Here is a 55105-nt window from a genome sequence, read left to right as displayed (position 1 = left end):
GGAAATCCAGCAACCCGCGCACGCGCTCGGCCAGGCGCGCCTCTTCTCGGGCCACCTCGCGGCGCGCGAACAGCAGCGCCGACAGTTTCTCGCCGCGCTGATCCGGCGCGGCGGCCATCATGTTGTCGAATACGGTCAACTGGCTGAACTCGCGCGGCACCTGGAAGGTGCGCGCCAGCCCTCGCCTGACCCGCCGGTGCACGGCCATGCCCGTGATGTCTTCGCCGCCGAAGTTCACCGTGCCGGCGCTGGGCGGGATATACCCGCTGACGACCGAGAACAAGGTGCTCTTGCCCGCGCCGTTGGTGCCGATCAGCCCGACCAGCTCGCCTTCGCGCACTTCCAGCGACACGTCATCCAGCGCCTTGAATCCGGCGAAGCCGGCGCTGAGCCGGTTGATTGATAGCAAGGCCATGCCTTATCTCCTGCGCGTGGAACGGTTGCCGAACAGGCCCTGCGGCCGGTAGAGCACGACGCAGATCAGCGCCAGCCCGATGATGCCGATGCGCACGCTGGCCATCAGCACCTCGGAAATGCCGCCCACGAAGTCGCGCACGAAACGGGATCCCTCCAGGAAGCCGACCAGCAGCGCGGTGCCGGCAACCACGCCCGCCAGCCGCCCTACTCCGCCCAGGATAATGGCGATCCAGATGTAGAACGTGATCAGCGGCACGAACTGTTCCGGACTGATGAAGGTCAGGTAGTGCGCCTGGAAGGCGCCGGCCAGCCCCGCCAGGCCCGCCCCCAGCATCAATGAGCGGGTCTTGAAGCGGGCCGGATCCTTTCCCAGGGCCCGCACCGCCACCTCGTTGTCGCGCACCGCTTCGATGACGCGGCCGAACGGACTGCGGATCACCAGGTGTATCAGCAGCAACGCGCCCGCATTGACCGCCAACAGCGCCAGCATGATCCACAGGTCCACGGTCTGCGGCGAAGCCCAGCCGGCGAACAGGCGAGGAATGCCGGGCAGGCCGTGCATGCCGCGTGTCAGCCATTCCTCGGTCTGCAGCATCATGCGCAGCGATTCCGAGAATCCCAGGGTGACGATGGCCAGATAGTCGCTGCCCAGCCGCAGGGCGATCATGCCCAGCGGATAGGCCGACAAGGCCGCGATGGCCGTGGCCGCCAGCATGGCCAGCGGGACCGGCACGCCCTTGAGCGACAGCAGCGCCGAGGCATACGAGCCTATTGCGAAAAAACCCACGTGGCCAAAGTTCACCAGTCCCGTGAAGCCATAGTGCAGCGACAGGCCGAACGCCAGCAGCATGTAGATCAGCACGCCGATGGCGATTGCAATCAGATAGGCTTCCATCGTCTCACCTCACCGCCATCGGACGGCCAAAGATGCCTTGCGGGCGCAACAGCAGCACGCAGAGCAACACCGCGAACGCGAACACGATCTTGTAGGCCGGCCCCACGACCAGGCTGGCGACTTCCTGCGCGATGCTGAAGACCATGATGCCCACGATCGCCCCCACCGGATTGCCGATGCCCCCCAGGATCACCGCCGCGAACATCGGCATGAGCAGTTCCCAGCCCAGTTCCGGAATGACCACGGCCTTGATGCCCAGCAGCACGCCGCCCAGCCCGCAGTACGCCCCGGCGATGGTCCAGAGCGTGATCATCACGCGCCGTCCGCGGATGCCGCTGGCGGCCGCGAGTTCGGGGTTGTCCGCCACCGCCCGCATGCGTCTGCCCGTGGGCGTGAGGTGCATCAGGACGAACACCAGGGCCAGCGCCGCCAGCGCGGTGCCGACGATGTACAGATCGGTCGGCAGGATGCGCACGCCGCCGAAGTTCCAGGCGCGCGTCAATGGCAGGTCGAAGGTGTACTGGTCCTGGCCGGCGAAGAACGTGATCGTGCTGCGCAGGGCGAAGGCCACGCCGATCGAGGCGATCAGGCGCGACACGTTCGAGCGCGACTCGAGCGGCCGGAACACCCAGGCATAGAAGAACAGGCTGACGGCCGTGGTTGCCGCGATGGCCGCCAGGCCGCCCGCCAGGATCGAGCCGCCGGCAGCCACCTGCGTGAAAGCCGCCGTGTAGGCCCCCAGCGTCATGTAGTCGCCGCTGGCGGCGTTGGGAAAGCGGGCGATGCCGAACACCAGCGTGATCGCCAGCGCCGGCAAGGCCAGCAGCATCCCGATCACGACGCCGTTGATCGCGGCGTTGATGACGGTGATTGCATCCATCTTGTATCCCCCTGGAGGCCTGGTTCAGACCTTGCCGGCAATGACTTCCTTGAGCGCCAGCTTGCCATCGTGGATGTCGAAGACGCCGAAGTCGGGCACGGTTTCGCCGTGCGCGCCGAACTCCAGGCGCGACGAGGCGCCGTCGTAGTCCACCGGCTTGCCGGCGCGCAGCAGCGCCTGCCCCTGCGCGAAGCCGCTGACCTTCTCCGCGCCGCTCTTTCCCGTCACGTCGCGAATCTTGCCGTTGATGGCGGCCACGTCGGCGGTGCTGCCCGCGGCCTCGATGGCGAGCGCCAGGGTGATCACCATGTCGTAGGACTGCGATGCGAAGATGTCCGGTTCGCGCTTGGTGCGCTTGCGGAATTCGGCGGCGAATTGCTTGTAGGCCGGATGCTCGTGCGCCGCCACGTTGGAAATGGAGATGATGCCTTCCGTCGCTTCCTTGCCCAGGGCCTTGACCAGGTCTTCGTTGGCGGTCCAGCCCGGCATGATGAACTTGCAATCCTGGCCGGTCTGGAACCATTCCTTGAGGATGATGGTGGCGTCCGGCCGGTAGGCGCTCAGCGAGATCACGTCGGGCTTGGTGGCGAGCACCTTGTTCAGCTCGGTTCGGTAAGTGGTCTGGTTGGGCTCGTAGATGACGAAGGCGCTGACATCGCCGCCGCCCTGCTTCCAGGCATCCCTGAAGTAGTTCGCCTGCCCGACGAAGGTGGAGTTGTTGAACGCCATCACCGCCGGCCGCTTGAAGCCGCGCTGGCGCGCCACCTCCGCGAAAGCGCGGCCGAACACCGCGTTCGAGGCCTGGAACATCCAGGCCAGTCCGCGCTTGTTCTCGGTCAGCATTTCCGGCGCGCCGCAGGTGTTCATGGTGATCAGGCCGGCCGCGTTGGTGATGGGCATGGCGGCCAGGCCGACCGACGACGGCCAGATGCCGATCACGGCCTCGACCTTGTTGATCTCGATGAGCTTCTTGACGGCCAGCACCGCCGCGTCGGGCTTGGTCTGATCATCTTCGGCGTAGAGCTGGAACCGGCGCCCGGCCGCGCCGCCGGCCGCGTTGACCTCGTCGACGCCGATCTTGATGGCTTCCAGCATGGCCGGTCCGTAGGGACCGCCCACGCCCGTGATGGAGTTCAGGGCGCCCAGGCGGAAGGGCTGCGCGCCCTGGGCGCGCGCGGGAAAGGGCGTCAGGCCTGCGGCGGCGAGCGCCGCGCTCGCGGCGAGGAAATCGCGGCGGGAAAAAGAGATGGGCTGCGTCATGAAGGTTCCTTGCGGCGTGAACTTCTTGGTTCAACTTCGAATAAGCGTCGGTGCCCATGGCGCCGACGTCCCCTGTGGCTTGGATAGGACTTCAGTACTGCCGATTGTGGTTTTCGGATCGCTGACCGCCGGCGGCGGGTCAGGCGATGGCCCCCCTTGCGCGCATATCCGCGATCCTGTCGGCCGGCACGCCAAAGCGGCGCAATACCTCGTCGGTGTGCTGCCCCATCAGCGGCGCGGCCGTGCGCAAGGCGCCCGGCGTGCGCGAGAACTTGGTCGGAATGCCTATGGTTTTCATGCTGCCCAATGCGGGATGCTCCAGTTCCTGCACCATGCCGCGCGCCAGGTAGTGCGGATCACGCATGGCCTGGCCGAAGTCATTGATGGGTCCGCAGGGCACCGCCGCCCTTTCGCAGCGTTCAATCCAGGTGGCGGCGTCGGCGCGGGCGAACTCCGCCTCCAGGATAGGCTCCAGCTCGGCGATATGGGCAAGCCGGTCGGAATTCGTCACGAAACGCGGATCCGTCACCAGCTCGGGGCGTTCGAGCACCTCGGTGCACAGGCGCTCCCAGGTGCGCTGGTTGGCCGCGCCGATCATGATGTAGCCCTGGCGCGTGCCGAATGCCTGGTACGGTGCGGACACCCGGTGGCGGCTGCCCGTGCCCTGAGGCACGGTGCCCTCCGCGAAATAGGCCGCGGCCTCCCAGACGAACCAGGGCAGGCCGCATTCGGCCAGGGCAATGTCGACATGCTGGCCTTCGCCCGTCTTCATCTGGTGGATGCAGGCGGCCAGGATGGCATAGGCGGCCGTCAGCCCGGCGCCCACATCGTAGATGGCGATGCCGGATTTCAGCGGACGCCCGCCAGGCTCGCCCGTCATGCTCATGATGCCGCTCATGCCCTGGGCCACCAGGTCGAACCCGCCCTTGCCCGCGTAGGGCCCGGACTGCCCATAGCCGGAAATCGAGCAATACACCAGGCGCGGGTTGATGGCGGACAAGGTGTCGTAGTCCACGCCCAGCGATCGCGTCACGCCCACGCGGTAGTTCTCGACCACCACATCGGCCCAGCGCGCCAGTTCGTACAGCACGGCGCGCGCCTCGGGGTCTTTCAGGTTCAGCGCCACGCCCTGCTTGTTGCGGTTGATCTGGGCGAAGCAGGTGGACTCGCCATTCACGTAGGGGCCCATTTCGCGGGAATCGTCGCCGGAGCCGGTCTTCTCGACCTTGATGACCTCGGCGCCCAGATCGGCCAGGACCATGGTGCAATAGGGACCGGCCATGATCTGGGAAAGATCCAGAATCTTGATGCCGGCCAGGGGGGAAGCAGTTTGAGTCATGACAGTTCGATCCTGGGGTTCGTTCCTGGGCCTTGAGCCGGATCAGCGGCCTATGAATTCGGGCACCTGCTTGCGCGCGAACGCCTCGCGTCCGCGCCGGTAGTCTTCGGTGGCGAAGCAGGCATAGGCCTCGGCCCGCTCCGCCGGACTGAGCGCGCGGCCTTGCCGCAACTGCGCCACGAAGCGCTTGTGCCAGCGGTTGACCAGCGGCGCCGCGGCGGCGATGCGCAAGGCCGTGGCGTAGGCGTGCTCGACCACGCACTCGTCGTCGACGATCCGGCTCAGCAAACCCTTGGACAGGGCCTCCTCGGCGCCGAATATATGACCTTCCAGCAGGATTTCCAGGGCGCGCGCCGCGCCGATCAGGTCCATCAACTCGACCAGTTCCTGGTGATCCACGGTCAGGCCGATGCGGTTCACCGGAATGCCGTAGCGGCTGCCGCGCCCCGCGACGCGGATGTCGCACATGGCCGCCAGCTCCAGCCCGCCCCCCACGCAGACCCCTTCGATGCAGGCCACCGAGGGATGACGCAGCTGCTTGAGCGCCCCGGTCATGGACAGCGTGAACGCGGCATATTCGGCCGCCTGCGCCGCGCCGTCGCGCTCATCGGCGAAACCGCCGATGTCGCTGCCGGCGCAGAAGGCGCCGCCCGCGCCGCGCAGCACGACGCAACGCACAGCGTCATCGACCTCGAGTTCGCGCATGACGCGACCGAATTCGCGATACATGTCCAGCGTGAAGGCATTGCGCTTTTGCGGGCGGTTCATCAATACCGTGGCGACCCCGTCGCCATCGTGGGACAGATCGATGCTCATCGGGCCGCCTCCCCGTCCAGGCGCAGCTCGGTGCCTTGCAGCACCACGCGGCCATCCAGCTCCAGCGTGGCGTCGGTGACGATGGTGTCGTAATGCGCCGCCGCCTTGACGGTGCCGCCGATATAGGCGCTGGTGCCCAGCGCCAGCTGGATCGAACCGTAGACGGATTCGTCGGACAGCATGGTGCCGTCCAGCTGGCAGCGGGGATTCATGCCCACGCCCAGCTCACCCAGGTTGTACACGAGCGGGTCATTGAAACTGGCGAGCAGGTCGCGGAACCGGCGCGCCACCTCGCCGCCCTCGATGGCGACGGCCATGCCTTTTTCCAGGCGGATGCGCACGGGTTCGTCACGAATCAGCGATACCCCCGGAATGCTGGCATTGACCACGATGATGCCTTCGGCCGTGCCTTCCACCGGAGCCAGGCTGGACTCCAGGCAATACCCCGCCGAGATATCCGTGGTGTTGGCGAAGCCATGCAACGCCCGGCCGCGCCGCCCGGCGATGCTCATGCGCACGTCGGTGCCGAGCGCGCTCGTGACCCGTGCCGTGTCGGCGCGGGTCAAGGCATCGGCCAGGCCTTCGATCTGCGGCCGCAAGGCGTCGAAATCCGCGTCCCAGCCCTCGGCCAGGAAGAAATCGGGCTGGTGCGATTCCGGCAGCACGATCACGCCCACGCCAGCCCGGGTCGCCCGCTGGCGCGCGTCGGTATGGGCGGCATTGGCCCGGGTGAGCGCGATCACCAGGTCGGCGGCCTGCATGGCCTCGGCCACCACCGGCGACAACTGGCGTCCATGGCGCGCCGAGCCCGCGATCTGCATCAGGTTCAGCGACGCACCCGCCTCGTCCACGGCAATGGCCAGCGGCTCCACGTTGTGGTGGGTGTGCAAGTCCGACAGCACCAGCACTTCCATGCCCGGACGCGCGGCCCCCAGCTGGCTCACCACCTTGCGGGCGTTCTTCAGTTTCAGCAGCGTATGCATGTCGGGCTCCTCAAGCGGCCCGCGCCGCGCGGGCGTCGGCCAGATCCTGCGCCTGGGCGACCGCGCGCTCCAGGATGTCCAGGCCGCGCCCAAGCTCGTCGGCGCCGATGCACAGCGGCGCCAGGAACCGGATCACATTGCCGTGAAAGCCCGCTTTCACCAGGATCAAGCCGCCTTGGTACGCGGCCTGCACGATATGCGCGGCCAGGTCCCCGGCGGGCTCGTGACCCGTTGGATCGCGCACCACCTCGAACGCGACCATGGCGCCCAGCCCGCGCACGTCGCCAACAATGCCGTAGCGCCGCGACCAGGCTTCGAAGCGCGCGCGCACGCGCCCGCCAACATCCCGCGCCCGCGCCGTGTAGTCGTCCCGCCGCATGACCTGGATCGCGGCCAACGCCGCGGCGCAGGCCAGCGGATTGCCGCCATAGGTTCCGCCCAGTCCGCCCACCGCGGGCGCGTCCATCAGATCCGCGCGCCCGACCAGTGCCGCGATCGGCAGGCCGGCGCCCATGGACTTGGCCAGGGTGTAGAGATCGGCCTGCACCCCGGCGTGCTGGGTGGCGAACCACTCGCCGCTACGGCAAAAGCCCGATTGGATCTCATCGGCGATCAGCACGATGCCGTGCCGGCTGCAGTATTCGCGCAGCGACTGCAGAAAGGCTGGTGGCGCCACATGGAAACCGCCCTCTCCCTGGATGGGTTCGATGATCACCGCCGCGACCTGCCCCGGCGTGATCTCGGACTCGACCAGGCGACGGAACTGCTCAAAAGCGGCCCGCGCGCAGGCGTCTTCGGTCAGGCCGGAGCGATAGCGCACGGGAAACGGCGCCCGGTACACCTCGTTCGCGAAGGGGCCGAAGCCGCTCTTGTAGGCCGGCGCCTTGGCGGTCAGCGACAGCGCCATGTAGGTGCGGCCATGGAACGCATTCTCGAACGCCACCACCGCCTGCCTGCCGGTCGCGCGGCGCGCGACCTTGATGGCGTTTTCCACGGCTTCCGCGCCGGTGGTCTGCAGCATGACCTTCTTGGGCCAGTCGCCCGGCACCAGATCGATCAGCGCCTCGGCCAGTTCGATATAGCCGGGATACATCACGATGTTGAAGCAGGTATGCAGATAGCGCTCGGCCTGCGCGCGCACGGCGGCCACCACCTCGGGGTGCGCGTGCCCGACATTGAGCGTGCCGATGCCGCCGGCGAAGTCGATGAAGTCATGACCGTCGAGATCGGTCAGCGTGGCGCCGGCCGCGCGTTCGGCGAACACGGGCGGGCCGTTGGCCACCCCCAGGGCCACGGCGGCCTCTCGCCGCGCCTGGAATGCCTGGCACTGCCTGCCGGGAAGTTGCGGGGACTGCGTGGCGTCTGTCATTGCCCTGGGCTCCTGGGAAGGGTGGATGCAGCGACGATCGAGACCACTATATTCTTGTGCTATTTATTGTGTCAATACTAGATTACAACTATGCATTTTAAATTGTGCACAATCTTGAGTTCAAAATAGTGCTATGCTTTCCCGCGACTTGAAACCAGGTGCCCACATGCCCGAGAAACGCGCCACGCCCTCTGCCGCCGAAGAAAAACGCAAGCCGGCTTCCACCCGCGACGTCATTCTGGATCTGCGCGAGCGCATCGCCTCGCAAGCCCTGCTGCCCGGCACACGGGTGCCCGAAGAAGACCTGGCGCAGGCCTACGACATCCCCCGCGCCAAGGCGCGCGAGGTGCTGGCCACGCTGGAAGATCGCGCGCTGGTGGAACGCGTGCCGAACAAGGGCGCCGTGGTGGCGCTGGTGGACATGGAAACCACGTACCGTCTCTACCAGGTGCGCGAAGCGCTGGACGGGCTCGCGGTGCGGCTGGCCATCGCCAATGCCGAGCCTGCCGATTGGGAAGCCATGCAGGCCCTTCTGGGCGAGCCGTTCGAACAGAGCCTGAAGAACGGCGACATCGAGGCGCATGTGGCCACGATCGAGCAGTTCCGCAATCACATCAAGGAACTGGCGCGCAACCCCATCCTGAGCGACATGATCGAACGCATCTATGACCGCACCCGCGTGTCGATGCGGCGCGTGGCCCTGCTGCCGGGCCGTTCGGAAATGGGAATCAAGCAATACCGCGCCCTGCTGGACGCGATGGTGCGCGGCGACGCCGACGAGGCCGAGCGTTGCGTGCGCGAGCTGAACGCCAGCGCGCGCGACTATATCGAGCGCTACAAGAACTACGTCATCTGACGGCCTGGCGCCGGCACGCCCGGCGCCAGGCCGGGACGCACCCTTTACTCGTAGCTGTTCAACTGGACGCCGGATACGCCGCGCACCGCCGGCGCGCCCGCGCCACCGGGCGCGACGGGCTGCTGCGCCTGCCCGGCCGGGGCCAGCGCTGGCGGCGCATCCGTCGCGGGAACCGGCTGCGCGGTCTGCCCGCCCTGGCCGGGCGCCATGCCCTGCTGCGCCTCGCCCTCGCCCGCCGGCTCGATCTCCGGCGGCGCGGCCGCGCGCCGCGCCTGCTTGTCCCGATCCTGGCGCGCGATCAGCTCGCGCAGCTCGGCGGCCAGCTTGGTCGACTTGCCGGTCGTGGCCCAGTCTGCCGCGTTCTGCCCCTTGGTATCGCGCGTGGTGACGTCGGCGCCCGCCTTGAGCAGCAGCTCGACCATGGACTTGTTGCCCGACAGCGCGGCCATCATCAGCGGCGTCTCGCCCGAGGGCGCGGGCGCGTTGACCATGGCCTTGTGCTGCAGCAGCAGTTGCGCCATCGCCAGCTGGCCCTTGGACGCGGCATAGTGCAGCGGCGTCCAGCCCAGGCGGTTGACCTGGGCGCCGCGGGCGATGAGCGCGCGCGCACGGTCAGTCTGGCCCGCGATCGCCAGGTACATCAGCGGGGTCTCGCCCGCCGGATTCTCGGCGTTCACGTCGGTGCGGCGGTCGGCGGCAATCGCGTCGAACACGTTCCAGGCGCCGGCCACCACCGCGCGCATCAGCGCCGGCTGGCCATTCTGGAAACGGACATTGGGATCGGCGCCTTGCGCCAGCACGTCCTTGATGTCGTCGGCGTAGTCGTTGGCCAGGTAGACCCACCAGTCGTTCGGATTGGCGGCCTGCGCCGCGTGGGCCGCCAGCGCCATCGCCATGGCTGCCAGCGCCTTGCGTGCGGACGGGAACGAGCCTCGAACGGGCGACGGACGGCGGGCGATCTGCATGGGAACCTCGCGATTCAACTTAAATTATTTTCTTAATTTATTTCTTTATCTTTTTGAAAAGATTAAAGAAATTATCGGTTGACGCGCGCGCCACCTCGGCCACGGTGATGCCGCGCAGGTCGGCGATCTTCTCGGCGACATGGATCACCTTGGACGGGTCGTTCAGCTTGCCACGGTACGGCACCGGCGCCAGGTACGGCGAATCCGTTTCGATCAGCAGCCGGTCCAGCGGCACCTTGGCGGCGACCTCGTGCACGATCTGGGCGTTCTTGAAGGTGACGATGCCGGACAGCGAGATATAGAAATTCTGGTCCAGCGCCGCCTGCGCGACCTCCCAGTTCTCGGTGAAGCAATGCATCACGCCGCCGACTTCGCCGGCGTTTTCCTCGCGCAGCACGCGCACCGTGTCCTCGGCCGAGGCGCGCGTGTGCACGATCAGCGGCAGGCCGGTCTCGCGCGCCGCGCGGATATGGCGGCGAAAGCGCTCGCGCTGCCAGTCCAGCGGCTCGGACAACCGGTAGTAGTCCAGCCCGGTCTCGCCGATGGCGACCACGCGGGGATGGGCCGACAGGCGCGCCAGCTCTTCCACCGAGGGGTCCGGCGTGTCTTCGTAGTCGGGATGCACGCCCACCGACGCCCACAGATGGGCGTGCGGCTCGACCAGCGCCATCAGGCCGGGCCATTCGGGCATGTTGACGCTGACCACCAGCGCGTGCGTCACCTGGTTGGCGGCCATGCGCTCCAGGATGGCGGGCAGGTCGGCGGCCAGTTCGGGGAAATTCAGATGGCAGTGGGAATCGACGTACATGGAAATCCGGGTTGCGGGCGCCGCCCCTGGCCCTGACCCTGGCCGGCGCCGCGCTCGTGCGGGCCGCGGGCGACGGGCGGCGCGGGACTACGCCAGGCAGGATAGCACCACGCGCTGCAGCGCGGAGTGGGCGAAAAGCTTGGCATTCAAGGGGTGCGTGGCCAGCGCGCGCTGGCGCGTCAGCCAGCGCGCGGCTTCGGCCACGCGGGCCGGCCGCGCGCGCGCGGCCACTTGCGCCACGCCCGCGCCCAGCGCGGGGAAGTAGCGCACCGGCGCGCCGGCGGCGGCCAGCATCAGGTCGGTATAGAAACGTTGCAGCGCGTCGATCCAGTCGGTCGCCGGCACCTTCTCCAGCGCCTCGGCCAGCGTGCCCACATCGGGCGACTGGCCCTGCGCCAGCGGCGCGACCATTTGGCCCAGCCACGGCGGACAGGCGGCCTCGCCGCTCTGCGCCAGGCGCAGGGCCGCCAGCGGCGCGCCGCCGCCGGCCGCCAGCCATTCGCGGGCGGGTTCGACGTTCTGCTCGCGCAGCCATTGCAGCGCGGTGTCGGCATCGGGCGCCGGCAGGGGCAGGCGGCGGCAGCGCGACACCAGGGTCGGCAGCAGCCGGTCCGGCGCATCCGCCACCAGCAGGAATACCGTGTGCGGCGGCGGCTCTTCCAGCACCTTGAGCAGCGCGTTGGCCGAGACCACGTTCAGCGCATGGGCCGGATACAGCAGCGCCACGCGCCAGCCGCCCCGATGGGTGGCGGTGTTGAACCAGGACTCCAGCGCGCGGATCTGGTCGATGCGGATTTCCTTGGACGGCGCGCGCTTGGACGCGCTGCCGGCCACGGGCTCGGCATCCTCGGCCTGTTCGGCGGCCTCGGCGCCCTCTTCCACCGCGATGGCTTCGGGACGAATGCGGCGCAGATCGGGATGGTTGCCGCTGGCGAACCAGGCGCAGGCCGCGCAATGGCCGCAGGCCAGGCCGTCCTGCGGCGTCTCGCAGAGCAGGCTGGCGGCGGCGGCCACGGCGAAGTCCAGCTTGCCGATGCCGGCCAGGCCGTGCACCAGCCAGGCGTGGGCGAAGCGCTCGCGGTTGCCCAGCCAGTTGCGGGCGGTCTCGAGCTGCCAGGGCAGGAATTGCGGCGCGCTCACTGGGCTAGCCTCCTATTCACGGAGCCGATGCCAGTTCTCATGCGGGCACCTGCGGATGGACGAAGCGCGTCATGCGCGCCCTTCGATCAAGGCCTGCAGGCCGGCTTCCAGCTCGGCCCGGATCTCGGGTATGGAACGGGTGGAATCGATCACGTGGATGCGGTCCGGGTCCGCCTTGGCGCGTGCATGGTAGGCCGCGCGGGTGCGCTCGAAGAAGGCCGCGCCCTCGCGCTCGAAGCGGTCCGGTTCGCGCGCGTCGGCCAGGCGCTGGCGCGCCACTTCCAGCGGCACGTCGAACAGCCAGGTGCGGTCGGGCTGGCCCGCCTGCATCCAGGCCTCCAGCGCGGCCACGCGCTCGGCGCCCAGGCCGCGGCCGCCGCCCTGGTAGGCGTAGCTGGCGTCGGTATAGCGGTCGCAGACCACCCAGGCGCCGCGCGCCAGCGCCGGCTCGATCACCTGGCGCGCGTGCTCGCAGCGGGCGGCGAACATCAGCAGCGTCTCGGTGTCCAGGCCCATCGGGTCGTTCAGCACCAGGGCGCGCAGCTTCTCGCCCAGCGGCGTGCCGCCGGGCTCGCGCGTGGCGACCACTTCCAGGCCCTGCGCGCGCAGGAAATCGGCGATCCAGCCGGTGTGGGTGCTCTTGCCTGCCCCGTCGACGCCTTCCAGCGTGATGAAACGTCCGCGCGAGGTCATTCGTCTTGTCCTTGTTGTTCCGGTTGCGCCGGCTGTTGGGCCGGCTGCTGCGGCGCTGATTGCGGCTGCGCCGCCTGTTGCGGCGACTGCGGCTGCGCCGGCTCCGCCGGCTGGGCGGGCCGCGCGGCCTGCGCCGGCCGCGAGGGCTGCGCCTGCTGTCCCTGGCCCAGGATGTAGCGCGACACGTTGCGGTTGTGCTCGTTCAGGTTGACCGAGAATTCGCTGGTGCCATTGCCCTTGGACACGAAGAACAGGTACTTGTGCTGTTCCGGCTGCACCGCGGCCAGCAGCGCCGCGCGGCCGGCCGCCGCGATCGGCGTGGGCGGCAGGCCGGGCCGGGTATAGGTGTTCCAGGGCGTGTCGGTCTGCAGGTCGCGCTTGCGGATGCGGCCCTGGTAGGCGTCGCCCATGCCGTAGATAACAGTGGGATCGGTCTGCAGCAGCATGCCGATCTTCAGGCGGTTGGCGAACACGCCCGAGACGCGCCGGCGGTCGGGTCCATGGCCGGTTTCCTTTTCGATGATGGACGCCATCACCAGCGCCTCGTAGGGCGTGGCCATGGGCAGGTCGGCCTGGCGCTTGGACCAGGTGTCGTCCAGGATGCGCTGGCCTTCCTGGTAGGCGCGGCGCAGCAGGTCGTAGTCGGTGCTGCCGGGCGTGAAGATATAGGTATCGGGGAAGAACAGGCCTTCGGGGCGCTTGATGTCCGAGCCCAGCCGCGTCATCAGGTCCTCGTCGCTGATGTCGCCCAGGGTCTGCTTGACGTCCGGATGCTCGCGCAGCGCCTGGCGGATCTGGCGGAAGGTCCAGCCTTCCAGGAAGGTGATCTGGCGCTGACTCATGTCGCCACGCGCCATGCGTTCCAGCAGCTGCCACGGCGAATCGCCGTTGATGGCCTGATAGCCGCCCGCCTTGATCAGCTTGTCCTGCTCGGACAGGCGCGCCATCCAGACGAAACCCGGCTCCCAGACCGGCACGCCGGCCGCGTTCAGCGCGCGCGCGACCGTGCGCGGGCTGCTGCCCGGATCCACCACGAAATCGATCCTGTCGGCCTTGAGCTGCATGGGCCGGTGCATCCAATGCCAGGCGCCGCCAACGGCCGCCGCGGCGGCCAGCACCAGGAGCAGCAGGGACCACAGGAAATAAGAACGGAGTCGCTTCTTCATAAGTTCCGGAAGTTTAATGGATCGCGCGCGGGTCCGACGCTGGAAATCGGGACAGAATGGTACGCGACGCGGGCGACACGCCCCTGAACGGCGCGAGGGATTGGCCTGGACCCGCGCCGAAGACGGCTATCATCGGATCTTTGAAGATGCGATGCGGCCCCATCCTGCGCGGGCCGCCACAAGACACGCCGCCATGCACGATTTCCTAGCTTCGATTCCGTCCAACGCCGAAGGTTGCGCGGCCTGCGCGCCGCTGGACGATTTCCTGGTCATTTCCGCCTCGGGCGCCGATGCGCTGACTTTCCTGCACGGCCAGCTGACCCAGGACGTCACCGGCCTGCCGGCCGACGCCGCCCGCCTGGCCGGCTACTGCACCGCCAAGGGCCGGCTGCTGGCCACGCTGCTGATGTGGCGCGCCGCCCCGGGCGCCGGCGATGAAGCGCCGCAGCTGTACGCGCTGCTGCGCCAGGATCTGTCGCAAGCCCTGCTCAAGCGCCTGTCCATGTTCGTGCTGCGCGCCAAGGCCAAGCTGGCCGCGACCGCGCTGCACGCCTGCGGCGTGCGCGCCGCCGACGACGCCCAGCTGGCCGCGCTCGAAGCCGCCGCCGGCCCGCTGCCGCGCCAGACCTGGGAACGCGCCGAGCTGCCGTCGGGCACCTGGATCGCCGCGCCCTCGGCGGCCGGCGAACGGCGCTGGTGGTGGATCGCCTCGGACGAGCAGCTGGCCGGCGCCTCCGCCCTGGCCGGCGCGCTGACGCGGACGGACGCCGACGCCTGGCGCGCGGCCGACCTGGCCGCCGGCATCCCCTGGATCGGCGCCGCCACCCAGGACCTGTTCATTCCGCAGACCGTCAACCTGGAACTGATCCAGGGCGTGAGCTTCACCAAGGGCTGCTATCCCGGCCAGGAAGTGGTGGCGCGCAGCCACTACCGTGGCACGGTCAAGCGCCGCATGGCCTACGGCCGCGTCGAGGCCGGCGCCCAGGAAGGCGCGCTGGCGAACGTCGATGTGTATGACGCCGCGCAGCCGGGCGAACCCGTGGGCCGCGTGATCGACGCGGCGCGCCATGCCGGCTCGGTCAGCGCCTTGTTCGAGATCGCGCTGGCCGCGCTGCCCGGCGACCTGCGCCTGGGCGCGGCCGACGGCCCGCGCATCGCGGTCGCGCCGCTGCCCTACTCCATTCAGCCCGAGTAAACGCGCGTTCCAAGCGGGCGCTTGCCGGACGCGTGCCGCGCAGGCGTGCCTGCTGGCGCGCACCCGTTGGCGCGCGCCTGCTTCCCGATCCGTGGAAGACGCTAAACAGCCACGCCGAACAAGGCGCCCACGCCAGCCGTGACCGCCATGGCCAGCGCGCCCAGGATCGTGACGCGCAAGGCGGCCGGCCCCTTGGGCGCGCCGCCGACGCCGGCGGCCAGCGCACCCAGCGCGGCCAGACAGGCGATGGACGCGCCCGTCACGGTCCAGATCAACGGTCCGGTCGGCGTAACCGCCGCCACCGCCAGGGGCAAGGCCGCGCCGCCCGCGAAACAGGCCGCCGACGCCACGGCCGCCTGCACCGGACGGGCGCGGTTGTGCAGCAGGATGCCCAGTTCGTCGCGCGCGTGCGCGTCCAGCGCGTCATGATGCGTCAGCTGGCTGGCGACCTGCGCCGCCAGTTCCGGCGACAGCCCGCGCTGCACATAGATCTCGGTCAGTTCAGCCAGTTCCTCGCCGGAATTGCGCTTGAGCGAGCGCTGTTCAAGCCGCAGGTCGGCCGCCTCGGTATCGGCCTGCGAACGCACGGACACGTATTCGCCGGCCGCCATCGACAGGGAGCCGGCCACCAGGCCGGCCAGTCCCGAGGTCAGGATGGCGCCATGCGCGGCCTGCGCCGCCGCCACGCCGGTGATCAGGCTGGCGGTGGACACGATGCCGTCGTTCGCGCCCAATACCGCCGCGCGCAGCCAGTTGCTGCGGAAAATCCGGTGATGCTCTTTTGCAGGCATGGTTTGCTCATGGAGTGGCGGGTCTACCGCTAGACTCTCACAGCGGTCAGCAAGCCTATCACGCAGAGCGTGGCCTGGTCTTGCGCGTGCGCATGGACTTCGACCTGGCAGATGGACAGGCGCCGGCCCGGCTTGACCACGCGGCCGGTGGCCGTGTAGCGCTCGCCCCTGGCCGGGGCCAGGAAGTTCATCTTGAACTCGGAAGTCAGCACATCCTGGCCCGGCTCGAACAGGCTGTAGGCGGCGTAGCCGCCGGCCGTGTCGGCGATGGTGGTGGAAATGCCCGCATGCAGATAGCCGTTCTGCTGGCACAGGTCGGCGCGATACGGCAGCGTGATCTCCACCCTGCCCGGCTCGACCAGGCCCAGCTCGGCGCCCAGCAGGCGCATGATGCCCTGCCGTTCAAAGCTGGCGCGGACCCGCTCAAGCGGGTCGGCCAGCTGCATGCCGGCGCTCACCTCAGTCCTCGCGCTTGAGCAGATTGACGATGCTGGAGAAATCCAGCTTGCCCGAGCCGCCGGCGCTGTGCAGCGAATACAGGTTGCGCGCCAGCTCGCCCAGCGGGATCGAGGCGCGCGCCGCCAGCGCGGCCTCGGCCGCCAGGCCCAGGTCCTTGAGCATCAGGTCCACGCCGAAGCCGCCGGCGTAGCCCTTGGACGCGGGCGCGTGTTCCATCACGCCGGGCCAGGGGTTGTAGAGTTCGGTGGCCCAGTTGCGGCCCGAGCTCTTGGCGATGATGTCCGACAGCACCTTGGGATCCAGGCCATTGGCCACGCCCAGCGCCAGCGCCTCGGAGGTGCCGGCCATCAGGATGCCGAGCAGCATGTTGTTGCAGATCTTGGCGACCTGGCCCGCGCCCGCGGCGCCGGCGTGGAAGATATTCTTGCCCATCTTTTCCAGCACCGGACGGGCGCGCTCCAGCGCGGCGGGCAGGCCGCCGACGATGAAGGTCAGCGTGCCGGCGGCCGCGCCGCCGGTGCCGCCCGACACGGGCGCGTCGATCATGGCGATGCCGCGCGCCTCGGCGGCCTGCGCCACCTTGCGGGCCGAGTCCGGCGCGATGGTGCTGCACTCGATGACCAGCGCGCTGGCCGGAATCTTGCCCAGCAGGTCCTCGCCCAGGTACAGCCCTTCCACGTGCTTGCTGGCGGGCAGCATCGAGATGACGACTTCGGCGCCCTGCACGGCGTCGGCGGCCGACGTGGCCGCCTTGGCGCCGGCGTCGGTCAGCGTCTTGACGGCGGCGGGCGCCAGATCGTAGACCGTCAGGCTGTGGCCGGCCTTGACCAGATTCAGCGCCATGGGCGCGCCCATATTGCCCAGGCCGATAAACGCGATGCTGCTCATGATGTCCTGTCTCCTGTTGCTTTTGCTATTGCTGCTGATGCTTGTAGGGGGAAATCGTTCAATGCCTCGTGCCTTGCCGCCGGCCTGACCGCGTCCCCGGGACGCGGCCGCGAGCCGGCCCTAGCGTCCTTGCTTGCCCAGGTCGTCCAGCGGATGCGGCTGGCCCTCGGGCCAGGGTTCGTCGAAGAACTTCTGCACCCAGGCGTCCGTGGCCACGTCCAGCACCGCCGGATTCCAGCGCGGCCGCTTGTCCTTGTCGATCAGCAGCGCGCGGATGCCCTCGGCGAAATCGCCATGCGCGGCGCAGGCCAGCGCGGCGATGTACTCGGCGCGGAACACGTCGTCGAGCGAGCGCAGCCGCATGCGCTGCTGCAGCGCGAACGACAGGCGGACCGAGCCGGGCGAGCCGGCCAGCATGGTGGACGCGGCGCGCGCCAGCCAGGGATCGTCGTGGTCCTTCAGCGCCGCCAGTTCCTCGTAGATGTCGTCGAGGCGGTTGCCGCTGCACAGGTTGTTGATCAGGAAGGAATGCTGGCGCAGATGGCCGGGGTCCATCGGCGTCTGCGGCTCCAGCGCCGTCAGCGCGCGCCGCAGCAGGCCGTCGTTGATGGAACGCGGGGGGATCGCGTCGCTGTCCGGCGCGGCCTGCGCCTGCCCGGCCCAGGGCTGCTCTTGCAGCGATTCCAGCAGCTTGGGCCAGTCGGCGTGGTCCAGGCGAAAGTCGGCCAGGCCGGCGAAGAAGGCATCGGCCGTGTTCAGCTGCGCGCCGGTCAGCGCCAGGAACATGCCGATGCGGCCGGGCATGCGGTTGAGCAGCCAGCTGCCGCCGACGTCCGGGAACAGGCCGATGCTCACCTCCGGCATGGCCAGGCGCGAGGCCTCGCTCACCACGCGGTGGCTGGCGCCCATCATGAGCCCGATGCCGCCGCCCATGACGATGCCATGGCCCCAGCACAGCACGGGCTTGGGATAGGTGTGGATGCGATAGTCCAGCCGGTATTCCAGCTCGAAGAAGCGCCGCGCATAGGCATTGGCCCACGGCCCCTTGCCGGCGTTCTCGGTCATGCTGCGGTACAGCCCGTGCAGGTCGCCGCCGGCGCAGAACGCCTTCTCGCCCGCGCCTTGCAGCACCACCAGGGCCACGCCGGGATCGCGCGCCCAGGCATCCAGGCGCGCGGCCAGCAGTTCCACCATTTCCAGCGACAGGCCGTTCAGGGTCTGCGGCGAATTCAGCGTCGCGATCCCGAAACGCATGCCATTGGCAGCGGCCCTTTCTTCAAACAACACCGGTGCAGTCATCGTATGTCGGCTCCTTTTTCCAACAATTGGCGGGCGATGATCACGCGCATGATCTCATTCGTCCCCTCCAGAATCTGATGTACGCGAGTATCGCGCACCAGACGCTCCAAGGGATAGTCCCGCAGGTAGCCGTAGCCGCCGTGTATCTGTTGCGCATCCAGGCAGATCTGGAAGCCCATGTCGGTCGCGAAGCGCTTGGCCATGGCGCAGTAGGTGGCCGCGTCGGGCGCGCCGCCGTCCAGCTTGCAGGCGGCCAGGCGCACCATCTGGCGCGCGGCCACGAGGTGGGTGGCCATGTCGGCCAGCTTGAATTGCAGCGCCTGGAATTCCGCCAGGCGGCGGTTGAACTGGCGGCGCTCGTCCATGTAGCGCCGGGCCGCGTCCAGCGCGCCCTGGGCCGCGCCGACCGAGCAGGTGCCGATGTTGATGCGGCCGCCGTCCAGGCCCTTCATGGCGATCTTGAAGCCGTCGCCCTCGTTGCCCAGCATGTTGGCGGCCGGCACGCGCACGTTCTCGAACACGATGGGCCGGGTGGACTGGCTGTTCCAGCCCATCTTTTCTTCCTTGCGGCCATAGCTGATGCCGGCGCTGTCGGCGGGAATGGCGAAGGCGCTGATGCCGGCCGCGCCCTCGCCGCCGGTGCGCGCCATCACGATCAACAGGTTGGTATCGCCGCCGCCCGAGATGAAGGCCTTGGCGCCGTTGACGATGTAGTCGCCACCCTGGCGCTGCGCGCGGGTCGACAGCGAGGCAGCGTCGGAGCCGGCGCCCGGTTCGGTCAGGCAATACGAAGCCAGCTTCTCGCCGCTGGCCAGTTGCGGGCCCCATTCCTCGCGCAGCGCGGGCTGGCCCCAATGGCCGACCATCCAGGTGGCCATGTTGTGGATGGTCAGGAAGGCCGTGGTCGACGGATCCACCGCCGCCATTTCCTCGAACACCAGCGTGGCGTCCAGGCGCGGCAGGCCCAGGCCGCCGATCTCTTCACTGGCGTAGATGCCGCAAAAGCCCATCTCGCCCGCCCGCGCGAACGCTTCGCGCGGGAATATGCCCTCGGCGTCCCAGTGCGCCGCGTGGGGCGCCAGCTCGCCTTGCGCGTAGTCGCGCGCCGCCTGCGCGAACGCGCGCTGCTCGTCGGTCAGTTCCAAGTCCACAGCCTAGTCTCCCGGTGGTATGAGTATTGTCTGTCGGCATCGCTGCCGTCTCGTGAACGTCAGCCCGTCGATTTTGACATGACGTTGACGTAAACGTAAGCGCAAACACGCCTGACGGCGCTGCGAGGCGCCCAACCGGGGTTCATGTTACGCCCGAAGCGCGGGCGGGATTTGTCTCGGCAGCGACAATGTGCCGGCAGCGCCGCGACGACGCCCTGGCATTAGAGCAGCCCGGCGGGCCGTTCGCGTCCGTTCCGGGCCGTCCGCGCGCGCCGGTGCTCGGCCCGGCGGCGACGCGACTCCTTCGGGTCGAAGGTCAGGCCACGGTAGATTTCCAGGCGGTCGCCGTCGTTCAAGGCCGTATCCGGCCTGACCGCGCGCCCGAACACGCCCACGCCGGCCTGCCAAGGGTCGTTACGAGGAAAATCGGCGGCGAACCCGCTGGCCGCGATGGCCTCGGCCGCCGTCGCGCCGGCCGGCAGGCGCAGCACCCGCGTCCAGACTTGGTCCGGCAGCGCGTGGCAGACGCTGACGCCGATATCCTCACTCGCCATACTTGGCCTGCGCGCGCTTGGTGAAGGAATCGATGAAGCTGGTGGCGATGCGGTTGAACACCGGCCCCACCACCATTTCCAGCGCCCGGTTCGAGAACGCGTATTCCATGGTGAACAGCACCTTGCAGGCGTCTTCCGCCAGCGGCTGGAATTCCCAGTGGCCGACCAGGCTGGAGAACGGGCCGTCCACCAGCCGCAGGTCGATGCGGTCGGGATAAACGTGCGTGTTGCGCGTGGTGAAGCGCTGCTTCATGCCCGCGAAGCTGATCAGGATGGAGGCCTGCATGCCGTGCTCGTCGCGGGTCTGGACCTCGGCGCCGCCGCACCAGGGCATGAATTCCGGGTACTTTTCCACGTCCGCGACCAGATCGAACATCTGGGCGGCGCTGTAGGGCACCAGGACGGATCGTTGTACTTTGTGCATCGACTATCGCAAATGGCTAGAATGACAAGATTTTACCGGTCCCGCGCGTCCATCCCAACCCCGGGCGGAATTGCGGCGCGGGCACTGCTGCGCACTCCGGTGATACACCCCAGAGCAAAGACCCACTCCTGCTTGCCAGGGGGAAGAACAGAACAGGCTTTATGAGCATTATCGACAACCGCAAGGCCACGCACGACTATTTCATCGAGGACCGCTACGAGGCCGGCCTGGTCCTGCAGGGCTGGGAAGTCAAGGCGATCCGCGACGGCCGCGTGCAGCTCAAGGAAAGCTATGTCATCGTGCGCGACGGCGAGCTGTTCCTGCTGGGCATGCACGTCAGCCCCCTGCCCACGGCCTCGACCCACATCCATCCCGATGCCATGCGCACGCGCAAGCTGCTGCTCAAAGCCGAGGAAATCAGCAAGCTCATCGGCAAGGTCGAGCAGCGCGGCTACACGCTGGTGCCGCTGAACCTGCACTACAAGAACGGCCGCATCAAGCTGGACTTCGCGCTCGGCCGCGGCAAGAAACTCTACGACAAGCGCGACACCTCGCGCGAGAAGGATTGGCAGCGCGAGAAAGAGCGGCTGATGAAGCACGACACGCGCCGCAAGGACAACTAGCCGCGCTTGCCGGCCCCAGGGCCGGCCCCGCTCAGGCCGTGATCGCCGCGCGCTCGGCCGGCTCGGCTTCGACGCCTGGCCCGCTGATGCGGTTACGCCCGGCGGCCTTCGATGCGTACAGCTTGCGGTCGGCGCGCTCGAACAGCGATTGCAGGTTTTCGCCCGGGATCCACTCGGCCACGCCCGCGCTGAACGTATACGAGATCGCGCCGCCGCCATGGCCGCAAGGCGTGCGCCGCACCGATTCCAGCAGGCGCCCCGCCACCTCCATCACCGCCTCGCCGCGCGAGTCGGGAAACATCACCGCGAACTCCTCGCCCCCGACCCGGCCGGCATGGTCGCTGGAACGCAGCGTGGCGATCGCCAGCAGGCCGAAGTGCCGCAGCACGGCATCGCCCACGGCATGGCCGTGCAGGTCGTTGATGCGCTTGAAGTGATCGATGTCCAGCAACAGCAAGGTCAGCGGCCGGCGCGTGCGCAGGGCCTGGGCGCAATAGCGCTCGGCCTGCAGCCACCAGGCCTTGCGCGACAAGAGGCCGGTCAGGAAATCCGTGTTCGCTTCCTGCTCGCGTTCGGCCAGCATGCGGTCATGGATGATCATGATGGTGCCCAGCATCAGGCAGGGCAGCGTCAGCAGCCCCAGCGTCAGGAAGACGACGTTCCAGGTGGTGGCTTCAAGCAGCGCCCAGGTGTGCGCCACGCCCGTCATGTACAGCAGCGCGCGCAGCCCGCACACGGCCGCCGACACGGCGGCCACCGTCCAGACGAACCAATAGGCGTAGCGCGAACGATTTTGCGGCATGCCGCCGCGCACCGTCGCGGCCGTGGCCAGCATGAAGCCCGTCTGCAGCAGCGACATGGCGGAGATGCGCAGCGCCACGCGCGGATCGACATAGGTGTACGCCGCGACCGCCAGCAAGGCCGCGATCGCCGACAGCGCCATCAGGCGCCGCGGCACCGTGCGCCCCATCATGCGCCGCACGCCCGTGAAATAGCAGCACAGCGCCAATGCGACCAGCGCATTGGGCAGCAGCACGGACAACCACAAGGGCGCGGCCGTGACCTGCAATGCATATCCGCCGAAAGCCGCCAGCGTCAGCAGGTTGGCCCGGATGCTCTCGCCGATGCCGGCCATGCCGCTGCGCGCCAGCGATCCCAGCACGCACAAGGACAGCAAGCCCGCCAGCGCCGCGATCGATAGCAAATGGACGGGAGCGATCATCTTGCAAGCGCCCGCGGGCGGGTCTTCAGCCGGTCTTGGTGCCCTTGACGATGGTCATGGCCGAAGCAATCATGCCGCCCACGTCGGCCAGGTTGGCCGGCAGGATCAGCGTGTTGCCCTGCTTGGCCACGTTGCCGAAGGCCTCGACATAGCGCTCGGCCACCTTCAGGTTGACGGCTTCCATGCCGCCGGGCTGGCGCACCGCCTCGGCCACCTGCGTCACCGCCTTGGCGGTGGCTTCGGCGATGGCCAGCACGGCGGCGGCCTCGCCCTGGGCCTGGTTGATCTGGGCCTGCTTCTCGCCCTCGGAGCGGGCGATGGCGGCCTCGCGCTCGCCGGTGGCGATGTTGATCTGTTCCTGGCGACGGCCTTCGGACGCGGCGATCAGCGCGCGCTTCTCGCGCTCGGCGGTGATCTGCGCCTGCATCGAGCGCAGGATCTCATTGGGCGGCGTCAGGTCCTTGATCTCGTAGCGCAGCACCTTCACGCCCCAGTTCAGCGCGGCCTCGTCCAGCGAGGACACGATGGTGCTGTTGATGGCGTCGCGCTCTTCGAAGGTACGGTCCAGTTCCATCTTGCCGATGACCGAACGCAGCGTGGTCTGCGCCAGCTGCGTGATCGCCAGGATGTAGTTCGACGCGCCGTAGGATGCGCGCATCGGGTCCGTGACCTGGAAATACAGCACGCCGTCGACCTGCAGCTGGGTGTTGTCGCGCGTGATGCAGACCTGGCTGGGCACGTCCAGCGGGATTTCCTTGAGCGAGTGCTTGTAGGCCACGCGCTCGATGAAGGGGATGACGAAGGCGGCGCCCGGCGACAGCACGCGGTCGAACTTGCCGAGGCGTTCGACGACCCAGGCGTGCTGCTGCGGCACGATGGCGATCGCCTTGATGACGATCAGGATCGCCAGCGCCACGATGACAAGGAGGACGATGGTGGAAGTTTCGATCATGGTGTGTATCCCTCTTCTTGGATGATTGCCTGGGCGCCCCGCTCGCGCAAGGCGCCCCTGGCCGGCCCCGCCGGACCGGGACTAGCGCGCGCCGCCGGATGCGTTCCTGGGCGTGAGCACCAGGCGCGTGCCGCGCAATTCGGTGATGACATGCTCGCCGCCATGGGGCGCGTGCCCCTCGGCCAGTTCGGCCTGCCAGTGAGCGCCGCGATACCAGACGCGGGCCGTGCGGTTGTCGGACCAGGCTTCCACCGACACGATCTGCCCGATGTCCAGGTTGACGTCGGCATTGCTGGCCGCGTCGACCTCGCGCTTTTTCAGCACGCGGGTCTTGCGCAAGATGACCAGCCCCAGCAGCACCACGGCGCCGCAGGCGAGCAACTGCCATTCCAGGCCGGCGTTCAGCCAGGCCGCCACGCCGCCGCCCGCCAGGCCCAGGGCCACCAGCAGCAAATAGAACGTTCCCGTCGCCAGTTCGCCAATCAGCGCCAGCGCGGCCAATCCCAGCCATATCCACATAGTGTCCGGTTCGCCTCAGGAAAGAATGTCAATATCCAGCGGATTGTACGTATTTCCGGGACGGAGCGTGCACGTCGCCGCCCGTGCCCAGTCTGGCGCTGGATTATGATGCGGCTATGGCAGACGCTGTTCCGCACGGGCAGCGTGTATTCAATATATGGACCTATGACCGCAACGCCCCCCGCCCTACCCGTCCTGATCCTGCACACCGGCGATCCGGAACCCTCCCTGAAAGAACGGTTCGGCAGCTATGCCGAGCAGATGGCCATGGCGGCGGGCCTGGAAGCTGGCGAGGTCGAGGTGGTGCCGGTGCATGAAGGCGCGCGTCCCCGGGACTCGCAGCACTACCGGGCCGCCCTGATCACCGGCTCGCCCGCCATGGTCACCGACCGCGAGCCCTGGAGCGAGGACACCGCCGCCTGGCTGCGCGAGGCAGCCGCCGCCGGACTGCCCATGTTCGGCGTCTGCTACGGCCACCAGCTGCTGGCCCACGCGCTGGGCGGCAAGGTCGGCTACAACCCCACCGGCAGCGAGCTGGGCACCCAGACCGTGGAGCTGCTGCCGCCGGCGTCCGGCGACCAGCTGCTGGACGGCCTGCCCGCCAGCTTCCCGGCCCAGATGCTGCATGCCCAGACCGTGCTGCAGCCGCCGCCGGGCGCGGCCGTGCTGGCCCGGTCCGACCAGGATCCGCACCAGATGTTCCGCGTCGGGCCGAACGTGTTCTCGACCCAGTTCCACCCCGAATTCGGCCCGGACTTCGTGCGCGCCCACCTGGAACGCTACCAGCGCAAGTACATGGCGGAAAACCTGGACGTGCCCGGCCTGGCCGCCAATGTGCGCGCCACGCCGGTCGCCGGCGGGCTGCTGCGCCGCTTCCTGGATCTCTGCGCCCCCGCCGCCAGCCGTCCGCAATAAGCGGAGTGCGCGGCGGCCGGGCATTTGGCACCATTTCTCCAGCGCGCAATCGCGCGCGCCCGAGGAGCCCCACCCCATGAACCGAGCCGCCGCCCCCCTCAGCCCCCAGCACGCCGCCGCCGTCGAGCGCGCCTGCCGCGCGCTCGAGGCGGAGCAGCCGCCCGACCTGAACACGCTGGCCGAGCAGGCCGGCATGAGCCGCTTCCATTTCCATCGCGTGTTCAAGGCCGCCACCGGCGTCACGCCCAAGGCCTATGCCACCGCGCTGCGCGCCAGCCGCGCGCGCCAGCAGCTGCGCGAAAGCGCCAGCGTCACGGACGCCATGTACGACGCGGGCTTCAATTCCAGCGGGCGCTTCTACGAGGCCGCGCCCGCCATGCTGGGCATGACGCCCACCGCCTATCGCCAGCACGGCGCCGGCGTGGACATCCGCTTCGCCGTGGCGCAATGCTCGCTGGGCGCCTTGCTGGTGGCGGCCAGCGCCATCGGCATCTGCGAAATCGCGCTGCACGAAGACCCCGAACACCTGGTGCGCGGCCTGCAGGAACGCTTCAGCAAGGCCCGCCTGATCGGCGCCGACGCCGAGTTCGAGCGCTGGGTGGCCGAGGTGGTAGGCTTCGTCGAAGATCCGTCGCTGGGCCTGAACCTGCCGCTGGACGTGCGCGGCACGGCCTTCCAGCGCCGCGTGTGGGAGGCGCTGCGCGAGATTCCGGTCGGCGCCACCGCCACTTATGCGCAGGTCGCCGAGCGCATCGGCTCGCCGGCGGCGGTGCGCGCCGTGGCGCGCGCCTGCGCCACCAACAACATCGCGCTGGCGATTCCCTGCCATCGCGTGGTCCGCACCGACGGCTCGCTGGCCGGCTACCGCTGGGGCATCGAGCGCAAGCGCGAGCTGATCGCGCGCGAGGCGCAGGCGGCTTGACGCGCCCGCGGCCACCCCGCGCGCGCCCCCGTCAGTTCACGACGCCCGGCTCCCAGCCGCCGCCCAGGACCTTGAACACGTCGACCCGCGCGGAGCCGACCTGCTGCTTCAGGGCAGCCTCCTGCGACATCGCCGTGACCAGGCTGTCTTGCGCCACCAGCACGTCCAGATAGCTGATCGAACCCGCGCGGTAGCGTTGCTCGGCCAGGCGGAAGGCATTGTCGGCGCGGGTGCGGGCCTGGACCAGCGCATCGCGCTGGCGGATCGCCGCGTCATAGGCGCTCAATGCCTGCTCCGTCTCTTTCAGCGCGTTCAGCACCGCGCCGTCGAAGCGGGCCAGCGAGGCCGTGCTCTGCGCCTCGGCCTGCTCGATGCGGCTATGCGCGGCGGCGATGTTGGGAAAGCTCCAGGACACCAGCGGACCCAGCGCGAACGACCAGGCGCGGTCGCCGGTGAGCGTGTCATTGCGCAGGTAGCTGCCGGACGCGCCCAGCGTGACGCGCGGATAGAGATCGGCCACGGCCACGCCGATACGCGCGGTGTCGGCAGCCAGCCTGCGCTCGGCCTGGCGCAGATCGGGTCGCCTGCGCAGCAACGCGGCGCCATCGCCCACCGGGATCGCGCCGCCCGGCTCCGGCGGGCTGGCGCATGCTCGCGCGGCCTGCGGCACCTGGGCCGGCGTGCGGCCCAGCAGCGCCGCCAGTTCGAACAAGGCGGCGCTGCGCCGCGCCTCGATGGGCGCCAGCGCCGCCTCGGTGCGCGCCAGCGCCACGCCGGCCCGCTCGGCGTCCAGGCGCGAAGCCGAACCGGCGCGCTCCTGCTCGCTGATCAGGTCCAGGTTGCGCCGCGCCAGCGCGATGGACGCGCGAGCCACCTGCTCCGACTCGCCATAGGCGCAGGCGTTCAGGTAGGCGCGCGCCGTGTCGGCCACGACCAGCACCCTGGCCGCGTCATAGGCCGCGGCGACCGCGTCGGCGTCGTAGCGGGCCGCCTCGATGTCGCGCCGCACCCGTCCGAACAGGTCCACCTCGTAGGCCACATCCAGCCCGCCGCTGTAGCTCCACTGCCGGGGCGCCGGGCCGTCACCGCCGCCAGCCGCGTTGTTGCGGCCATAGCGCGTGCCGCCCGACAGCTGGGTGGACGGCAGCAGCCCGACCCGGGCCTGGCCGTAGACCGCGCGGGCCTTGTCCAGGTTGGCCAGCGCCGCGCGCAGGTCGGGATTGGCGGCCAGCGCTTCCTGCAACAGGCCGTTGAGCGTGGCGTCGTCGTACAGCCGCCACCAGTCCGCTGGCAGCTCGGCGCCGGCGTTGGTGCGCTCGGACTGGCTGACGAACGGACCGGAGGCCGCCGACGGCATCGCCGGCGCGCGATAGTCGGGCCCGCTGGCGCAGCCGCTCAGGGCCAGCGCCAGCAGCAAGGGCGCGGCAAGGGCGCGCGCCCTGCCCGCCGGGCGCTGCGATGACTCAATGCGCATGACCCGCCTCCGACGCCAGTTCGCGGGCGCGCGCGCCTTGCGCCGCCGCCCGGTGGTCCTTGGCGATGAAACTGTAGATCGTGGGCAGCACGAACAGCGTGAACAGCGTGCCGATCAGCATGCCCATCACCACGACCACGCCGATCGAATACCGGCTGGCCGAACCCGCGCCGCCAGCGAACAGCAGCGGCACCAGGCCGGCGACCATGGCCGCCGTGGTCATCAGCACGGGACGCATGCGCACCGTCGCCGCCTTCTCGATGGCTTCGATGCGGCTCAGGTTCTCATGCTCTTGGATATGGTTGGCGAAAGTGACCATCAGGATTCCGTGTTTCGAGATCAGGCCGATCAGGGTGACCAGGCCGATCTGGGTGTAGATATTGAGCGTGGCGTAGCCCAGCCACAGCGGCACCAGCGCGCCGCAGACGGCCAGCGGCACCGTGACCAGGATCACCAGCGGATCGCGCAGGCTCTCGAACTGCGCCGCCAGGACCAGGAAGATCACCACCAGCGCGAAGCCGAACGACACCCACAGCCGGTTGCCTTCCTGCACGAACTGGCGGCTGTCGCTGAGCCAGTCGACGCTGGTGCTGGCCGGCAGCGGCTGCGATTGCAGGAACGCGACGGCCTCGCCCATGCTGATGCCGGGACGGGGCAGCATGACCAGCGTGGCCGAGTTCATCTGGCCGAACTGGGTGAGCTGGTTGGCCTGGGGCCGCGTCTCGACGCGGGCGACGGTGGACAGCGGCACCAATGCGCCGGTGACGGTCTTGACGTAGAAACGGCCCAGGTCTTCCGGCGTCATCCGGTCGTCCTGCCTGACCTGCGGGATCACGTCATAGGACCGGTCATGGAAATTGAAGCGGTTGACGTAGTTCTCGCCCACCAGCACCGCCAGGGTTTCGGCGATGGCCTGCATGGTCACGCCCATCTCGCGCGCCTTGGCGCTGTCGATGGCGACATGCGCCTGCTGGCTGTCGAAGGCCAGGTCGTTCTGCACGTAGACGAACAGGCCGCTGGCATAGGCCGCCGCCTTGATCTTCTCGGCGGTGTCATAGAGCGTCTTGAAGTCCTCCGGCGAGCGCAGCACCATCTGCACCGGCAGGCCGCCGCTGGAGCCCGGCAGCGCCGGGAACTGCACGGCCGTCAGCGTTTCGCCGTCGATCGCGCCGCCGGCCGCCTGTATCTGGCCCTGGATCTGGATGGACGAGCGCGAGCGCTCGGACCAGTCCTTCAGGATCGCGCCGCTCAGCATCTGGTTCTGCCCGCGTCCGGTGCCGCCGATATGCATGAAGCTGCTGTCGAACTCGGGGATGGATTCGAAGATCTGCTCGACCCGGGCGGCGTAGCGCGCGGTATAGCCCACCCCCGCGTACTGCGGCGCCTTGGCGATGACGATGACCGCGCCCTGGTCTTCCGTGGGCGCGAGCTCTCGGCGGATGCCCAGCAGCAGCACCACGATGGCGGCCAGCACCGCCACGCCCACCAGCAGCACCGCGCCGCGCGCGGCCAGGGTGCGCGACAGCGCGCGCCGGTAGCGCTCGGCCAGCGACGCCATATAGTGCTCCACCAGCTTGGCCAGCCGGCCCTCGTTCTGGCGGGCATCCAGCAACATCGAGCTCATCACCGGCGACAAGGTCAGCGCGACCACGCCAGACACGACGACCGAGCCGGCCAGCGTGAAGGCGAATTCCTTGAAGAGCGCCCCCGTCAGGCCGCCCATCATGCCGATCGGCGCGTACACGGCGGCCAGCGTGATGGTCATGGCGATCACCGGCCCGACGATCTCGCGCGCGCCCAGCAGCGCCGCGCGCACCGGCGACAGCCCGTCCTCGACGTGCCGATGGATGTTCTCGACCACCACGATGGCGTCGTCCACCACCAGCCCGATCGCCAGCACCATCGCCAGCAAGGTCAGCAGGTTGATGGAAAAACCGAACGCCAGCATCAGCGCCGCGGTGCCGATCAGCGACAGCGGAATGGTCACGACCGGAATGATGACGGCGCGGAAGGTGCCCAGGAACAGGAAGATCACCGCGATCACGATCACCACGGCCTCGACCAGCGTTTCCCTGACTTCCTCGATCGAGGCGTTGACGAACTTCGCCACGTCGTAGTTGGGCATCACGCTCAATCCCGGCGGCGCCATCTCGCGGATCTTCGGCACCAGCGCCTTGGCCTGCTTGACGATCTCCAGCGGATTGCCTTCCGGCGAGGGATACAGCGACACGAAGATCGCCGGCACGCCGGACGCGAAGGACGCGTTGTTGTAGTTCTGGCCGCCGATTTCCACCGTCGCCACGTCGGACAGGCGCACCACGCCGCCGTCGGGCTTGGACAGGATCACCATCTGGCGGAAGTCCTCGACATCGCGCAGGTCGGTGGCGGCGCTGATGTTGGTGACGGTCAGCGAACTCTTGAGCTGGCCGGGCGCGGCCTGCACGTTGTTGGCGCGCAGCGCCGCCGCGACCTCGCCGGCCGACAGGCCGCGCGCGGCCAGCTTCACAGGATCGATCCAGATGCGCAGCGCCAGCGTCTGGCCGCCGTTGATATCGACCGAGGCGACGCCGGGAATGCCGGCGAACAGCGGCTGAGCGACCCGGTTTGCGAAGTCCGTGATCTGCGGGATGGTCAGCGTGTCGCTGAAGAAGGCCACGTACTGCACGGCCGTGCCTCCCTCGGTGGACTTGCTGATGACCGGATCGGTGACGCCGGCCGGCAATTGGTACTTGACCTGCTGCACCTTGGCCAGGATCTCGGTCATGGCGCGGTCGGCGTCGGCATTGAGCACCAGGCGCGCCTTGATTTCGCTCTTGCCCTGGGTGGTGGTCGAACTCAGGTATTCAATGCCGCTGGCCGTGGCGATGGACTGCGAGATCGGCGTGGTGACGAAGCCCTGCATCACCTCCTGCGTCGCGCCCGGAAAGGACGTGGTCACGGTGACGGTGGCGTTTTCCAGGTACGGATACTGCCGCACCGGCAGCGAGAACACGGCGGCCGCGCCCATCAGCAGGATCAACAGGCTGACCACCAGCGCCAGGATGGGCCGGCGGATGAAGATGTCGGTGAAGCTCATGACGACTTCCTCGTTGCCGCGCCCGGCGCGGGCGCCGCGGCCGGGGCGGGGCCGGCCGTGGCATCGGCGCCCTTGATCCTGACGACGGCGCCCGGCGGCAGGCGGTTCTGTCCTGCCGTCACCACCAGGTCGCCGGCCTGGATGCCTTGCGTGACCAGCACTTCCTCGCCCAGCCGGCGGCCGGTCGTGACCGGCACCGCGACGGCCTTGCCCACGCCTTGCGCATTGGCGTCGCGGACCAGCACCACGCTGTCGCCGGAAGCCGAGGTCTGGATCGCCGTGAGAGGCAGCACGACCGCGCTCTCGGTCGCGGGCAACACCAGCGCGGCCGTGGCGTACATGCCCGACTGCAGCAGGTGGTCGGGGTTGGGCAGCACGGCCTGCACCGTGGCGTTGCGCGTCTGGCTGTCGACGCGCGGCTCGATGGAGCTGACCCTGGCCTCGAACACGCGGCCGGGCACGGCGTCCACGCTCACCTGCACGGTCGCGCCGGGCGCCAGCCTGGGCAGGTCCTGCTGCGGCAGCGTGAAGTTCACGTACAGCGGATCGAGCTGCGTCAACGTGGCTACGGGTTCGCCCGCGTTCAGGTACTGGCCGACGTTGACGCGCCGGATGCCGATCTGGCCGGCGAACGGCGCCTGGACGCGCTTCTGCTCGATGCGTGCGTCCAGTTGCCGGACGGCGGCGACGGCCTGGGCCGCCTCGGCCTTGCGCTGCTCCAGCACCTCGCGCGACTCGGCGCCGCTGGGCGCCAATCCCTGCGAGCGCCGCAATTGCAGCAGCGCGAAATCGGCCTTGGCCGAGGCGGCCGCGCGGTCTGCCTGCTCGGGCGCGTCGAACAGCTGGACCAGCGCGGCCCCTTCCTTGACGGTCTGCCCGGCCGTGAAGAGAATGGCGGTCACGCGTCCCGCCGTGTCCGGCGCCAGCATGACTTCGCGCACGGCCTGCAGACTGCCGACCGCCCGCAACGAACCGGCGACGCTGCGCGGCTCGGCCTGGACGACCGAGACCAGGAATGGCGGCCGTTCTGCCGGCCTGGCCACGCCGGCCCGCGCCGCGCGCCAGCCGTACAAACCGCCGGACACCAGCGCCAGGCCGACCAGGCTGATGACGAAAGGCCGGATGCGCATCACGGCCGTGCGCCGGTTGCCCGCCTTGGGCAGGCGGATGCCGGGTCCGCCCGCGGAGGTATTCGTATCACGCATGACGATTTCCCTTGGATGCACCGAACAAGAGCTTCAAGGCCACGACCACGGACAGGGCCACGGCGCTGGCGCCGGCCAGGTACACCGAGGCGATGCCGCCGGCGTCGGCCAGCAGGCCGGCCAACGGGCTGGTGATGCCCAGCGACATGTCCAGGAACGCGACGTAGGCGCCCATCGCCAGGCTGCGGGTCTGCGGCGGCGCGCGGCGCACCGCTTCCACGCCGAAGCCGGGGAAGGCCAGCGAATAGCCGAAGCCGGTGAGCGCGGCGCCGATGTAGGCCATGACGGCCGTGTCCGCGCCCCAGATCAGCAGCTGGCCGGCCGCTTCGATGATCACGCACACCAGCGCGACCTTGGCGCCGCCGATCTTGTCGGGCAGATGGCCGAAGAACAGGCGGGCGCCGATGAAGGCCACGCCGAACGCGGTGAAGGCCAGCGAGGCATTGCCCCAGTCCTTGGCCGCGAACAGCAGGGCGATGAAGGCGGTGATGACGCCAAAGCCGACGCTGGACAGGGCCAGGCCCATGCCGGGCGCCCAGACGGCGCTCAGCACCTTGTAGAACGGCGTGCGCCGCTGGCTGGTGGGGGCGATGCCGCGCACGCCGGCCACCACGGCCAGCGCCAGCATGGGCACGAACAGCGTGGCGACCGAGATGCCGCTGAAGCCCCACAGGCCGTTGACGACCACGCCGGCGGGCGCGCCCAGCGCGTAAGCGCCGTACATGGCGATGCCGTTCCAGGCCATGACCTTGCCGGCGTTCTGCGGCCCGACCAGGCCGATGCCCCAGCCCATCGCGCCGGTGACGATCAGGCTTTCGCCCATGGCCAGCAGGATGCGGCCAGCCACCAGGATCCACACCGACGTGGTCGGCGCGTCAAGAAAGGCCAGCGAGGCCAGATAGAGCAGGCCCGAGGCGGCGGCGGCCACCGAGCCCGCCACCACGGCGCGCTTGGCGCCGCGCATGTCGGCGTAGTTGCCGGCCCACGAGCGCGACAGCAGGGCCGCGGCGAACTGCGAGCCGACCACCAGGCCGACCACCAGCGTGTCCATGCCCAGGGTGTCGTGCAGGTGCAGCGGCAGCACGGGCAGTTGCATGCCGATGACCAGGAAGCCGATGAATACCGCCAGCGTGAGCGGCAGCAGTTTGATCACCACGTTGGTGACGGGGGGCGCAAGCGTCGAGGGCGACGCGTGCTGGGTATGTGCTTTTGTCATGATTGGGTCCAGGAGAGAGCGGCGCCACGGGCCGTTTTCGGTCGGCGCCGGGGCGTTCGATGCCGGTTGGCGGGCGTCTTCCTTGTCTCCTTGGAATGCGCTTTTTCGCCGTCATCGGGATAAAATGCGAATAATTCGTCGCGTTAAAATTATGCGACTAATCCTTCGCGTTTTCTATTCGCATTCTCTTTCGACCCGCCCAGCCGCCATGAGCCAGAGCAATCCCCCGCAGATCTCCTCTAGAAAGCAGCCCAAGCAGGCGCGCTCGGCCGAACTCGTGGCCACCATCCTGCAAGCCGCTACTCAGGTTTTGGCCCAGGAAGGCGCCGGCCGCTTCACCACGGCGCGCGTGGCCGAGAAAGCCGGCGTCAGCGTCGGTTCGGTCTACCAATACTTTCCCAACAAGGCCGCCATCCTGTTCCGGCTGCAGAGCGACGAATGGCGCCAGACGCAGGAAATGCTGAGCCGCATCCTGGAAGACCAGGCCAGGCCGCCGCTGGAACGGCTACGGGCGCTGGTGCATGCGTTTGTCCGTTCGGAGTGCGAGGAAGCCGAGATGCGGGTCGCGCTCAGCGACGCCGCCCCGCTCTATCGCGACGCGCCGGAGGCCCGCGAAGCGCGGGCGGCGGGTGAGGAAACCTTTCGCGCCTTCATGCGCGAGGTGATGCCCAAGGCCTCGCCGGCCGACCTGGCCCTGGTGGGCGGCTTGATATCCACCACGCTGAGCGCCGTGGGCAAGGTCTTTTCAGGCCACGCGCGCAGCAAGGCGGAAATCGACTCCTATGCGGATGCCATGGCGGACATGTTCTGCGCCTATATCGCCGACGTGGCGCAACGCGCCTGAACGCCGACGCGCGGCCCCGGCGTTGACGGCCGCGCTATGCAGAAGCCGCAACGCACGATTCGATCAGCTGCCCCGCCAGCGCCTGCGCGGCGGGCGTCCTTCCCGACGCGCTCCAGAGCAGCCGGAAGCTGGCTTGCGGCAAGGGCGGCAAACCGGCTTCGGCGTCGATCTCCACGATTCCCGGTTCCAGGTCTTCCTGAAGAATGGCGGTGATGGCCAGGCCGGCCTTCACCGCCGCGCGCAGCCCTTGCTGACTGAGCGACGTGAAGGCAAGCCGCCATTCACGCCCCGCATCTTCCAGCGCGCGTGTCGCCACCTCCCGGTGCAGACAGGGTCTGGGCGCCAGGGCCAGGGGCAGCGGCGCATGCGCGGCCACGTCGAACCCCTCTCCCGCCGCCCACACGAACCGGGTCCGGCGCAACAGGGGCGACGCCGGGTCCTCGTCGAGCGACAGCGTGACCGCCAGGTCCAGCAGGCCGGCGTCTATCTGGTCGCGCAAGGCCAGATACGTGTCCACCGTCGCATCCAGCCTCACCGCGGGGAACTGGCGCGAGAAGCGCGCCAGCATGGGCGGCAGGCGGTCGCCCACATAGCTTTCCGGAACGCCGAAGCGCACCGCGCCCGTCACGGCGGAGCGCTGGAAGCGTATCGCCAGCGCATCCTGCGCCCGCAGGATCTGCTCGGCATGGCGCAGGAATTCCTCACCATCCTCGGTCAAGGTCAGGCTGCGGGTCGTGCGCTTGAGCAGCGCGGTTCCCGCCTGCTCTTCCAGCCTGCGGATTTGATGGCTGACCGCTGATTGGCTCAGGTGCAGACGCTTGCCGGCACGCGTGAAACCGCCCGTCTCGTGTACCGCGATGAATGCGCGCAGAAGATCCGGATCGTAGTCCATATCGGTCACTCATGATGGAATTTAATTAATCCAACAAAATTAAATCATTTCCATCATTTTTTGTCTTTTTCCACAATGGCATTCCCGCCAACCGTCCGCCGCGCATCCGCGGACCGGGTCCGGACCTGCCGTGCGCACAACCCGGCGCGCCGGCAAGACCCGCCTCATTGTGGAAACACCCATGAAGTCCCTAACCCCTGTACACAAGAATACGGTCACGCTCACCGCCGCCTGCCTCGCCTGCCTGATGTTCGGCCTGGAGATTTCCAGCGTCCCGGTGATCCTGCCCATCCTCGAAACCGTCCTGCGCAGCAGCTTTCGCGATCTGCAATGGATCATGAACGCCTACACCATCGCCTGCGCCGCCGTGCTGATGGCGGCGGGCGCGCTGGCCGACCGCTACGGGCGCAAGCGGGCATTCCTGCTCTGCCTGGTGCTGTTCGGCATCACCTCCCTGGCCTGCGGCCTGGCAGGCAGTTCCACCTGGCTGATCGCGGGCCGCTTCCTTCAGGGCATGGCCGGCGGTGCCATGCTGGTCTGCCAGCTGGCGGTGCTGTCGCACCAGTTCGCCGATAGCGCCGCGCGCGCCAAGGCCTTCGGCGCCTGGGGCGTGGTCTTTGGCATCGGCCTGGGCCTGGGCCCGATCATCGGCGCCGGCATCGTGGCGCTGTCCAGCTGGCAGTGGGTGTTCCTGGTGCACGTTCCCATCGCGGTGGCGGCCCTCGGCCTGGCGGCGGCGGGCGTGGACGAATCGCGCGACCCGCAGCACCGCCGGCTGGACTGGGCGGGTATCGTCTCGCTCTCGGTCGCGGTGTTCGGCCTGGCCTGGTTCATCACGCAAGGGCCGGTGGCGGGCTTTGCCAGCCTGCCCTCGCTGGCCAGCTTGCTCGCCGCCGCGGGCGGTTTCATCGTCTTCGCCGCGGCGCAACGGCGGGCCGTCGATCCGCTGTTCGATTTCTCGGTATTCCGCATCCGCCGCTTCTCCGGCGCGCTGCTTGGGTCGATGGGCATGAACTTCAGCTTCTGGCCGCTCATGATCTACCTGCCCTTGTATTTCCAGCACGGGCTGGGCTATGCCAGCCTGGCGACCGGGCTGTCGTTGTTGGCCTATACCTTGCCGACGCTGATGCTGCCGCCGCTCGGCGAACGCCTGGCGCTGCGCTACCGGGCGGAGGCCGTGATTCCCGCCGGCCTGTTCGCCATCGGCGCGGGGTGCTTCCTGATGGCCTGGGGCAGCGGCGTCCAGCAGGCCAGCTGGCTGACGATGCTCCCCGGCTGCCTGCTCGCCAGCATCGGCCTGGGCGTGACCAATACGCCCGTGACCAACACCACCACCGGCTCCGTGCCAACGGGGTGCGCCGGCATGGCGTCCGGCATCGACACCAGCGCGCGCTTCATCAGCCTGGCGCTGAACATCGCCGTGATGGGCTTCATCCTGGTGGAAGGCATCGCCTCGTTCCTGCGCAGGCAGCTCCCGCCGGCGATCGATGCCGCCCAGCTCCGCTCGCTGGCCGAACAGCTGACCACGGGAACGGCCCCGGCGATCGGACAGGGCGCGGCCGCGTGGACCGTTCCCGCCGAAACGGCCAGGCAAGCGCTGGCCCACGGTTTCGGCTGGGTGATGCTGTATGGCGGCGTCAGCGTCTGGCTGTTCGCGCTGGGCAGCTTGCTGGTGTTCGGCGTGCCACGCGCGGCGCGCCGAACCGGCGCGGGGTCCAGCGTGCAATGAAAAAAAAACCCGCGCCCTTGCGGGCGCGGGGGTTTTTCAAGCAATCGCGGCCGAGATCAGTTCTTGGCCAGGCGCTGCCAGGTGTCGACCACGGTGTCCGGGTTCAGCGACATGGACAAGATGCCCTCGTCCTTCAGCCACTGGGCAAAGTCCGGGTGATCGCTGGGGCCCTGGCCGCAGATGCCGACGTACTTGCCGGCGTCCAGGCAAGCCTTGATCGCGCGGCGCAGCATGAACTTCACCGCCTCGTCGCGCTCGTCGAAGTCCGCCGCCAGCAGCTCCATGCCCGAATCGCGGTCCAGGCCCAGTGTCAGCTGGGTCATGTCGTTCGAACCGATGGAGAAGCCGTCGAAGTACTGCAGGAACTCATCGGCCAGGATGGCGTTGGACGGCACCTCGCACATCATCACCAGGCGCAGGCCGTTCTCGCCGCGCGCCAGGCCGCGCGCGGCCAGCAGCTTGACCACCTTGTCCGCCTGGCCCAGGGTGCGCACGAAGGGCACCATGATCTCGACGTTGGTCAGGCCCATTTCATCGCGCACCTTCTTGAGGGCTTCGCATTCCATGCGGAAGCACTCGGCGAAGTCCTCGGCGATATAGCGCGACGCGCCGCGGAAGCCCAGCATGGGGTTCTCTTCCTCGGGCTCGTAGCGCGAGCCGCCGACCAGCTTGCGGTACTCGTTGGACTTGAAGTCCGACATGCGCACGATCACGGGCTTCGGATAGAAGGCCGCCGCGATGGTGGCCACGCCCTCGGCCATCTTCTCGACGAAGAAGGCGCGCGGGCTGGCGTGGCCGCGAGCGGCCGATTCGACCGCCTTCTTCAGCTCGCCATCCACGTTCGGGTAGTCCAGCACCGCCTTGGGGTGGATGCCGATGTTGTTGTTGATGATGAATTCCAGGCGCGCCAGGCCGACGCCGCCGTTGGGGATCTGGGCAAAGTCGAAGGCCAGCTGCGGGTTGCCGACGTTCATCATGATCTTGACGTCGATCGGGGGCATTTCGCCGCGGCGCACTTCTTCCACTTCGGTCTCGATCAGGCCGTCATAGATGCGGCCTTCGTCGCCCTCGGCGCAAGACACGGTGACCGCCTGGCCTTCCTTCAGCACGTCGGTGGCGTTGGCGCAACCGACCACGGCCGGGATGCCCAGCTCGCGCGCGATGATGGCGGCGTGGCAGGTACGACCGCCGCGGTTGGTGACGATGGCGGCGGCGCGCTTCATCACCGGCTCCCAGTTGGGGTCGGTCATGTCGGTCACCAGCACGTCGCCGGGCTGCACCTTGTCCATGTCGGAGATGTCGCCGACCACGCGCACCGGACCGGCGCCGATCTTCTGGCCGATCGCGCGGCCGGTGATCAGGACCTGGCCGGTGGCCTTCAGGCGGTAGCGCTGCTGCACGTCATTGGCGCCCTGCTGCGACTTCACCGTCTCGGGACGGGCCTGCAGGATGTAGATCTTGCCGTCGATGCCGTCGCGGCCCCACTCGATGTCCATCGGGCGGCCGTAGTGCTTTTCGATGATGACGGCGTAGCGGGCCAGCTCGTTGACCTCGTCGTCGGTCAGCGAGTAGCGGTTGCGTTCCGACACCGGCACGTCGACGGTGCGCACGGCGCGGCCGCCCGGACGCTCGGGATCGAATTCCATCTTGATCAGCTTGGAGCCGATGCGGCGGCCGACGATGGGGAAATGACCCTGGGCCAGCGTGGGCTTGAAGACGTAGAACTCGTCGGGGTTGACGGCGCCCTGCACCACGGTTTCGCCCAGGCCGTAGGACGAGGTGATGAAGACCACGTCCTGGAAGCCTGATTCGGTGTCGATGGTGAACATCACGCCGGCGCTGCCCTTGTCGGAGCGGACCATGCGCTGGATGCCGGCCGACAGTGCCACGTCGGCATGGGCGTAGCCCTTGTGCACGCGGTACGAGATGGCGCGGTCGTTGTAGAGCGAGGCGAACACGTGGCGGATCTTGTCCAGCACGTCGTCGATGCCGACCACGTTCAGGAAGGTTTCCTGCTGGCCGGCGAAGGACGCGTCGGGCAGGTCTTCGGCGGTGGCGGACGAGCGCACGGCGAACGAGCCCTTGCCGTCGGCGTCGAGCTTGGCGAAGGCCTCGCGGATCTGCTTTTCGAATTCGGCCGAGAACGGGGCGTCGACGATCCACTGGCGGATCTCGCCGCCGGCGTTGGCCAGCTCGCGCACGTCTTCAGGATTGAGCGTGGTCAGGCGTTCGGCGATGCGCTTGTCCAGGCCGGAGGCCTTGAGGAAGTCGCGGAAGGCATCGGCGGTCGTGGCAAAGCCGCCCGGCACGCGGACTCCCGCGCCAGACAGCTGACTGATCATTTCGCCTAGTGATGCGTTCTTGCCTCCTACCGAGTCCACGTCCGTCATGCGGAGCTGCTCGAACAAAACAACGTACGACATTGAAGTCACCTTTTACAATGGAATGAAAGCGAGTTTGGTCAATGCATGGAAGGCGCTTTCGCCTTGCCGTCACGCACTGACCAAACTGGCCTTGGACCGCCCTTGGGGTGACTCATATAGGGGCCTGATTGTACTCTTCGGAGCACTGCCGGCCATCCGCCCGGTTGGAATTTTTTACACATGACATCTAGCCCGATCGCACGCACCGTCTACATCGTTTCTGACAGCACCGGCATCACCGCCGAGACCTTCAGCCAGTCGGTCCTGTCACAATTCGAGGAGGTCCAATTCAAGCCCGTGCGGCTGCCCTACGTCGACACCCTGGAAAAGGCCGCCGAGGTGGCCCAGCGCATCGACCGCAGCGCCCTGGAAGCGGGGGTCCCGCCCATCGTCTTCAGCACGCTGGTCAATCCGGACATCCTGGCCCGTGTTCGCCAGGCGAACGGCGTTTTCCTGGACCTGTTCGGCACCTTCGTCAGCCATATCGAGCAGGCACTGGGACTGAAATCCAGCCATTCCATCGGCCGGTCCCACATGGCGGCCAATTCCGAGAAATACCGCAACCGGATCGACGCCATCAACTTCAGCCTGGCGCATGACGACGGCCAGTTCGTGAACCAGCTGGATCAGGCCGACGTGATCCTGGTGGGCGTGTCCCGCTGCGGCAAGACGCCGACCAGCCTGTACCTGGCCATGCAATATGCGATCAAGGCGGCCAATTTCCCGCTCACGCCCGACGATTTCGAGCGCGGCACCCTGCCCTCCACCATCGCCCCCCACCGCGCCAAGCTGTTCGGCCTGTCGATCCAGCCCGAGCGCCTGGCGGAGGTGCGCAACGAGCGCCGTCCGAACAGCCGCTATGCGCAGCTGGAGCAATGCCGTTACGAAGTCGCCGAGGCCGAGCGGATGATGCGGCGCGAGGGCATTTCCTGGCTGTCGACCACCACCAAGTCCATCGAGGAAATCTCGACCACGGTGCTGCAGGAAGTAGGGCTGGACCGGACCTGAACGCCACGCCGGCTACGACGCCACCGGACGCCCGGCCCCGCCGGGCGGGGCCGGCTCGCTCAGGCGGTCGCCAGGCCCGCAGCGCCAGGCGGATCGCGCCCTACAGGCGCTGCGAGAACGGCAGCACCTGGGACTCGGACAGCGGCAGGAACACGCTAGCCGCCGGCAAATAGAACCCGATCAGCCGTCCGGAAGACGCCACCAGGTAGGCTTCCGAGCGCGCGCCCTTGCCCAGCGCCACCGGCGCGCCCAGCGGGCGATAGACATCCCCCTGCACCAGCGCCCCCACCCTGCGCCACTGCGAGGCATCTTCCAGCCTGAAGGCCTGGCCGTCGGACAGCTTGCCGGTCACGGCGCGCGACAGCACCTGGGTGTTGGCGGCATCCGCCGACACCACCGGCACCAGCATCGCCTTCTCGGGGCCGGACGCGCACGCGCCCAGGACAACCAGCGCCGCGGCGCCGGCCAGGCCGCGCCAGGCGCGACCGGATGACAGGAATGACATGCGCGGCATCGTCATGAGCCCGCTCCCCTATGTTGACGACGTTGTTCGAACAGACAGATCGCGGCGGCGGCGCCGACATTCAGCGATTCCACCGCCTGCGCATCATGCGGGATGCGGACCTTCACAGCTGCGGCGGCGAGCAGGCCCGCGTCCACGCCCTGCCCTTCATGTCCGAAGATCCAGGCGCAGCGCGCCGGCAGCGCGGTGCGGTAGAGGTCGCTGGCGCCGTCCAGCGCCGTCGCCACCAGCGGAGCGCACAGTCGCGGCAGCAGGGCCGCCAGGTCCACGTGTTCATGAATCGCCAGCGCGAAATGCGCGCCCTGGCCGCTGCGCAGCACCTTGGGCGACCAGGCGGCGGCCGTGCCGGTGGCCAGGAACACGCGCTTGATGCCAGCGGCCGCGCAGGTGCGCAGCAAGGTGCCGACATTGCCCGGATCCTGGATGCGGTCGAACAGCACGCAATTCTCGTCCACGACGTCCGGCAAGGCCGGCGCCGGCGGCGCGACCACGAAGGCCACGCCCTGCCCGCTTTCCACGCTGGCCAGCGACTGCATCAGCCGCGCGTCCAGCGCCAGGCAGCGCTCGGGCGGCAGCGCGGCGGCCAGGGCCGCGAGTTCGGGCTGGTCCAGGCGCTCGACATCGAACACCGCCTGTTCCGGCAGGCCGTGATGGTCCAGCCAGGCCCGGCACAGATGCACGCCGTCCAGCAGCACGGACGCGCCACGGCGTCCCGCCAGCCCTGCCAGCTTGACCAGCGCCTTGACGGCCGGGTTGTCGCGGGAACTGATGTGTTTCATGCGTCGGTGCCGAAGGCCTTGATGGGCGCGAAGCTGCGACGGTGCTCGGCGCAGGGGCCGTGCTCGCGCAGCAGCCGCAGGTGCAGCGCCGTGCCGTAGCCCTTATGCTGGTCGAAGGCGTATTGCGGATACTGTTCGTGCAGGCGCAGCAGGTCGGCGTCGCGGGCGGTCTTGGCGAGGATGGACGCGGCCGAGATCGCCGGCACCAGGGCGTCGCCCTTGATCACCGTCTGCACGGTGCAGCCCAGCTTGGGCGCCTGGTTGCCGTCCACCAGCGCCAGCTGTGGCGCGACGGACAGGCCTTGCACAGCGCGCTGCATCGCCAGCATGGTGGCGCGCAGGATGTTCAGGCTGTCGATTTCCTCGACGCTGGCGCTGGCGATGAACCAGGCCAGCGCGCGCTCGCGGATTTCCAGCGCCAGCGCTTCGCGCCGCGCCGGCTTGAGCGCCTTGGAATCGGCCAGACCTTCGATCGGACGGGCCGGATCGAGAATCACGGCGGCGGCATAGACCGCGCCGGCCAGAGGGCCCCGGCCGGCCTCGTCCACGCCAGCGGTGATCTGCTCGGGCTGGGGCGTGGCCCCGAAAAGATCAGGCTGCACCGTCGGCGACCTCGAGGATGGCGCGCGCGGCCAGCGCCGGCGTGTCGCGCAGCAGGTCCTGGTGCAGCGCCGTGAAGCGCGCCTCGATGCGCGCGCCCAGGGCTTCATCGGTCAGGGCCGTCCAGGTGGCTTCGGCCAGTTTTTCCGGCGTGGCATCGTCCTGCAGCAGCTCCGGCACCGCGAAGTCGCGCAGCAGCACGTTGGGCAGTCCGACCCAGGGCAGATAGGGGCGTTCCTGGCCGGATTTCCAGGCCATGATGCGGCGCATCCAGGGCGACAGCACATAGGAGATGACCATGGGCCGCTTGTACAGCGCCGTCTCCAGCGTGGCCGTGCCGCTGGCCACCAGCACCGCGGTGCTGGCCTCCATGACCGACCAGGCGACCGGCGCCTGCCGTTCGCCGCCTTCGCCGTGCAGGTCCTGCGCCGTCACGCAGCGCAGGCCTGGCACCGGATACTGCTCGAGGAAAGACTGGAACTCGGCGCGCCGCTGCTCGTTCACCATGGGCACGATGCACTGCAGCGCCGGATCGCGCTTTTGCAGGATCTGCGCGGCCTGCAGGAAGCGCGGCGCCAGCAGGCGGATTTCCGACGAGCGGCTGCCCGGCAGGATGGCCAGCACGCGGGCGTTCTGGTCGATGCCCAGCCGCGCGCGCGCCGCCGCGCGGTCGGGCTGCATCGGCACCGCGCCGGCCAGCGGATGGCCGACGTAGGTGACCGGTATGCCTTCCTTGCGGTAGATCTCTTCCTCGAACGGGAACAGCACCAGCATGTGCGATACCGACTCACGGATCTTGTGGATGCGCTCGTAGCGCCACGCCCAGATCGACGGACCGACGAAGTGCACCGTGGGCGTGCCGGCCTGGCGCAGCTGGTGCTCCAGGCGCAGGTTGAAATCGGGTGCGTCGATGCCGACGAACACGGCCGGCGGCTCGGTCAGCCAGCGCCGCTTGACGTCGCGATAGGTGGACAGCAGGCTGGGCAGGCGCTTGAGCGCGTCGACGTAGCCGAACACGGTCAGCGCATGCATGGGGTGCCAGGTGTTGAAGTCGCGGGCCTGCATCTGCGGCCCGCCTATGCCTTCGCAACGCACCGAAGCGTCGCCAGCCTGCAGGCCGGCGATGATGCGGCCGGCCAGCAGGTCGCCCGAGGGCTCGCCTGCCACCATGCCGATGCGCTTGCTCATTGTGCGTTCCCCCAAGAGCCCGGCTGCGCTGCGCGCCGGGAAGCCCGACGCGGCTGTGGCGGCCGGACGGGGGTCATGGACGGATGATGCCGCGCGAGGCGACGTCCAGGAAATCCAGGAAGACCTGCAGCGGCTCGGCCACGCCGGGCTCGGACTGCTGGCGCGCCTGCAATTCGGCGCGCGCCGCGTCCAGCGACAAGCCGCGGCGGTAGACGATCTTGTAGGCCTCGCGCAGCGCGGAAATCGCCTCGGCCGAGAAACCGCGGCGGCGCAGGCCCTCGACGTTGACGCCGACCGGCCGGCAAGGATTGCCCGCGGCCAGCACGAAGGGCGGCGCATCCTGCATCAGCGAGCTGTTGCCGCCGGTCATGGAATGCTCGCCGATGCGCGAGAACTGATGCACGCCGGTCAGGCCGCCGACGATGGCCCAATCGCCCACGTGGACATGGCCGCCGAGCTGGACCGAATTGGCCAGGATGACGTTGTTGCCGACATGGCAGTCGTGCGCCACATGCACATAGGCCATGATCCAGTTGTCATTGCCCAGCGTGGTGACGCCGCCGTCCTGCACCGTGCCCGTGTTGAGCGTGACGAATTCGCGGACCGTATTGCGGTCGCCGATCGTCAGGCGGGTGGGTTCGCCGGCGTACTTCTTGTCCTGCGGCATGCCGCCGATCGAGCAGTACCGGTAGAACCGGTTGTCGCGCCCGATGGTCGTCACGCCGTCGATCATGCAATACGGGCCCACTTCGGTGCCCGCGCCGATGATCACATCCGGCCCGATCACGCAGAACGGCCCGATGGTGACAGTGGGATCGATCTGCGCCGCCGGATCGACGACGGCGCTCGGATGGATGTTTGCGGCCATTTACTCTTCCAGGCTGCGGATGGCGCACATGAGCGTGGCCGAGGCCGCTTCCTGCCCGTCCACCGTCGCGCGCGCCTGATACTTACAGATGCTGCGGCTCAGGCGCAGCGCCTCGACTTCCAGGCGCAACTGGTCGCCCGGCACGACAGGGCGGCGGAAGCGCGCATCATCGATGCCGACCAGGTAGTAGGCCGTCTTGCCGTCGCACTTCAGGCCGCCGTCGGCATCCGTGAACGAGAACAGCGCGGCCGCCTGGGCCATGGCTTCAACGATCAGGACGCCGGGCATCACAGGGTGATGCGGAAAGTGCCCCGTGAAAAACGGCTCGTTGATGGAGACGTTCTTGATGGCGACGATGGACTTGCCGGGCACCATCTCCACGACGCGATCGATCAGCAGCATCGGGTAACGATGCGGCAGACGCTCCATGATCCCCTTGATGTCGAGTTCCATTTTTCTGTGAATTCCTGCGAAATGAAATGATCTTGCGGCGTGCGCCGGGCGGCGAACCCGCGCCTTACTCTTTTTCGAGCGTGCGCACGCGGCGGCGCAACTGCGCCAACTGTTGTATCACGGCGGCGTTGCGCTGCCATTCGCCGTGCTCGGCGTACGGGAAGACCCCTGTATACCGGCCCGGCTTCAGGATATTGGACGTCACCGCGGTGCCGCCCGAGATATGCACGTCGTCGCCCAGCGTCAGGTGTCCCGACAGCATCGCGGCGCCACCGATGGTGCAGCGCTCGCCGATGGTGGTCGAACCGGCCACCCCCACGCACGCGGCCATCGCCGTATGCGCGCCGATGCGGCAGTTGTGGCCCACCATGATCTGGTTGTCCAGCTTGACGCCGTCGGCCACGAAGGTGTCTTCGAGCGCGCCGCGATCGATCGTGGTGTTGGCGCCGATCTCGACGTCGTCGCCGATAGCCACGCCGCCCAGCTGGGGGATCTTGCCCCAGGCGCCCTGTCCCAGTGACGGATCCGGCGCGAACCCGAAACCATCCGCGCCCAGCACGACACCGCTGTGAAGGATGGCGCGGGCGCCGACCTTGACGCCTTCGTACAGCGTCACGTGCGCGTGCAGCAGGCTGTCCGGCCCCACGGAGGAACCGGCGCCGATCACGCAGCCCGGGCCCAGCACGGCGCCGCGCCCGATACGCGCGCCCGACTCCACAACGCAGAGCGGGCCGATGCGGGCGCCTTCTTCGATGACGGCGTCAGCCGCCACCACCGCGGAAGGATGCGTGCCGCCCGGCAGCGCCGGACGACGCGCCGCGTCGAACCACTGGGCCACGCGGGCATAAAGCAGATAGGGATGCTTGCAGACGACCAGCGCAAAGGGCGGACGGCCTTGCTCGCCGCTTTCCAGGGCCTGGGCCACGTCGGGGGAGACGATGACCGCCGCCGCCTTGGTGGCGCCCAACTGGCTCTGGTAGCGCGGGTTCGCCAGGAAACTGATTTCCTGGCCGCCCGCCGAGGACAAGGTCCCCACGCCCTGGATCTTGAGCGAACCCGCGTCGGGGGCCGCGCTGATCCGCCAGTCCATGCCCTGGGTCTTGGCGGCGCTCAGCAGCGCTTCAAGCGTGGGCGCGCGAGCAATATCCAGCAATACCGGCATGCTGACGACCGAGCTTACTTGCCCAGGCTCTGAATCACCTTGTCGGTGATGTCGATGCGCGGGTTGACCGTGACGGCGTCCTGGATGATCAGGTCGTAGTTTTCCTGTTCGGCGATGCGCTTGATGGCGTCATTGGCCTTGGTCACAATCGAGGAAAACTCTTCGTTGCGGCGGCGGTTGAAGTCTTCCTGGAACTCGCGGCGCTTGCGCTGCAGGTCGGTATCCAGGTTGGACAGTTCGCGCTGGCGCTTGACGCGGTCGGATTCCGACAGCACCGGAGCGTCCTTGTCGAACTTCTCGGCTTGCGTACGCAGGCTGGTGTTCAGGCGCTGCAGTTCGTCGTCGCGCTTCTTGAATTCGGATTCGATCTTGCTTTGCGCGGCCTTGGCGGGGGTCGATTCACGCAGGATCCGCTCGGTGTTGACGAAACCGATCTTGGTGCCTTGGGCCTGGGCGGGAACCGCTGCGACCGAACCGAGAATGAGCGCACCTGCCAGGGCCATGGTGGCGCCCAGCTTGCCGCGGCGCTTGGCGCCCAGCGAATCCGACGATTTAAGTGCGAAATCAGACATCATGAAAATCTCACCTTCCAGTAAGGCAAAGCCAAAGTGTGTATTGTGCCACTAAACGATAAGGGAGCCGGGCCACCCGGCCCGCCCCTTGTTTTCAAGCGTAACCGGACAGCTTAGAAACCGGTTCCGATCTGGAACTGGAATGCCTGCTTGTCGTCGCCCGACTTGGCGTTGAGCGGTCGGGCATACGACAGCTGCAACGGACCCATCGGCGATTGCCACGACAGGCCGATACCCGCCGAGAAACGCCAACCGCAAGGATCTTCCACCGGGCTGCTCGACTTGCCCGTCGAGCAAGACAGACCGCTTCCGGCTCCGACCTGACCTGCGTCGGTGAACAGGAACCAGCGCAGCGTACGGTCCTTCGAGGCGCCGGGGAACGGCAGATACAGCTGAGCGTTCGCCACGATACGGCGCGTGCCGCCCAGGTAGTCGCCCGTATCAGGGTCGCGCGGGCCCAGCGAAGAACCTTCGTAGCCGCGTACGGTGCCAATGCCGCCCGCATAGACGGTCTTGATGATCGGGTAATCCTTGCCGCCGTAGCTCTGCCCCCAATCCATCATGCCGTTCAGGGCCAGCGTGTAAGCGCCGCCGAGCGGCACGAAATACTGCTGCTGGGCCGTCAGCATGTAGTACTTCAGATCCACGGTCGAGAAGTCGCTCTTCAGGCGGGTATAACCGCCCTTGGTCGGAGCCAGCGCGCTGTCACGCGTGTCCTTGGACCAGCCGGCGCTGAAGATCACCGAGTTGGTCGAATCGCCATACTGAGTCACGAAACTCTTGTAAGCCCGTGGCGAGTTCTTATATAGGTCAATCTGGTTGCGTTCGACGTTCGCGCCCAGGAAGATCCGGTCGTACTCCGAGATCGGCACGCCGAAGTTCATGCCCAGGCCCATGGCCTTGACGCGATAGTCGCCGTCGTTGTTGTTCCAGGGCTCGGTCACGCGGTAGTAGGCCGACGTCGTGCGGCTGATGCCGTCCTTGGTCCAGTACGGGTCGGTGTGCGACAGCACCACCGCGCGGTTGCTCTTGCTGGTATTCAGCTGCAGGGTCAGGTTGGTGCCGCTGCCAAAGACGTTGTCTTCGCTGATGCCGGCCGACAGGATGGCCTTTTCGGACGAGCCGTAGCCCACGCCCAGGTTAATCATGCCGGTGGGCTTTTCCTTCAGGTCGACGTTGACGTCGACCTGGTCGGGCGAGCCCGGCACGGGGTCGGTCTTGACGTTGACTTCGCTGAAGTAGCCCAGGCGGTCGACGCGGTCGCGCGAGGTCTTGATGTCCTTGGCGTCGTACCAGGCCGCTTCCTGCTGGCGCATTTCGCGGCGCACGACCTCGTCGCGCGTGCGGGTATTGCCGCCGATCTGGATGCGGCGCACGTACACGCGGCGGCTCGGGTCGACGTAGAAGGTCACGTCGGCTTCGCGCTTGTCGCGGTCGAGCTGCGGATTCGGGTTGACGTTGGCGAAGGCGTAGCCCAGCTCGCCCAGGTAGTCGGTGATGGCCTTGGCCGAATCGTTGGCCTTGGCGGCCGAGAAGGTCTCGGTCGGCTTGAGCTGCACCAGGCCATTGATCTGGCTGTCCAGGCCGAGCAGGTTGCCGGCCAGCTTGACGCTGCGCACCTTGTAGGGCTCGCCTTCGTGGACGGTGACGGTGATGCGGATGTCCTTGCGGTCGGGCGAGATCGTGACCTGCGGCGGCTCGACGGAGAACTCCAGGTAGCCACGGTCCAGATAGAACGAACGCAGGCGTTCCAGGTCGCCCTCGAGCTTTTCGCGCGAATACTTGTCGGTATCGGTATACCAGGTCAGCCAGCCCGGCGTGGTCAGCTTCATTTCGTCGAGCAGGTCGCTTTCCGAGAAAGCCTTGTTGCCGACGAAGCGGATTTCCTGGATGCGCGCGACCGAGCCTTCGAACACGTCGAAGCTCACGCCCACGCGATTGCGCGGCAGCGGCGTCACGGTGGAGGTCACTTCGACGCCGTACTTGCCCTTGGACAGGTATTGCTGCTTGAGTTCGTATTCCGCGCGCTCAAGCATGGAGCGGTCGAAAATGCGGCCTTCGGCGAAACCGACCTGGCCCAGCGACTTGATGATGGCCTTGGAATCGAATTCGCGCATGCCGTTGAAATTCACGGATGCGATGGTGGGGCGTTCCTGCACGACCACGACGACGACATTATTGTCGGTCTGGATCTGCACATCGGAGAAAAATCCCGTGCCGTACAGGCGGCGGATCGCCTCGGTGGCTTCTTCGTCGGTGAATTTCTCGCCCACTTTCACGGGGAGATAACCGAATACGGTGCCGGCGTCGGTTCGCTGAATCCCTTCTACGCGGATATCCCGCACGACGAAAGGGTCGAAGGCGTGAGCCATGGCCGGAACCAGCAGCGCGGCGACAAGACTCGGCAATACACCCTTCTTGTGTTGAAACATCCGGCGAAAAGACATCCTTGAGTATCCTCGGTCGTGCAAATGGCGGGGGATTTTATATGCTATTGACGCCTAGGTGAACAGGCGCGAGAAATCATTAAACAGCGCAAGGCCCATGAGCCCTGCCAATATTCCTATGCCGGCGCGCTGTCCGATATCGATCCAGCGGGCGGGCGGCGGGCTGCCCCGCACGATTTCGACGAGATAGTACAGCAGATGGCCGCCGTCCAGCATAGGAATGGGCAGCAAATTTAGTACGCCAAGGCTGATACTGATCAACGCGATATAGGCGATATAAGCAACAATGCCAATCCGGGCGGTCTGGCCGGCGTAGTCGGCGATCGTGACCGGGCCGCTGACATTGCGCCAGGACACCTCGCCCATGACCATGCGCCCCATCATGCGCAGCGAGAACCAGGCGGTGTCCCAGGTGCGGACCGCGCCGCGCCACAGGCTTTCGAACACGCCATAGTGAACCGTCACCATCGGCACGTCGCCGCCCAGTTGCACGCCAAGCCGGCCGATCTGGCGGCCTTCCACGGTTTCGGCGCGGGGCGTCACATTCAGCGTGACCGTGTCAGGCCCGCGCTTGAGCGTCAGGGCCAGCGGCTGGCCGGCGCTTTCCTGGATGCGGCGCACCAGCGCGGCGGTATCCGGGGCCGGCTGGCCCTCGACGGCCACGATCAGGTCGCCGTCCTTCAGGCCGGCCGCTTCGCCCTGTCCACCCGCGATGACGCTGCGGACGGCGGGACGCGGCTGGGCCAGCCGCAAGCCGGCGGTCGCCAGCGGGTCGCCGCCGGCGGGATCCATGGCATTGGCGGGCAATATCAGTTCGCGCTGGTGCACCGCGCCAGACGGAGTGCTGACCTCGACCAGGGCGCGCCCGCCGCCGGACATCACGTCCATCAGCCGCCAGCGCGCGTCAGCCCAGGAAACGACTTCCTCGCCGCCGATGGACAGGATGCGGTCGCCTTCCAGCAGCCCGGCGCGGGCCGCCGGCGTATCCACGGCCGGCTTGGCCAGGATCGGGGCGGGCTCCTGCGTGCCGGCAAGGTTCAGGGCGGCGTACAGCAGCACGGCCAGGATCAGGTTGAATATCGGCCCGGCCGCGACGATGGCGATGCGCTTGCCGACCGGTTGGGTATTGAAGGCGGAAGCAATCTCGGACGGACTCGCGCCCGGCGGAGGATCGTCCTGCATTTTGACGTAACCGCCCAGCGGCAGGGCCGAGACGGCCCATTCCGTGCCGTGCCGGTCAGTGCGGCGCAGCACCACCTTGCCAAAGCCCACGGAAAACCGCAGGACTTTCACACCGCACAGGCGCGCGACCCAATAGTGGCCCAGCTCGTGGAAAATGATCAGGGAGCCTAGCGCAACCGCAAAGGCGAGCAGGGTGAAAAGCATCGGGATCTAGAATCCAGGATCGATAGGCAGGCGATTGCACCTGGGCAAGGCAGGCGCGGGGCGCCTCAGGCCAGCCCCAGGTTGCCCGCGTAACGGCGCGCCGCCGCATCCAGCGCCAGCACGTCCTCGAGACTGCTGAGCGTAACAGAAGCCTGCCGCGCCTGCCACTCCAGCGCCGCCTCGATGACGCGGGGGATCCAGGTATAGGCCAGCCGGCCGCTCAGGAAGGCCTCCACCGCCACCTCGTTGGCGGCGTTCAGCGCCACGCAGGCGCCCTGCCCCGCCCGCAACGCGGCAAATGCCAGCGCCAGGCAGGGAAAGCGTGCCAGGTCGGGCTGCTCGAAATCCAGCCGACCCAGGCGCATCAGATCCAGCGGGCCGACGCCGCTGTCGATGCGCTCGGGAAAGCCCAGGCCATAGGCGATCGGCGTGCGCATGTCGGGCTGGCCCAGCTGGGCCAGGATAGAGCCATCGTGGTACTCAACCATCGAATGCACCACGCTCTGCGGGTGGACCACCACCTCGATGCGGTCGGCGGGCATGGCGAACAGCCAGTGAGCCTCGATCACTTCCAGGCCCTTGTTCAGCATGGTGGCCGAATCGACGGAAATCTTGCGGCCCATGCTCCAGTTCGGATGGGCGCAGGCCTGCGCCGGCGTCACGTCGTGCAGGTCGTCCAGGTCGCGCCCGCGGAACGGGCCGCCCGAAGCGGTCAGCAGCAGGCGGCGTACGCCGGGCGCGGGCGCGTCCGGCGCCTGTGCCCGGCCGCCATGCGGCAGGCATTGGAAAATGGCATTGTGCTCGCTGTCGATGGGCAGCAATTCGGCGCCGCTGTCACGGATGGCCTGCATGAACAGCGAACCGGCCGCCACCAGGGCTTCCTTGTTGGCCAGCAGCACGCGCTTGCCCGCCCGGGCCGCGGCCAGCGCCGCCGGCAGGCCGGCAGCGCCGACGATGGCGGCCATGACCGCGTCGCAGCGCGCATCGGCGGCCGTATCCGCCAGCGCCTGGGCGCCCACCCGGATCTCCGGCAAGGCGGGACCGGCGGGCCAGGCGGCCAGGAATTGCCGGCGCGCCGCGTCGTCGGGCACCACCACCACTTCCGCGCGGCTGGCCAGCGCCTGCTCGGCGAGCTTCTGCATGCGCGTGTACGCCGACAGCGCATAGACCGCCAGCCGTTCGGGATGGCGGGCGATCACATCGAGCGTGCTTTCGCCGATCGAGCCGGTGGACCCGAGCACGACGACGCGTTGGAAAACCGTCAAGACAACACTCCAGACAAAATTAGCGCGAACGGCGCGACCGGCAGGATGGCGTCGATACGGTCGTAGACGCCGCCATGGCCGGGCAGCAGCGCGCTGGAATCCTTGCGGCCCGCGCGCCGCTTGAGCAACGATTCGAACAGGTCGCCGATGATGGACAGCACGCCCAGCACGGCCGCCAGCGGCAGCGCCAGCCAGAAGCTCCAGCGCGCCACCAGCGCGTGGCCATAAGTGCCGTCCCAGAGGCTGGACAGGCCGATCCACACGACCGCGCCCAGCACGCCGGCGACCGCGCCGGCGATCGTCTTGCCGGGGCTCACCCGCGGCGCCAGTTTACGCTTGCCGAACGCGCGGCCGGCAAAATAGGCGGCGATGTCGGCCACCCAGACCAGCGCCAGCAGCGACACCACGAACACCGCGCCGCGCGCGATGTACATCTGCGCCAGCACGGCCCAGGCGACAAAGGCGGCGGGCACCGAGAACAGCGACCAGCCCAGGCTGGCAGGCGGCGCGCTGGACTGACCGCGAACCACGGCGGTCACGCCACCGAACAGCCAGACGGCGGCGACGGCGGGCGCCGCGTAGCCCAGGATCCAGCGGGGATCGGCCCAGCCCGAACGGACGCCGCCCAGCCACGCCGAACTCAGAGCCAGCATGGCGGCGAACAGCAAAACCGGCACGCCGGCGCAGATCAGTGGGGATGGAGGCTGCGGCAAGGTCAGTCGCAGCCATTCCCAGTTAGCGCAGGCCGCGGCCAGCGCGAGCAGGGCGACGAACCACCAGGGATTGGCGCTCATCATGGCGGCGGCCAGGATGGCCAACAGGACGACGGCGGTAACGATACGCTGGCCCAACATGTGACGGTCTCCTCTTGTGCTGCCCGGAAAGACGCGCGCTTGGCGGCCTATTTCGGGTCGTCGCCGTTGACTTGGGCGCTGGTGCGGCCGAAGCGACGCTCGCGGGTCCGGTACCAGTCGAACGCCGCCTGCAATTCGACGGCGCCGAAATCCGGCCAGTAGCGATCCGTGAAGTAGAACTCCGCGTAGGCCATCTGCCAGATCAGGAAATTGGAAATGCGTTGTTCTCCGCCTGTGCGGATGAACAGGTCCGGCTCGGGCGCCCAGGACATCGACAGGTGGCGCGACAGATGCGCCTCATCGATCCGTTCTGGGTGCGCGGCCAGATCGGGCTCGGCCGCCAGCATGGCGCGCGTGGCCTGCAGGATGTCCCAGCGGCCGCCGTAATTGGCGGCAACGGTGAGGTGCAGGCGGTCGTTGTGGGCGGTGCGTTGCTGCGCCGCGAAAATGAGTTCCTGCAGCCGAGGCTCGAAGGCCGAGAGATCGCCGATCACGTGCAACCGCACGCCCTGCTCTTCCAGCTTGCCGACTTCGCGCTCCAGCGCCTGGACGAACAGCCGCATCAGCAGGGAGACCTCTTCGGCGGGACGCCGCCAGTTCTCGGAGCTGAACGCGAACAGCGTCAGGTAGCGCACGCCGGCGCGCCCGCAGGCCTCGACCACGCGCCTGACGGCCTGCACGCCCTTGGCATGCCCTGCCGTGCGGGGCAGCAGACGCCGCGTCGCCCACCTGCCGTTGCCATCCATGATGATGGCGACGTGCTGCGGGGTATCGCGGGTCTCGGGAACCGCCTGGGTGGAACTGGTTGCCATGGAGTCTGGTGCCGCGCGCGTATGACCGGCGAAAAACGTAATACGGGAAAATCCGCGCCGTGATTCCATCGCCGCCAAGCTTGGCGCGAAACGGCGGACGGGACGGCGCAAAAAGCAAAAACCGGCGCCGGGACACGGGCGCGAACCCGTGTCCCGCCATGCGCCGGAATTATACGGTCATGATTTCCGCTTCTTTCTGCGTGACCATCTTGTCGATGTCGCTCACATTGCGGTCGGTCAGCTTCTGGACATCGTCCTGGGCGCGACGCTCGTCGTCCTCGGAGATTTCCTTGTCCTTGACCAGCTTCTTGAGCGCGTCGTTGGCCTCGCGGCGCAGGTTGCGCACGGCGACCTTGGCGTCCTCGCCCTCGCTGCGCACGACCTTGGTCAGGTCGCGGCGGCGCTCTTCGGTCAGCGCCGGCATCGGCACGCGGATCGTGTCGCCCATGGACATGGGGTTCAGGCCCAGGTCCGACTCGCGGATGGCCTTCTCGATCGGGGCGGCCATGCTCTTCTCGTAGGGCTGCACGCTGATGGTGCGGGCGTCCACCAGGTTCAGGTTGGCCACCTGGCTGATCGGCACCGGCGAACCGTAGTACTCGACCTGCACATGATCCAGGATGCCGGCGTGGGCGCGGCCCGTGCGGATCTTGGACAGGTTGGTCTTGAGCGTATCAAGCGACTTGACCATCCTGGCTTCGGCGGATTTGCGGATTTCTGCGACGCTCATGGTTTTTCCTTTTCTTTAAACGTGTACCAGGGTGCCTTCGTCGTCCCCGCTGACCACGCGCTTGAGCGCGCCGGACTTGTTGATCGAAAACACCTTGATCGGCAGCTTCTGGTCACGGCACAGCGCGAAAGCGGTGGCGTCCATGACTTCCAGGCGACGCACGATCGCCTCGTCGAAGCTGATGCGGGCATAGCGCGTGGCGGTCGGATCCTTGTTGGGATCCGCGCTGTAGATGCCGTCGACCTTGGTGGCCTTCAGCACGATCTCCGCGCCGATCTCGGCGCCGCGCAGGGCGGCCGCGGTATCGGTCGTGAAGAAGGGATTGCCGGTGCCCGCGGCGAAGATGACGACCTTGCCTTCTTCGAGGTAGCGCAAGGCCTTGGGGCGGATGTACGGCTCGACCACCTGGTCGATGTTCAGGGCCGATTGTACGCGGGTGTCGATACCCTTGTGCTTGAGCGCGTCCTGCAGGGCAAGCGCGTTCATGATGGTGGCCATCATGCCCATGTAGTCGGCGGTGGCGCGGTCCATGCCCTGCGCACCCGGCGCGACGCCGCGGAAGATGTTGCCACCGCCGATGACGATGGCCAGCTCGACGCCCGTGGCGGCGACTTCGGCGATCTCATCGGTCATGCGGACGATGGTGGAGCGATTGATGCCGAAAGCATCTTCGCCCATCAGCGCCTCGCCGGAAAGCTTGAGAAGAACCCGTTTGTATGATCTGCTGCTCATAGGTGATATCCCGTAGAACAATCCGACGAAAGTGTAAGACAAGAAATGATAGCCCTGCCCTGGCGCCGCGCCTCCCCCGCAGGGGAAACGTTACGTCACAGAAGGGCCTGGCGAGAAAAAGGCCGGACTAGACTGTAATCTAGCGCCGGCCTTCAAGCACTACCCTGCGATCAGGCGCGGCCGGCGGCGGCTGCGGCAACCTCGGCGGCGAAATCGCTGGTCTTCTTCTCGATACCTTCGCCGACGACGAACAGCACGAACTTGGTGATGGAAGCGCCCTTGGCCTTCAGCATCTGTTCGACGGTGTTCTTGTCATCCTTGACGAAGGGCTGCGACAGCAGCGTCACTTCCTTCAGGAACTTCTGCACCGAGCCTTCGACCATCTTGGCGACGATTTCAGCAGGCTTGCCCGATTCGGCGGCCTTCTGCTCGGCGACCGAGCGCTCGGCGGCGATGTCGGCGGCATTCACGCCGTCGGCGTTCAGGGCCTTGGGCTTGGTGGCCGCGATGTGCATGGCCAGATCCTTGCCGACTTCTTCCGCGCCGCTGTACTCGACCAGCACGCCGATGCGGCCGCCATGCACGTAGCTGGCCAGGGCGTTGGGGGTCTCGATGCGCTCGAAGCGGCGGATCGCCATGTTTTCGCCGATCTTGCCGATCAGGGTGGTGCGGGTCGTTTCGACCGTGCCGTCGCCGTAAGGCAGCGCCGACAGAGCGGCCACGTCGGCCGGGTTCTGCGTGGCGACCAGTTCGGCCAGCTTGTTCACGAAGGCGACGAAGTCGTCGTTCTTGGCGACGAAGTCGGTTTCGCAGTTGACTTCGATGACGGCGCCCTTCTTGGCGTCGGCGGAGATGAACAGGCCGATCAGGCCTTCGGCGGTGACGCGGGCGGCAGCCTTGCTGGCCTTGTTGCCCAGCTTGACGCGCAGGATTTCCTCGGCGCGGGCCAGGTCACCCTCGGCTTCCGTCAGAGCCTTCTTGCACTCCATCATCGGGGCGTCGGTCTTTTCGCGCAGTTCCTTGACCAGGGCAGCGGTAATTTCAGCCATGTTTGCTCCAAATTTGCTAAGACATGCCCCGGCTTGGCGGGGCAGCGATGTGATTCGATGGGACGCCCGCGTACAGCGGGCCTGGAAGATGGGAGCCCATCCTCGCAATGCCGGCGAGGCGGGAGCGGCGGCCGCCGCCCCCCCACACCAACCGCCCGGCATGACAGGAGGGTTAGGGCTGGGTGTCCTGGCCTTCGACGGAATCTTCCTGGGCCGTCTCTTTTAAACAACTCCGAGCCCACGAGACGCAAAAAGGGAAATCGTAAGCCGGCTTCTTCTTTGAAAAAAAAAAAAAAGAAAGTAGCCGAGCACATCTG

53 protein-coding genes (1 of these 53 cut by a window edge) are annotated in these 55105 nt (G+C 68.0%); 8 read left to right on the top strand and 45 right to left on the bottom strand.

What is annotated here, in order from left to right; all coding sequences use genetic code 11:
* The 8 genes from AC6LJ9_RS13820 to gabT all read right to left on the bottom strand — a co-directional run.
* On the bottom strand, positions 1–415 hold the 5' portion of the coding sequence (locus AC6LJ9_RS13820; RefSeq protein WP_498147991.1) for an ABC transporter ATP-binding protein. Its footprint begins 347 nt before the window's first position; the window shows 415 of its 762 coding nt (coding positions 1–415); it begins with the start codon at positions 413–415; its stop codon lies off the left edge, out of view.
* 3 nt (positions 416–418) lie between these two features.
* A complete protein-coding gene (locus tag AC6LJ9_RS13815; protein WP_498147990.1) occupies positions 419–1312 on the bottom strand; it encodes a branched-chain amino acid ABC transporter permease in 894 nt (297 codons plus the stop codon).
* 4 nt (positions 1313–1316) lie between these two features.
* Positions 1317–2192, bottom strand: coding sequence for a branched-chain amino acid ABC transporter permease (locus AC6LJ9_RS13810; RefSeq protein WP_498147989.1), 876 nt, complete (start codon positions 2190–2192; stop codon positions 1317–1319).
* 24 nt (positions 2193–2216) lie between these two features.
* Positions 2217–3452, bottom strand: a complete 1236-nt coding sequence (locus AC6LJ9_RS13805) for an ABC transporter substrate-binding protein (protein WP_212318964.1) — start codon at positions 3450–3452, stop codon at positions 2217–2219.
* Between the two features lie 139 nt (positions 3453–3591).
* Positions 3592–4791, bottom strand: coding sequence for a CaiB/BaiF CoA transferase family protein (locus AC6LJ9_RS13800; protein ID WP_498147988.1), 1200 nt, complete (start codon positions 4789–4791; stop codon positions 3592–3594).
* Between the two features lie 42 nt (positions 4792–4833).
* Positions 4834–5607, bottom strand: coding sequence for an enoyl-CoA hydratase/isomerase family protein (locus AC6LJ9_RS13795; RefSeq protein ID WP_498147987.1), 774 nt, complete (start codon positions 5605–5607; stop codon positions 4834–4836).
* The gene (locus AC6LJ9_RS13790) at positions 5604–6590 is read right to left on the bottom strand and encodes an aminopeptidase (protein ID WP_498147986.1); all 987 of its coding nucleotides are present in this window, start codon (positions 6588–6590) and stop codon (positions 5604–5606) included. Before AC6LJ9_RS13790 ends, AC6LJ9_RS13795 begins: the two co-directional genes overlap by 4 nt.
* Before the next feature lie 10 nt (positions 6591–6600).
* Entirely contained in the window at positions 6601–7959 is a 1359-nt protein-coding gene (gabT, locus tag AC6LJ9_RS13785; RefSeq protein WP_498147985.1) for a 4-aminobutyrate--2-oxoglutarate transaminase, read from the bottom strand.
* 166 nt (positions 7960–8125) lie between these two features.
* On the opposite strand from gabT, the gene AC6LJ9_RS13780 reads away from it, so the two are divergent.
* Positions 8126–8815 carry a GntR family transcriptional regulator gene (locus tag AC6LJ9_RS13780; protein WP_498147984.1) on the top strand — a complete coding sequence of 230 codons (690 nt, stop codon included), beginning with the start codon at positions 8126–8128 and terminating at the stop codon, positions 8813–8815.
* Between the two features lie 44 nt (positions 8816–8859).
* Here AC6LJ9_RS13780 and AC6LJ9_RS13775 read toward each other — a convergent pair whose 3' ends face one another.
* From AC6LJ9_RS13775 to mltG, 5 genes are all read right to left on the bottom strand, one after another.
* Complete coding sequence (locus AC6LJ9_RS13775) at positions 8860–9780, bottom strand: ankyrin repeat domain-containing protein (protein ID WP_498147983.1); 921 nt, start codon at positions 9778–9780, stop codon at positions 8860–8862.
* Between the two features lie 37 nt (positions 9781–9817).
* Complete coding sequence (locus AC6LJ9_RS13770; protein WP_498147982.1) at positions 9818–10588, bottom strand: TatD family hydrolase; 771 nt, start codon at positions 10586–10588, stop codon at positions 9818–9820.
* 87 nt (positions 10589–10675) lie between these two features.
* Positions 10676–11728: a DNA polymerase III subunit delta' gene (gene holB / locus AC6LJ9_RS13765; protein ID WP_498147981.1), complete on the bottom strand. Its 1053-nt coding sequence runs from the start codon at positions 11726–11728 to the stop codon at positions 10676–10678.
* Between the two features lie 69 nt (positions 11729–11797).
* Positions 11798–12421 (bottom strand): dTMP kinase, encoded by a 624-nt coding sequence (gene tmk, locus AC6LJ9_RS13760; RefSeq protein WP_498147980.1) that lies wholly within the window; start codon positions 12419–12421, stop codon positions 11798–11800.
* Positions 12418–13587, bottom strand: a complete 1170-nt coding sequence (gene mltG / locus AC6LJ9_RS13755) for an endolytic transglycosylase MltG (RefSeq protein WP_498147979.1) — start codon at positions 13585–13587, stop codon at positions 12418–12420. The genes tmk and mltG overlap by 4 nt, the downstream gene beginning before the upstream one ends.
* A gap of 193 nt (positions 13588–13780) precedes the next feature.
* On the opposite strand from mltG, the gene ygfZ reads away from it, so the two are divergent.
* Positions 13781–14782 carry a CAF17-like 4Fe-4S cluster assembly/insertion protein YgfZ gene (gene ygfZ / locus AC6LJ9_RS13750; protein WP_498147978.1) on the top strand — a complete coding sequence of 334 codons (1002 nt, stop codon included), beginning with the start codon at positions 13781–13783 and terminating at the stop codon, positions 14780–14782.
* A 101-nt stretch (positions 14783–14883) separates the two neighbouring features.
* On the opposite strand, the gene AC6LJ9_RS13745 is transcribed toward ygfZ, so the two are convergent.
* The 7 genes from AC6LJ9_RS13745 to AC6LJ9_RS13715 form a co-directional block, all read right to left on the bottom strand.
* Entirely contained in the window at positions 14884–15573 is a 690-nt protein-coding gene (locus AC6LJ9_RS13745; protein ID WP_498147977.1) for a VIT1/CCC1 transporter family protein, read from the bottom strand.
* A gap of 29 nt (positions 15574–15602) precedes the next feature.
* Positions 15603–16019: a PaaI family thioesterase gene (locus AC6LJ9_RS13740; RefSeq protein WP_498147976.1), complete on the bottom strand. Its 417-nt coding sequence runs from the start codon at positions 16017–16019 to the stop codon at positions 15603–15605.
* 13 nt (positions 16020–16032) lie between these two features.
* Positions 16033–16920: a 3-hydroxyisobutyrate dehydrogenase gene (gene mmsB, locus AC6LJ9_RS13735; RefSeq protein ID WP_498147975.1), complete on the bottom strand. Its 888-nt coding sequence runs from the start codon at positions 16918–16920 to the stop codon at positions 16033–16035.
* A gap of 120 nt (positions 16921–17040) precedes the next feature.
* Positions 17041–18219, bottom strand: a complete 1179-nt coding sequence (locus tag AC6LJ9_RS13730) for an enoyl-CoA hydratase/isomerase family protein (RefSeq protein ID WP_498147974.1) — start codon at positions 18217–18219, stop codon at positions 17041–17043.
* Complete coding sequence (locus AC6LJ9_RS13725; protein WP_212320460.1) at positions 18216–19370, bottom strand: acyl-CoA dehydrogenase family protein; 1155 nt, start codon at positions 19368–19370, stop codon at positions 18216–18218. The genes AC6LJ9_RS13730 and AC6LJ9_RS13725 overlap by 4 nt, the downstream gene beginning before the upstream one ends.
* Positions 19371–19591: 221 nt before the next feature.
* On the bottom strand, positions 19592–19924 hold the full coding sequence (locus AC6LJ9_RS13720; protein WP_498147973.1) for an RnfH family protein: 333 nt from the start codon (positions 19922–19924) through the stop codon (positions 19592–19594).
* Positions 19914–20348 carry a type II toxin-antitoxin system RatA family toxin gene (locus AC6LJ9_RS13715; RefSeq protein ID WP_103274097.1) on the bottom strand — a complete coding sequence of 145 codons (435 nt, stop codon included), beginning with the start codon at positions 20346–20348 and terminating at the stop codon, positions 19914–19916. Before AC6LJ9_RS13715 ends, AC6LJ9_RS13720 begins: the two co-directional genes overlap by 11 nt.
* Positions 20349–20476: 128 nt before the next feature.
* On the opposite strand from AC6LJ9_RS13715, the gene smpB reads away from it, so the two are divergent.
* Complete coding sequence (gene smpB / locus AC6LJ9_RS13710; RefSeq protein WP_283093843.1) at positions 20477–20971, top strand: SsrA-binding protein SmpB; 495 nt, start codon at positions 20477–20479, stop codon at positions 20969–20971.
* Positions 20972–21002: 31 nt separating this feature from the next.
* On the opposite strand, the gene AC6LJ9_RS13705 is transcribed toward smpB, so the two are convergent.
* From AC6LJ9_RS13705 to AC6LJ9_RS13695, 3 genes are all read right to left on the bottom strand, one after another.
* Positions 21003–22193, bottom strand: a complete 1191-nt coding sequence (locus AC6LJ9_RS13705) for a GGDEF domain-containing protein (RefSeq protein ID WP_498147972.1) — start codon at positions 22191–22193, stop codon at positions 21003–21005.
* A gap of 25 nt (positions 22194–22218) precedes the next feature.
* Positions 22219–23145 (bottom strand): SPFH domain-containing protein, encoded by a 927-nt coding sequence (locus AC6LJ9_RS13700; protein WP_212320470.1) that lies wholly within the window; start codon positions 23143–23145, stop codon positions 22219–22221.
* Between the two features lie 81 nt (positions 23146–23226).
* Positions 23227–23664: an NfeD family protein gene (locus AC6LJ9_RS13695; RefSeq protein WP_212320472.1), complete on the bottom strand. Its 438-nt coding sequence runs from the start codon at positions 23662–23664 to the stop codon at positions 23227–23229.
* A gap of 165 nt (positions 23665–23829) precedes the next feature.
* Here AC6LJ9_RS13695 and AC6LJ9_RS13690 point away from each other — a divergent pair, with 165 nt between their 5' ends.
* Positions 23830–24579: a glutamine amidotransferase gene (locus AC6LJ9_RS13690; RefSeq protein ID WP_498147971.1), complete on the top strand. Its 750-nt coding sequence runs from the start codon at positions 23830–23832 to the stop codon at positions 24577–24579.
* 76 nt (positions 24580–24655) lie between these two features.
* On the top strand, positions 24656–25501 hold the full coding sequence (locus AC6LJ9_RS13685; protein WP_103274091.1) for a bifunctional transcriptional activator/DNA repair enzyme AdaA: 846 nt from the start codon (positions 24656–24658) through the stop codon (positions 25499–25501).
* 31 nt (positions 25502–25532) lie between these two features.
* On the opposite strand, the gene AC6LJ9_RS13680 is transcribed toward AC6LJ9_RS13685, so the two are convergent.
* Genes AC6LJ9_RS13680 through AC6LJ9_RS13665 form a run of 4 tightly spaced genes read right to left on the bottom strand, consistent with a single transcriptional unit; the run spans position 25533 to position 32472 of the window.
* Complete coding sequence (locus AC6LJ9_RS13680) at positions 25533–26975, bottom strand: efflux transporter outer membrane subunit (RefSeq protein ID WP_498147970.1); 1443 nt, start codon at positions 26973–26975, stop codon at positions 25533–25535.
* Positions 26965–30051, bottom strand: a complete 3087-nt coding sequence (locus tag AC6LJ9_RS13675; protein ID WP_498147969.1) for an efflux RND transporter permease subunit — start codon at positions 30049–30051, stop codon at positions 26965–26967. Before AC6LJ9_RS13675 ends, AC6LJ9_RS13680 begins: the two co-directional genes overlap by 11 nt.
* Positions 30048–31256: an efflux RND transporter periplasmic adaptor subunit gene (locus AC6LJ9_RS13670; RefSeq protein WP_498147968.1), complete on the bottom strand. Its 1209-nt coding sequence runs from the start codon at positions 31254–31256 to the stop codon at positions 30048–30050. The genes AC6LJ9_RS13675 and AC6LJ9_RS13670 overlap by 4 nt, the downstream gene beginning before the upstream one ends.
* Positions 31249–32472, bottom strand: coding sequence for an arabinose transporter (locus tag AC6LJ9_RS13665; RefSeq protein ID WP_498147967.1), 1224 nt, complete (start codon positions 32470–32472; stop codon positions 31249–31251). The genes AC6LJ9_RS13670 and AC6LJ9_RS13665 overlap by 8 nt, the downstream gene beginning before the upstream one ends.
* Positions 32473–32680: 208 nt before the next feature.
* Between AC6LJ9_RS13665 and AC6LJ9_RS13660 the strand changes: the two genes are divergently transcribed.
* Complete coding sequence (locus tag AC6LJ9_RS13660; protein ID WP_498147966.1) at positions 32681–33316, top strand: TetR/AcrR family transcriptional regulator; 636 nt, start codon at positions 32681–32683, stop codon at positions 33314–33316.
* 34 nt (positions 33317–33350) lie between these two features.
* Here the strand turns inward: AC6LJ9_RS13660 and AC6LJ9_RS13655 are convergent, their stop codons facing one another.
* Positions 33351–34208, bottom strand: coding sequence for a LysR family transcriptional regulator (locus tag AC6LJ9_RS13655; RefSeq protein ID WP_498147965.1), 858 nt, complete (start codon positions 34206–34208; stop codon positions 33351–33353).
* A gap of 181 nt (positions 34209–34389) precedes the next feature.
* Here AC6LJ9_RS13655 and AC6LJ9_RS13650 point away from each other — a divergent pair, with 181 nt between their 5' ends.
* A complete protein-coding gene (locus AC6LJ9_RS13650) occupies positions 34390–35937 on the top strand; it encodes an MFS transporter (protein ID WP_498147964.1) in 1548 nt (515 codons plus the stop codon).
* Between the two features lie 56 nt (positions 35938–35993).
* Here AC6LJ9_RS13650 and ppsA read toward each other — a convergent pair whose 3' ends face one another.
* On the bottom strand, positions 35994–38360 hold the full coding sequence (gene ppsA / locus AC6LJ9_RS13645) for a phosphoenolpyruvate synthase (protein WP_498147963.1): 2367 nt from the start codon (positions 38358–38360) through the stop codon (positions 35994–35996).
* Between the two features lie 180 nt (positions 38361–38540).
* On the opposite strand from ppsA, the gene ppsR reads away from it, so the two are divergent.
* A complete protein-coding gene (gene ppsR / locus AC6LJ9_RS13640) occupies positions 38541–39368 on the top strand; it encodes a posphoenolpyruvate synthetase regulatory kinase/phosphorylase PpsR (RefSeq protein WP_103274084.1) in 828 nt (275 codons plus the stop codon).
* A gap of 100 nt (positions 39369–39468) precedes the next feature.
* On the opposite strand, the gene AC6LJ9_RS13635 is transcribed toward ppsR, so the two are convergent.
* The 16 genes from AC6LJ9_RS13635 to tsf all read right to left on the bottom strand — a co-directional run bounded on the left by AC6LJ9_RS13635 (position 39469) and on the right by tsf (position 54788).
* Positions 39469–39873, bottom strand: coding sequence for a hypothetical protein (locus AC6LJ9_RS13635; RefSeq protein ID WP_498147962.1), 405 nt, complete (start codon positions 39871–39873; stop codon positions 39469–39471).
* A gap of 11 nt (positions 39874–39884) precedes the next feature.
* Positions 39885–40670 carry a TrmH family RNA methyltransferase gene (locus AC6LJ9_RS13630; RefSeq protein ID WP_498147961.1) on the bottom strand — a complete coding sequence of 262 codons (786 nt, stop codon included), beginning with the start codon at positions 40668–40670 and terminating at the stop codon, positions 39885–39887.
* Positions 40667–41272, bottom strand: coding sequence for a ribonuclease HII (gene rnhB / locus AC6LJ9_RS13625; protein WP_498147960.1), 606 nt, complete (start codon positions 41270–41272; stop codon positions 40667–40669). Before rnhB ends, AC6LJ9_RS13630 begins: the two co-directional genes overlap by 4 nt.
* A complete protein-coding gene (lpxB, locus tag AC6LJ9_RS13620) occupies positions 41262–42458 on the bottom strand; it encodes a lipid-A-disaccharide synthase (RefSeq protein WP_498147959.1) in 1197 nt (398 codons plus the stop codon). Before lpxB ends, rnhB begins: the two co-directional genes overlap by 11 nt.
* Positions 42459–42531: 73 nt before the next feature.
* The gene (gene lpxA, locus AC6LJ9_RS13615; protein WP_498147958.1) at positions 42532–43326 is read right to left on the bottom strand and encodes an acyl-ACP--UDP-N-acetylglucosamine O-acyltransferase; all 795 of its coding nucleotides are present in this window, start codon (positions 43324–43326) and stop codon (positions 42532–42534) included.
* Positions 43327–43779: a 3-hydroxyacyl-ACP dehydratase FabZ gene (gene fabZ / locus AC6LJ9_RS13610; RefSeq protein WP_212316521.1), complete on the bottom strand. Its 453-nt coding sequence runs from the start codon at positions 43777–43779 to the stop codon at positions 43327–43329.
* Positions 43780–43843: 64 nt separating this feature from the next.
* Positions 43844–44941 (bottom strand): UDP-3-O-(3-hydroxymyristoyl)glucosamine N-acyltransferase, encoded by a 1098-nt coding sequence (gene lpxD, locus AC6LJ9_RS13605; protein WP_498147957.1) that lies wholly within the window; start codon positions 44939–44941, stop codon positions 43844–43846.
* A gap of 14 nt (positions 44942–44955) precedes the next feature.
* A complete protein-coding gene (locus tag AC6LJ9_RS13600; RefSeq protein WP_212316512.1) occupies positions 44956–45516 on the bottom strand; it encodes an OmpH/Skp family outer membrane protein in 561 nt (186 codons plus the stop codon).
* 110 nt (positions 45517–45626) lie between these two features.
* Positions 45627–47960, bottom strand: a complete 2334-nt coding sequence (gene bamA, locus AC6LJ9_RS13595; protein WP_498147956.1) for an outer membrane protein assembly factor BamA — start codon at positions 47958–47960, stop codon at positions 45627–45629.
* 54 nt (positions 47961–48014) lie between these two features.
* A complete protein-coding gene (gene rseP, locus AC6LJ9_RS13590) occupies positions 48015–49346 on the bottom strand; it encodes an RIP metalloprotease RseP (RefSeq protein WP_498147955.1) in 1332 nt (443 codons plus the stop codon).
* 65 nt (positions 49347–49411) lie between these two features.
* The gene (locus AC6LJ9_RS13585; RefSeq protein WP_212316505.1) at positions 49412–50611 is read right to left on the bottom strand and encodes a 1-deoxy-D-xylulose-5-phosphate reductoisomerase; all 1200 of its coding nucleotides are present in this window, start codon (positions 50609–50611) and stop codon (positions 49412–49414) included.
* Positions 50608–51465: a phosphatidate cytidylyltransferase gene (locus AC6LJ9_RS13580; protein WP_212316503.1), complete on the bottom strand. Its 858-nt coding sequence runs from the start codon at positions 51463–51465 to the stop codon at positions 50608–50610. Before AC6LJ9_RS13580 ends, AC6LJ9_RS13585 begins: the two co-directional genes overlap by 4 nt.
* 47 nt (positions 51466–51512) lie before the next feature.
* Entirely contained in the window at positions 51513–52277 is a 765-nt protein-coding gene (gene uppS / locus AC6LJ9_RS13575) for a polyprenyl diphosphate synthase (RefSeq protein WP_498147954.1), read from the bottom strand.
* Positions 52278–52446: 169 nt separating this feature from the next.
* Complete coding sequence (gene frr, locus AC6LJ9_RS13570) at positions 52447–53007, bottom strand: ribosome recycling factor (protein WP_103274070.1); 561 nt, start codon at positions 53005–53007, stop codon at positions 52447–52449.
* A 15-nt stretch (positions 53008–53022) separates the two neighbouring features.
* Positions 53023–53739: a UMP kinase gene (gene pyrH, locus AC6LJ9_RS13565; RefSeq protein WP_103274069.1), complete on the bottom strand. Its 717-nt coding sequence runs from the start codon at positions 53737–53739 to the stop codon at positions 53023–53025.
* Between the two features lie 170 nt (positions 53740–53909).
* The gene (gene tsf, locus AC6LJ9_RS13560; protein WP_212316500.1) at positions 53910–54788 is read right to left on the bottom strand and encodes a translation elongation factor Ts; all 879 of its coding nucleotides are present in this window, start codon (positions 54786–54788) and stop codon (positions 53910–53912) included.
* Positions 54789–55105: the final 317 nt, after the last annotated feature.

It is taken from the genome of Achromobacter sp. 1011811831 (assembly GCF_059760905.1).
Note: the sequence above shows the minus strand (reverse complement) of the source record. Positions and strands in the feature narration are given on the sequence as shown.

What these genes read in the sequence shown, in the direction of transcription:
- AC6LJ9_RS13815 (WP_498147990.1), bottom strand. Translation starts at nt 1,312, where the DNA reads ATGGAAGCCTATCTGATTGCAATCGCCATCGGCGTGCTGATCTACATG.
- AC6LJ9_RS13810 (WP_498147989.1), bottom strand. Translation starts at nt 2,192, where the DNA reads ATGGATGCAATCACCGTCATCAACGCCGCGATCAACGGCGTCGTGATC.
- AC6LJ9_RS13805 (WP_212318964.1), bottom strand. Translation starts at nt 3,452, where the DNA reads ATGACGCAGCCCATCTCTTTTTCCCGCCGCGATTTCCTCGCCGCGAGC.
- AC6LJ9_RS13800 (WP_498147988.1), bottom strand. Translation starts at nt 4,791, where the DNA reads ATGACTCAAACTGCTTCCCCCCTGGCCGGCATCAAGATTCTGGATCTT.
- AC6LJ9_RS13795 (WP_498147987.1), bottom strand. Translation starts at nt 5,607, where the DNA reads ATGAGCATCGATCTGTCCCACGATGGCGACGGGGTCGCCACGGTATTG.
- AC6LJ9_RS13790 (WP_498147986.1), bottom strand. Translation starts at nt 6,590, where the DNA reads ATGCATACGCTGCTGAAACTGAAGAACGCCCGCAAGGTGGTGAGCCAG.
- gabT (WP_498147985.1), bottom strand. Translation starts at nt 7,959, where the DNA reads ATGACAGACGCCACGCAGTCCCCGCAACTTCCCGGCAGGCAGTGCCAG.
- AC6LJ9_RS13780 (WP_498147984.1), top strand. Translation starts at nt 8,126, where the DNA reads ATGCCCGAGAAACGCGCCACGCCCTCTGCCGCCGAAGAAAAACGCAAG.
- AC6LJ9_RS13775 (WP_498147983.1), bottom strand. Translation starts at nt 9,780, where the DNA reads ATGCAGATCGCCCGCCGTCCGTCGCCCGTTCGAGGCTCGTTCCCGTCC.
- AC6LJ9_RS13770 (WP_498147982.1), bottom strand. Translation starts at nt 10,588, where the DNA reads ATGTACGTCGATTCCCACTGCCATCTGAATTTCCCCGAACTGGCCGCC.
- tmk (WP_498147980.1), bottom strand. Translation starts at nt 12,421, where the DNA reads ATGACCTCGCGCGGACGTTTCATCACGCTGGAAGGCGTCGACGGGGCA.
- mltG (WP_498147979.1), bottom strand. Translation starts at nt 13,587, where the DNA reads ATGAAGAAGCGACTCCGTTCTTATTTCCTGTGGTCCCTGCTGCTCCTG.
- ygfZ (WP_498147978.1), top strand. Translation starts at nt 13,781, where the DNA reads ATGCACGATTTCCTAGCTTCGATTCCGTCCAACGCCGAAGGTTGCGCG.
- AC6LJ9_RS13745 (WP_498147977.1), bottom strand. Translation starts at nt 15,573, where the DNA reads ATGCCTGCAAAAGAGCATCACCGGATTTTCCGCAGCAACTGGCTGCGC.
- AC6LJ9_RS13740 (WP_498147976.1), bottom strand. Translation starts at nt 16,019, where the DNA reads ATGCAGCTGGCCGACCCGCTTGAGCGGGTCCGCGCCAGCTTTGAACGG.
- mmsB (WP_498147975.1), bottom strand. Translation starts at nt 16,920, where the DNA reads ATGAGCAGCATCGCGTTTATCGGCCTGGGCAATATGGGCGCGCCCATG.
- AC6LJ9_RS13730 (WP_498147974.1), bottom strand. Translation starts at nt 18,219, where the DNA reads ATGACTGCACCGGTGTTGTTTGAAGAAAGGGCCGCTGCCAATGGCATG.
- AC6LJ9_RS13720 (WP_498147973.1), bottom strand. Translation starts at nt 19,924, where the DNA reads ATGGCGAGTGAGGATATCGGCGTCAGCGTCTGCCACGCGCTGCCGGAC.
- AC6LJ9_RS13715 (WP_103274097.1), bottom strand. Translation starts at nt 20,348, where the DNA reads ATGCACAAAGTACAACGATCCGTCCTGGTGCCCTACAGCGCCGCCCAG.
- AC6LJ9_RS13705 (WP_498147972.1), bottom strand. Translation starts at nt 22,193, where the DNA reads ATGATCGCTCCCGTCCATTTGCTATCGATCGCGGCGCTGGCGGGCTTG.
- AC6LJ9_RS13700 (WP_212320470.1), bottom strand. Translation starts at nt 23,145, where the DNA reads ATGATCGAAACTTCCACCATCGTCCTCCTTGTCATCGTGGCGCTGGCG.
- AC6LJ9_RS13695 (WP_212320472.1), bottom strand. Translation starts at nt 23,664, where the DNA reads ATGTGGATATGGCTGGGATTGGCCGCGCTGGCGCTGATTGGCGAACTG.
- AC6LJ9_RS13690 (WP_498147971.1), top strand. Translation starts at nt 23,830, where the DNA reads ATGACCGCAACGCCCCCCGCCCTACCCGTCCTGATCCTGCACACCGGC.
- AC6LJ9_RS13685 (WP_103274091.1), top strand. Translation starts at nt 24,656, where the DNA reads ATGAACCGAGCCGCCGCCCCCCTCAGCCCCCAGCACGCCGCCGCCGTC.
- AC6LJ9_RS13680 (WP_498147970.1), bottom strand. Translation starts at nt 26,975, where the DNA reads ATGCGCATTGAGTCATCGCAGCGCCCGGCGGGCAGGGCGCGCGCCCTT.
- AC6LJ9_RS13675 (WP_498147969.1), bottom strand. Translation starts at nt 30,051, where the DNA reads ATGAGCTTCACCGACATCTTCATCCGCCGGCCCATCCTGGCGCTGGTG.
- AC6LJ9_RS13670 (WP_498147968.1), bottom strand. Translation starts at nt 31,256, where the DNA reads ATGCGTGATACGAATACCTCCGCGGGCGGACCCGGCATCCGCCTGCCC.
- AC6LJ9_RS13665 (WP_498147967.1), bottom strand. Translation starts at nt 32,472, where the DNA reads ATGACAAAAGCACATACCCAGCACGCGTCGCCCTCGACGCTTGCGCCC.
- AC6LJ9_RS13660 (WP_498147966.1), top strand. Translation starts at nt 32,681, where the DNA reads ATGAGCCAGAGCAATCCCCCGCAGATCTCCTCTAGAAAGCAGCCCAAG.
- AC6LJ9_RS13655 (WP_498147965.1), bottom strand. Translation starts at nt 34,208, where the DNA reads ATGGACTACGATCCGGATCTTCTGCGCGCATTCATCGCGGTACACGAG.
- AC6LJ9_RS13650 (WP_498147964.1), top strand. Translation starts at nt 34,390, where the DNA reads ATGAAGTCCCTAACCCCTGTACACAAGAATACGGTCACGCTCACCGCC.
- ppsA (WP_498147963.1), bottom strand. Translation starts at nt 38,360, where the DNA reads ATGTCGTACGTTGTTTTGTTCGAGCAGCTCCGCATGACGGACGTGGAC.
- ppsR (WP_103274084.1), top strand. Translation starts at nt 38,541, where the DNA reads ATGACATCTAGCCCGATCGCACGCACCGTCTACATCGTTTCTGACAGC.
- AC6LJ9_RS13635 (WP_498147962.1), bottom strand. Translation starts at nt 39,873, where the DNA reads ATGTCATTCCTGTCATCCGGTCGCGCCTGGCGCGGCCTGGCCGGCGCC.
- AC6LJ9_RS13630 (WP_498147961.1), bottom strand. Translation starts at nt 40,670, where the DNA reads ATGAAACACATCAGTTCCCGCGACAACCCGGCCGTCAAGGCGCTGGTC.
- lpxB (WP_498147959.1), bottom strand. Translation starts at nt 42,458, where the DNA reads ATGAGCAAGCGCATCGGCATGGTGGCAGGCGAGCCCTCGGGCGACCTG.
- lpxA (WP_498147958.1), bottom strand. Translation starts at nt 43,326, where the DNA reads ATGGCCGCAAACATCCATCCGAGCGCCGTCGTCGATCCGGCGGCGCAG.
- fabZ (WP_212316521.1), bottom strand. Translation starts at nt 43,779, where the DNA reads ATGGAACTCGACATCAAGGGGATCATGGAGCGTCTGCCGCATCGTTAC.
- lpxD (WP_498147957.1), bottom strand. Translation starts at nt 44,941, where the DNA reads ATGCCGGTATTGCTGGATATTGCTCGCGCGCCCACGCTTGAAGCGCTG.
- AC6LJ9_RS13600 (WP_212316512.1), bottom strand. Translation starts at nt 45,516, where the DNA reads ATGATGTCTGATTTCGCACTTAAATCGTCGGATTCGCTGGGCGCCAAG.
- bamA (WP_498147956.1), bottom strand. Translation starts at nt 47,960, where the DNA reads ATGTCTTTTCGCCGGATGTTTCAACACAAGAAGGGTGTATTGCCGAGT.
- rseP (WP_498147955.1), bottom strand. Translation starts at nt 49,346, where the DNA reads ATGCTTTTCACCCTGCTCGCCTTTGCGGTTGCGCTAGGCTCCCTGATC.
- AC6LJ9_RS13580 (WP_212316503.1), bottom strand. Translation starts at nt 51,465, where the DNA reads ATGTTGGGCCAGCGTATCGTTACCGCCGTCGTCCTGTTGGCCATCCTG.
- uppS (WP_498147954.1), bottom strand. Translation starts at nt 52,277, where the DNA reads ATGGCAACCAGTTCCACCCAGGCGGTTCCCGAGACCCGCGATACCCCG.
- frr (WP_103274070.1), bottom strand. Translation starts at nt 53,007, where the DNA reads ATGAGCGTCGCAGAAATCCGCAAATCCGCCGAAGCCAGGATGGTCAAG.
- pyrH (WP_103274069.1), bottom strand. Translation starts at nt 53,739, where the DNA reads ATGAGCAGCAGATCATACAAACGGGTTCTTCTCAAGCTTTCCGGCGAG.
- tsf (WP_212316500.1), bottom strand. Translation starts at nt 54,788, where the DNA reads ATGGCTGAAATTACCGCTGCCCTGGTCAAGGAACTGCGCGAAAAGACC.